This window comes from Pseudomonas sp. GCEP-101 (assembly GCF_025133575.1).
Lineage (GTDB): Bacteria > Pseudomonadota > Gammaproteobacteria > Pseudomonadales > Pseudomonadaceae > Pseudomonas > Pseudomonas nitroreducens_B.
In genome coordinates this window covers 1,417,202-1,473,510 of record NZ_CP104011.1, presented here as the reverse complement: position 1 = coordinate 1,473,510, position 56,309 = coordinate 1,417,202, and the positions used below count along the sequence as shown (strand labels likewise).

Here is a 56,309-nt window from a genome sequence, read left to right as displayed (position 1 = left end):
GGGATCGAAATGGCCAAATTGGCTGTCAGGAGCGCCCGGCGCGCACCGCCGCGCCGGGCGACCTTCAGGTCATTTCTTCAGCTTGGTCCAGACCTTGGAGCGCAGTTGCAGCGCCTTGGGCGAGCACAGCTTGAAGGGCTTCAGGCGATCGAGCTTGTCCGCCGGGGTGTTGATCGCCGGATCGTCGAACAGCTCCTTGTCCATGAACTTGTCCGAGCCTTCGATCGCGTTGTTGTATTTGGCGAAGTTCGAGGCCAGGGCGATGTTCTCCGGCTGCATCATCCAGTTCAGGAAGGCATGGGCCTCCTTGATGTTGGTGGCGTCCTTGGGAATGGTCAGGTTGTCGATGAACAGGCGCACGCCTTCCTTGGGATAGACGTAGACCAGGCTGGCGCGCTGGGCGTGGGCGCGGTGGAAGGCGCCGTTCCATTGCTGGTGCATGGAGACTTCACCGGCGGCCATGCGCTCGATGGTGCCGTCGCTGTTGTACATGGCGAGCATGGGCTTCTGCTTGAGCAGCAGGTCCTGGATCTTCGCCGCCTCTTTCGGGTCCTCGGTGCACTCGTCGACCCCCAGATAGTAGGACGCCGGCGCGTACAGCTCCTCGATGGAGTTGAGCGCCACCACCTTGCCCTTGAGCTCGGCCGGCGGCTCGAAGAACGGCTTCCAGCTTTCATCCAGCTTGCCGCCAGGCACTTTGGCGCTGTCGTAGCTGTAGCCGGTGGTGCCCCACAGGTAGGGCACGGAGTAGTCGTGGCCCGGGTCGTAGGTCAGGGTCTTGAACTTGTCCTTGAGGTTGGCCAGGTTCGGCAGCTGCGACTTGTCGAGCTTCTGCAGCAGGCCTTCCTTGACGAAGATCTCGATGAAGCTGTCCGACGGCACCACCACGTCGTAGGCGCCGCCGCCGGCCTTGAGCTTGGCCAGCAGGGTTTCGTTGCTGTCGTAGGAATCCAGGGTGGCGTGGATGCCGGTGTCCTTCTCGAACTTCTTCAGCAGTTCCGGCGGGAAGTAGTCGGACCAGTTGGCGAAGTGCAGGGTGCCTTCGGCATGGGCGCTGCCGGCCAGCAGCAGGCTGGCGGCGACGAGCGTGCGGGCGATGGGGGTACGGCGGAATTTCATCGGTGAAGCTCCTTGCAATGTTGTTTTGATTGGCGGCAGGAGGTCAGCGGCGACGCTGGCCGACGTAGTACGACAACGCAACGAACGCGATGGAAATCAACAGTATTATTGAAGATATGGCGTTGATCTTCGGGGAAATCCCCATGCGGATGGAGCTGAATATGTACACCGGCAGGGTGGTGGCCCCGGCGCCGGCGACGAAGTAGGTGATGACGAAGTCGTCCATCGAGATGATGAACGCCAGCATCGCCCCGGACACGATCCCCGGCGTCAGCAGCGGGAAGGTCACCTTCCAGAAGGTCTTCCATGGCGAGGCATACAGATCCGCCGCCGCTTCGGCCAGCCGCGGGTCCATGCCCTCGAGACGGGCGCGGATCGGCAGGTAGGCGAAGGGAATGCAGAACACGATGTGCGCCAGCAGGATGGTGAACAGCGACAGCTTCAGGCCGATGAAGGCGAAGAACATCAGGGTCGCCACGGCGGTGACGATCTCCGGCACCAGCAACGGCAGGCCCAGCACGCCGCTCATCAGCGTCTGCCCGCGGAACGAGCGCCCGCGCATGCCCAGCGCGGCGAGCGTCGCCAGGGTGGTGGCGACCACGGTGGCCAGGGTCGCGACGATCAGCGAGTTTTTCGCCGCGCGGAGGATCTCCGGGTCGTCCGCCACCACGGCGTACCACTTCAGGCTGAAGCTTTCCCACAGCGTCGCCGACTGGCCACTGTTGAAGCTCAGTACCACCAGCACGAAGATCGGGATGTAGAGGAAGGCGAAGAACAGCCAGGCGGCGGGCCGGACCCCGGTGAATTTCCACAGCGGGTTGGCCGACTTCATGGATGACCTCCCGACGCGCCCTGCTTGAACCGCATGCTGTAGATCATCATCGCCAGCAGCACGAAGGCCAGCAGGGCGAAGGACAGCGCCGCGCCGAACGGCCAGTTGTGCGCCGTGCCGAACTGCAGCTGGATCAGGTTGCCGATCATCAGCGACTTACCGCCCCCCAGCAGCTCGGGAATGATGTAGCTGCCCAGCGAAGGGATGAACACCAGGATGCAGCCGGCGACGATGCCGGGCATGGCCAGCGGGATGATGATCCGCCTGAGCGCCTTCCAGCGGTTGGCGCCCAGGTCGAAGGCCGCCTCCACCAGGCGCCAGTCCATCTTCTCGAGGCTGGTGTAGATGGGCAGGACCATGAACGGCAGGTAGGTGTAGAGCAGGCCGATGATCACCGCATTGTCGGTGTAGAGGATGCCCAGGGAGGCATCGGAGAAGCCCAGCCCGTGCAGACCCTCGTCGATCAGCCCGCCGTTGCGCAGCAGCAGCATCCAGGCGTAGACCCGCACCAGCAGGTTGGTCCAGAACGGCACCGTGACCAGGAACAGCAGCAGGTTGCGCCGGCGTTCGTCCTGCAGCGCCAGGTACAGCGCGGTGGGGAAGCCGATCAGCACGCAGCCCAGGGTGGTCAGGATCGACAGCCAGAACGAGCGCTGGAAGATGCCCAGGTAATCGGCGTTGAACGACAGGCTGTCGTCCAGATCGCGCTCCCAGAGGAAGTTGAGGTAGGCCTCGACGGTGTGCTGGCCCCATTTCACGCCGCCATAGTCGCCCGGCGCCTGGATCGACACGGCGAACATGATGCCCAGGGGCAGGACGAGGAACACCACCAGCATGATCATCGCCGGGCTGGTCAGGGCCAGGCGGTTGAACAGCGACTTTCGTTCCGCTTGTGCGCGCAGTGTACTCATTCGGCCAGCACCCGGATGGCGGTGGCGGGAACGCGGACCCGCACCCGCGCGCCGGGCGCGTGGGTGGAAAGGGCGCCGTCGCGGTTCTGCTGACGGACCCGGAAGCCGCCCTGACCGGCGACGTTGAGGTGGTACACGGTATCGGTGCCGACGTAGACGATGTTCTCGACCACGCCTTCGAGCTGGCCGTCCTGGGCGAGTTCGGTACGTTCGGGGCGGATCGCCAGGGTCACCTTGCCGGGCAGGGTGGTGGCGGCCGGCAGCATCTGGCCGTCGGCCAGGCGCACGCTGTCGCCGCTGGATTCGCCTTCGAGGAAGTTGGTTTCGCCGATGAAGTCGGCCACCAGGCGGTTGACCGGCGCCTCGTAGATCTCGGTGGGCGTGCCGATCTGCATGACCTTGCCGCGGCTCATCACGGCGATGCGGTCGGACATGGTCAGCGCTTCTTCCTGGTCGTGGGTGACGAAGATGAAGGTGATGCCGGTCTCGTGCTGCAGGCGCTTGAGCTCGATCTGCATTTCCTTGCGCAGCTTCAGGTCCAGCGCGGACAGCGATTCGTCCAGCAGCAGTACCTTGGGCCGGCTGGCCAGGGCGCGGGCCAGGGCGATGCGCTGTTGCTGGCCGCCGGAGAGCTGGTCGGCGCGGCGCTTGCCGACATCGGGCAGGCGCACCAGGTCGAGCATCTTCTGCACCGTGGCGTCGATGTCGCTGCGTTGCTTGCCCTGCATTTCCAGGCCGAAGGCGATGTTCTCGGCCACGGTCATGTGGGGGAACAGGGCGTAGCTCTGGAAGACGGTGTTGACCGGGCGCTTGAAGGGCGGAAGGCCTTCCATCGCATCGCCGTAGAGGCGGATGCTGCCGGAGGAGGGTTGTTCGAAGCCGGCGATCAGTCGCAGCAAGGTGGTCTTGCCGCAGCCCGACGGGCCGAGGAGGGTGAAGAATTCGTTGGCGCGGATTTCCAGTGACACGTCGTCCAAGGCCTTGAGGCCTTGCCCGGGTGTACCGAACTCCATGCATATCCGCTCGATGGTGATCGCGCTGGTCATGCTCGTACCGTGCAGTTAAGCAGTTGTTATTGTTGAGGTTTTACGATTTCTAGGACCGTTTCACCTAGCTGCGGATTGATAATGACCAAGGCGCCGGATGCGCAGAACGATAGATCAGGCCAATAAGGGATAAATCAGGCCAAGTTGAAAAAGCCGCCTTGAACGCTGGATTTCGGGCGCCAGCGGCGTGTCGTTTCGGGAGGTCTCGGCGCGGTGGCGTGCCCTCACCCTAACCCTCTCCCGGAGGGAGAGGGGACTGTTCGGTGTGGTGCTGGATAACGGAGTCAGCCGGATACGGCATCTGTACGCTGCGGTTGGATGGGCGCGAATCTTCAGATGGCACGGATAGCCCCCTCTCACCCGGGAGAGGGCTGGGGTGAGGGGGATGATCGAGCACCATCACCCCCGATATAAGCTCGGACTCGCCCCGCTCCAGCGCTGGAACGCGTGCCGGAAGCTGGCCGTCTCGCTGTACCCCAGCTGCTCGGCGATCAGGTAGATCGGCAGGTCGGTGTCCTTGAGCAACTGCCGCGCGCGGTCGAAACGCACTTCGTCGAGCACCTGTTGATAACTGGTGTTCTGCTGCTGCAGGTGACGCCGCAGGGTCCGGGTGGAGCGGTGCAGGTGGCGCGCCACGGTGTCCAGGCTGGCGGTGTCCTGCAGGTGGCTGGCCAGGTGCTGGCGCAGCTGGTCGATGACGTCGCCGCGGCTGCTGAGCATGGCGCTCATGCGCAGGCATTGCTGCACGCCGTTGTGGCAACTGACCGGGTCGGCCAGCGGCAGCGGGCGGTCCAGCAGCGTCGGGCTGAAGCACAGGGCGCTGGTGGGCGTGCCGAAATCCACCGGGCAGCCCAGGCGCTCGGTATAGGTCTCGGCATGCAGCGGCGGGCGATAGGCCAGGAGCAGCCGGCGCGGCCGCACCGACTCGCCGAGCAGGTCGCGGATCACCGTCAGCAGCGAGGTCAGGCACAGCTCGGTGTTGAATACCGTCAATTCCGGCGCGTAGCGGTAACCGTCGGCGGTCAGGTGCACCTCGTCGCCCTGCGGCGTCAGCGCCAGGCGGAAATAGGTGCCGAGCAGCTCGGGGAAGGACAGCGCCAGTTGCAGCGCGTCGCGCAGGGTGCGGCTGGCGAGCATGCTGTAGCCGAGGATGCCGTAAGCCGAGACATGCATGCGCAGGCCGAGGTACAGCCCCAGCGCGGGGTCGTGGTGGCAGTTCAGGGCATTGGCGAAGACCCGCAGTTCCTGCGCATGGGTGATCAGCTTTTCCGGGGTCAGCAGGTCCGCCTCGCCAATGCCGCTGCCCTCCAGCAGCTTCGGCCGGGGGACGCCGGCATGGTGCAGCACCTCGGTCGCCAGCACCACGGTGTGGAGGGTCGCCTGTTGGCGTTGTTCGGGGAGTAGATGCTGGGCCATCGATACGCCTCTTGCAGTCGCTTGCAAAAGAAACTCAGCACAGACTTGCACTAACCTGACTCTAGCCTGCCACGCAGGCCCCGGCGGCCATTAAGTTTGGCTTCAGGCGCTGCTGTCAATCTGCCACGCCACCCCACTGCGAGTCCCGCATGCGCCGTCTGCTCAAACCCCGCCGTCTGTTCTTGCTGCTGGCGCTGCTCGCCCTGGCCGCCTTGCTCGCCGTGGGCCAGAGCTTCCGGGTCTATGAGCGCGTGTGGTTCAAGTTCAACGAGTGGCGGCATGCGGCGCAGTGGCAGGAGCAGTCCCTCTGGCTGCCCGATTATCGCGTGGTGCTGGAGGCGCAGCCGATCCAGGGGCTGGAGGAGAACGTCTCGGCGCTGACCTTCGATCCGGACCGGCAGACCCTGTTCACCGTCACCAACAAGCGCAACGAGCTGGTCGAGCTGTCGCTGGAAGGCAAGGTGCTGCGCCGGATCGCGCTGCACGGCTTCGGCGATACCGAGGCCATCGAATACATCAGCCGCAACGTCTACGTGATCACCGACGAAACCCACCAGCGCCTGCTTCGCGTCGAGCTGCACGACGATACGACGGAACTGCGCGCCGACGACGCACAACAGCTCGCCCTGGCCCTGGGGCGCGGCGGCAACAGCGGCTTCGAGGGGTTGGCCTACGACTCGCAGGGCAAGCGCCTGTTCGTCGCCAAGGAGCGCAACCCGGTGCATATCTACGAGGTCCGCGGCTTCCCCTATGAGCAGTCGCAGCAGCCCGTCGCGGTGCACGTGGTGGAAGACCTCCGACACAACCGCAACCTGTTCGTCCGCGACCTTTCCAGCCTGCAATACGACGAGCGCAGCGGGCACCTGCTGGCGCTGTCCGACGAGTCCTGGCTGGTGCTGGAGTTGAGCGCCGATGGCGAGCCGATCAGCTCGTTGTCGCTGCTGCGCGGCATGCACGGCCTGCGGCGCAGCGTGCCGCAGGCCGAGGGGATCGCCATGGACGACGAGGGCACGCTGTACCTGGTCAGCGAGCCCAACCTCTTCTACGTGTTCAAGAAGCGCGAGGCACCCTGAGGGCACCTCGCTGCCTGGCGATCAGAACTGCCATTGCACGCCGAGGGAATAGGACGCCTGGCTGCCTTCGCTGTGGGCGAAGCGCGCGTTGGCCTCGGCGAACACGCCCAACTGCTCGGTGACCGCCAGCAGGGCGCCGACCTGGGCGCGACCGAAATCCTTGTCCACATCGCCCAGTTCGGCGACGCGGGTGCGGCCGTCGCCCAGGGCGGTCAGGGCGATGTCGTCCAGGCGCCCGTCGGCCAGCTCCTTCACCCAGCGCGCGCTGGCGTAGGGTTGCACGGCCATGCGGTTGCCCAGCGGCAGCTCGCCGCGCAGGCCCCAGCCGAGGCTGGCTTCGACCGAGTCGTAGTCCTGCTTCTCGTAGCCCAGGGCGGTGCGCAGGTCGTCGTCTTCGTCGAAGTCGTCGATCTTGTAGTGGACGTAGTCCAGCCCGCCTTGCGGTCCGGTCTTCAGGCCGCCGATGTCCAGGTCATAGCCGCCATCCACCCGCGCGCCCCAGAACCAGGCGTGGGTGTCGCCGTCGATGCGCTGGTCGAGCAGCACCGGGCCGTTCTTCGCCTTCAGGTACACCGAGCGCTTGCTGTCGAAATCGGCGTAGCCGGCGCTCAGCTCGCCGCCCAGCCAGGCCGGGCCGCCGTCGTTGAGCAGGCCGTAGAGGCCCAGTTGCCAGGTTTCCGCTTCCAGGCGCGCGCTGTGGTGCAGGTTGTCGCGGCTGCGCTGGAAGCTCAGGCTGCCGCCCAGGGTCAGCGCCTCGCTGGCGCGGTAATCGCCCAGCAGGTTGACGCCGGCGCGGTGCGAGCGCGGGTCGCCGGGCATGTCGAAGCCGCTTTCGGGGGTGGTTTCGCCTTCCACGCCCACCGCGCCGTCGAAGCTGCCGACCGGGCGCGAGCTGCCCAGCAGGGTCAGCCAGCGGCGATCGTGCAGGCGCGTCAGGGCCAGATGCTGGCGTTGCAGCTGGTCTTCCATCTGCCGTGCCATCGCGCCGCCGGAGGCGGTAGAGGCGAGCAGGTCGGCATTGGTCAGCTCCAGCACCAGGCGCGTGAGCAGGCGCGAGAAGTCGCGCAGGCGCTGGTCGATGCGCTCCTGGCCGAAGGCGCCGGTGAGCACCTGCTCGTTGTCCAGCGTCGGGTTATGCCAGGTGGCGCCGCCGGGGATGGCCGGGTTGTCGGTTTGCACGTAGCCATCCAGGTCACCCAGTTCCCAGTTGGTGGCCTCGATGAACAGCACCGGGACATTGAGCCCCTCGAAGCTTTCGCCGTCGCTGCAGCAACCGGTGCCGGCGGGGTATTCCTCGTTCAGCCCGGGGTTGGTGAACAGCGGGATCTTCAGTTCCTGGGCGATGCGCAGGAGCTGGTCGCGGTAGGCGCCCAGCGCGGGATTGTCGACGCTGTTGAAGCCGGCGTGGGCGTACATCCTGTCGCCGGTGATCAGGCTGTCGAGGTTGATCATGCCCAGCAGGTTGCTGCGCTGTTCGTCGCTGAGCGAGGCGACATAGGCGCGCGAGCCACGCAGGCCTTCCTCCTCGGCGCCGAAGCCGACCACTTCCAGGCCGTTCTCCAGGGCGATGCCGCCCAGGTTGCGGGCGATCTCGGTCAGCACGGCGGCGCCCGAACCGTTGTCGTCCAGGCCCTGCAGGGTAGGCCGGCCGTAGTAGGTGTCGTAGTGCGCGCCGAGCACCACGTACTGGCCGCTGCTGCCCGGAGCGCTGGCGATGACGTTCTGCGAACTGCGATTGCCGGCCCAGGTGAAGTCCTGGACCTGCGTCTGGTAGCCGAAGCCCAGGCGCGACTGCATCAGCGCGGTGGCCCCGGCGAAGCTGGCGGTGCCGCGGTAACGGCCGGGGTAGTCGTTGATCAGGGTGTCCAGGGTGTCCCCGGCGTAGTCCCCGTATTCGTAGGCGTTGGCGTCGGTGGCCAGCGCAGCGCAGCCCAGGCTGACCGCAACGGCTAAGGGTTTGAACACGGCACTTTCCTCTGTGTCGATTGGAATCGCATCGGTCTTCGATGCGTGCGCCGGAGGAAAGCAGGATGTGGACCGGTTCGCCGGAGATGGGCGGAATTTGACGCTTCAGTGACCGAGCTTGTCGCGCCACTGTAACAAGGGTGATACACGGCCGGCGAGCTGGCCGGCCGTGGAGGGCGTGCGCGGGGCGGGCTTCACCGAATCGGTGCGCGATCAGGTGTCGTCGCTGATCGGCGCCTCCGCCGCGTAGCGTTTGACCGCCGCCACGCCGGCATCGGCGGTGGCCTTGCTGGCGTACATCTGGCTCTGCCCGACGACCTGGCCGTTGCTGGCCTTGAGCACGAAGTAGTGCTTGCCGTTGCTGGCGACCTTGAGTTCGAAGGCGCCTTCGCGCTGGGAGTTGCTGCGCACCGACTCGATGCCGCCGATGGCCGAGGGCTTGGCCCTGTACAGCTCGCTGGTGAGGACGATCTCGCCGTTGCTGGCGTGCAGGTTGAAGAGGAACTGGCCATCGCTGGCCTTCTTCAGGTGGTACTTGGCGGCCATGCTGCGTCTCCCTGGAGGAGGATGGGGTTATCCCAGCGTAGACGGCAGCAGGCGCTCTGGAAGGCGCCATCCGGCGGATGGCGCCAGGCGGGTCAGGCCTTGAGGGTCTTCACGCCCTCGGCGGTGCCCAGCAGCAACAGGTCGGCCGGGCGCGCGGCGAACAGACCGTTGGTGACCACGCCGACGATGTTGTTGATCGCTTCTTCGAGCTGCACCGGGCTGTCGATGCGCAGGTTGTGCACGTCGAGGATGATGTTGCCGTTGTCGGTCAGCACGCCCTCGCGGTACACCGGGTCGCCGCCCAGTTTCACCAGCTGGCGCGCCACGTGGCTGCGGGCCATGGGGATGACTTCCACCGGCAGCGGGAAGCCGCCCAGGATCGGCACCAGCTTGCTGGCGTCGGCGATGCAGATGAACTGCTTGGCCACCGCGGCGACGATCTTCTCGCGGGTCAGCGCGGCGCCGCCGCCCTTGATCAGCTCCAGGCGCTCGTTGGTCTCGTCGGTGCCGTCCACGTAGAACTCCAGTTCGCTGACGGTGTTCAGGTCGTAGACCGGGATGCCGTGGCCCTTCAGGCGCTGGGCGGTGGCTTCGGAGCTGGCCACCGCGCCGTCGAACTCGGCCTTGTGCTTGGCCAGCAGGTCGATGAAGAAGTTGGCGGTGCTGCCGGTGCCCACGCCGACGATGCTCTTGCTGTCGAGGTGCGGAAGGATGTGGTCGACGGCGGCCTGGGCCACAGCCTGCTTGAGCTGATCCTGATTCATGGCGAAGAGTCTTCTTACCTGGCTGGGCGCGAAAGCGCCGGGGAATGGTCGAGAGGGCGGATTATAGCGGCCGAAGGCGCGCCGGTGTTGCGCCGCCGGGCAACTGTTACGGTCATCTGCGCGCGGATTGTTCGGTGGCCCGCGCCGCGCCGGCTGGAGTAGACTCGCGGTTCCTCGAAAAGCCGCCGATATAGCCCTTCCGATGCTCGAACACTACGTCAAGAAGATCCTCACCTCGCGTGTCTACGACGTTGCCGTGGAAACGCCCCTGCAGCCCGCCCGCCAGCTCTCCGAGCGCCTGGGCAACCAGATTCTGCTCAAGCGCGAAGACCTGCAGCCGGTGTTCTCCTTCAAGATTCGCGGCGCCTACAACAAGCTGGCGCAGCTGAGCCCGGAAGAACTCGCCCGTGGCGTGGTCACCGCCTCGGCCGGCAACCATGCCCAGGGCGTGGCGCTGGCCGCCCGCGAGCTGGGCATCAAGGCGACCATCGTGATGCCGCGCACCACGCCGGAGCTGAAGGTACAGGGCGTGCGCGCCCGCGGCGGCAAGGCCGTGCTGCACGGCGATGCCTTCCCCGAGGCGCTGGCGCACTCGCTCAAGCTGGTGGAAGAGAAGGGCTACGTCTACATCCACCCCTACGACGATCCGGACGTGATCGCCGGCCAGGGCACCGTGGCGATGGAAATCCTCCGTCAGAACCCGGGCCGCATCGACGCGATCTTCGTGCCGGTCGGCGGCGGCGGCCTGATCGCCGGCATCGCCGCCTACGTCAAGTACCTGCGCCCGGAGATCAAGGTCATCGGCGTCGAGCCGGATGACTCCAACTGCCTGCAGGCCGCCATGGCCGCCGGCGAGCGCGTCGTGCTCGGCCAAGTCGGGCTGTTCGCCGACGGCGTCGCCGTGGCGCAGATCGGCCAGCACAACTTCGAGCTGTGCAAGGAGCATGTCGACGAAGTGATCACCGTCAGCACCGACGAGATCTGCGCGGCGATCAAGGACATCTACGACGACACCCGCTCCATCACCGAACCGGCCGGCGCGCTGGCGGTGGCCGGGATCAAGCGTTACGTCGAGCGCGAAGGCGTGAAGGGCGAGACCCTGGTGGCCATCGACTCGGGCGCCAACATCAATTTCGACCGCCTGCGCCACGTGGCCGAGCGCGCCGAACTGGGCGAGAAGCGCGAAGCGATCATCGCGGTGACCATCCCCGAGCGCCCCGGCAGCTTCAAGGCCTTCTGCGAGGCCATCGGCAAGCGCCAGATCACCGAGTTCAACTACCGCTACAACACCGACAGCGAAGCGCACATCTTCGTCGGCGTGCAGACCCACCCGGAGAACGACCCGCGCGCCGCGCTGGTGGAACAACTGCAGGGGCAGGGCTTCCCGGTGCTGGACCTGACCGACAACGAGCTGGCCAAGCTGCACATCCGCCACATGGTCGGCGGCCATTCGCCGCGGGTGTCCGGCGAGCAGGTGTTCCGCTTCGAGTTCCCCGAGCGCCCCGGCGCGCTGTTCAACTTCCTCAACCGCCTGGGCGGGCGCTGGAACATCACCCTGTTCCACTACCGCAACCACGGCGCCGCCGACGGCCGCGTGGTCGCTGGCCTGCAGGTGCCCGAAGACGAGCGCCACCTGGTGGCGGCCGCGCTGGACGAGATCGGCTACCCCTACTGGGACGAGACGGACAACCCGGCCTATCGCCTGTTCCTCGGCTGAGGCCAGGCAGGGGCGGCGCGACTGCTGCTAGGCTTGTCGGAACGCCGCCTTCTTCACAGGGAATTGAAATGGAAAGCCTGCAGACCTTGCGCATTCTCCACGGCATCGCCGCCGTGCTGCCGTTCCTGGCCATCATCGGCCTGGCCTGGTACGGCTGGCGCAGTTGGCGCGGAGGCGACGCCGGGGTGATCGCCAAGGCGTTGCAGCGCATCGGCCTGATCGGCTGGGTGCTGGTGGCGGGCAGCGTCGTCAGCCTGCCGGTCACCGGCTACCGCATGGTGCAGACCGTCGGCTGGCCGCTGGGCCAGACCTGGCTGCTGGGCAGCGCCTGCCTGCTGATCGTCGCGACGATCTTCTGGCTGCTGTTCACCACGCGCCTGTGGCGTATCCGCGACCTCGCGCTGGTGGCGCAGAGCAGCGGCGAACCGATCTCCGCCGGCGCGGCGCGGCAGTGGAAGTTCGGCCTGGCCTTCTTCGTGCTCGCGTTGCTGTGCGTGATCGCCATCCTGGTGCTGATGATCGGCAAGCCGGTGTGATGCCCGCCGCGTGAATCTCTACCTGCTGCTCAAGACCCTGCACATTCTCTCGTCCACGCTGCTGTTCGGCACCGGGCTGGGCTCGGCCTACTACAGCTGGCGCGCCTGGCGCAGCGGTAACCTGGACGCCATCCGCATCACCTTCCGCCACCTGGTGACTGCCGACTGGCTCTTCATCGCCACCACGGCGGTGGTCCAGCCGCTGAGCGGCATCGCCATGGCGCATATGGCCGGCTGGCCGCTGGACTCGGGCTGGCTGCTGTGGAGCCTGGCGCTGTTTGTCTTCGCCGGCGCCTGCTGGCTGCCCGTGGTGTGGCTGCAGATCCGCGTGCGCGACATGGCCGAGGCGGCGCACCAGCAGGGGGCGGCATTGCCGCCTAGGGCCTTTCTCTATATGCGCTGGTGGTTCGCCCTGGGCTGGCCGGCGTTCCTGGCCTTCCTGGCGATCTTCTACCTGATGGTCAACAAGGGCTTCGGCGCCCTGGGCGGAGCTTGACGGGCGCTCAGTCGCGCAGGCTGATCACCGGCCAGCCGCGCTCAAGGGCGACGGCGCGCAGGGTGTCGTCGGGGTCCACCGCCACCGGGTTGGCCACCAGCTCCAGCAGCGGCAGGTCGTTGCGCGAGTCGCTGTAGAAGTAGGCGTCGTCCAGCGCAAGGCCGGTCTCCTCGAGCCAGCGGTTGAGGCGGGTCACCTTGCCGCCCTGGAAGCAGGGCACGTCGAAGGTGCGGCCGGTGTACAGGCCGTTGTCCATCTCGCATTCGGTGGCGATCAGCGTCTCCACGCCCAGGCGCTCGGCGATCGGGCCGGTGACGAAGCGGTTGGTGGCGGTGATGATCACCAGCTTGTCGCCGGCGGCGCGGTGCTCGGCCAGCAGGGCTTCGCCCTTGGCCAGCACGATCGGCTCGATCACGTCGGTCATGAACTGGCGGTGCCAGGTGGCCAGCTGTTCCAGGCTGTTGCGACCCAGGATCGCCTGGGTGAAGGCCTGGTAGGCGAACACGTCGAGGGTGCCGGCCAGGTAGTCGGCATAGAAGGCATCGTTGCGCGCCTGGTACTCGCCGGCATCGACCAGGCCGCGTTGGCACAGCCATTCGCCCCAGCTGTGGTCGCTGTCGCCGGCCAGGAGGGTGTTGTCGAGATCGAAGAGAGCCAGTCGCACGATGAATTACCGCCAGTTGCCAATACGGAAAAGTCGCCTAGAGTAACGGCTTTTGCCCACCCAGCACAGGACGCCGCAGCCCGCGTTGCCGCTGTCACAAGCTTTGTGGAACAATGCGGGCACACGCGATTTCGAGGATGTACCGCCGTGATCGATCCCGATGGTTTTCGCCCCAATGTCGGCATCATCCTTTGCAACGATGTCGGACAGGTTCTGTGGGCACGGCGCATCAACCAGGAAGCCTGGCAATTTCCCCAGGGCGGCATCAACGCCCGCGAAACCCCTGAGGAAGCGCTGTACCGCGAACTGAACGAAGAAGTCGGCCTGGAAGAGCAGGACGTCAAGATCCTGGCCTGTACCCGGGGCTGGCTGCGTTATCGCCTGCCGCAACGTCTGGTGCGCACCAACAGCCAGCCGCTGTGCATCGGGCAGAAACAGAAGTGGTTCCTGCTGCGCCTGACCGGCGAGGAAAGCCGGGTGCGCATGGATGTCACCGGCAAACCCGAATTCGACGGCTGGAAATGGGTGAGCTACTGGTACCCCCTGGGCCAGGTCGTGACCTTCAAGCGCGAGGTCTACCGCCGGGCCCTGAAGGAATTGGCACCGCGCCTGCTGGCGCGCGACTAGCACGAAGTTCAAGGAGTTAGACCCCCACGCCATGCTCAACACGCTGCGTAAGATCGTCCAGGAAGTGAACTCCGCCAAGGACCTCAAGGCGGCGCTGGGCATCATCGTGCAGCGCGTGAAGGAGGCGATGGGCACCCAGGTGTGCTCGGTCTACCTGCTGGACCCGGAGAGCAACCGCTTCGTGCTGATGGCCACCGAAGGCCTGAACAAGCGCTCCATCGGCAAGGTCAGCATGGCGCCCAACGAGGGCCTGGTTGGCCTGGTCGGCACCCGCGAGGAGCCGCTGAACCTCGAGAACGCCTCCGAACACCCCCGTTACCGCTACTTCGCCGAGACCGGCGAGGAGCGCTACGCCTCCTTCCTCGGCGCGCCGATCATCCACCACCGTCGGGTGATGGGCGTCCTGGTGGTGCAGCAGAAGGAAAAGCGCCAGTTCGACGAAGGCGAGGAAGCCTTCCTCGTCACCATGAGCGCGCAGCTCGCCGGCGTGATAGCCCATGCGGAAGCCACCGGCTCGATCCGCGGCCTGGGCAAGCTCGGCAAGGGCATCAGCGAGGCCAAGTTCGTCGGCGTGCCCGGCGCCCCCGGCGTGGCCGTGGGCAAGGCCGTGGTGGTGCTGCCGCCGGCCGACCTGGAAGTGGTCCCGGACAAACCCATCGACGACGTCGAGGCCGAGGTCGAGCGCTTCAAGCAGGCGCTGGAATCGGTCCGCGAGGACATGCGCAACCTCTCCAGCAAGCTGGCCACCCAGCTGCGCAAGGAAGAGCGGGCGCTGTTCGACGTCTACCTGATGATGCTCGACGACGCCTCCATCGGCCTGGAAGTCAAACGCATCATCCGCACCGGCCAATGGGCCCAGGGCGCGCTGCGCCAGGTGGTCATGGAGCACGTGCAGCGCTTCGAGCTGATGGACGACGCCTACCTGCGCGAGCGCGCATCGGACGTCAAGGACATCGGCCGGCGCATCCTGGCGTACCTGCAGGAAGAGCGTAAGCAGTCGCTGACCTACCCCGACCAGACCATCATCGTCAGCGAGGAGCTGTCGCCGGCCATGCTCGGCGAAGTCCCCGAAGGCAAGCTGGTGGGCCTGATCTCGGTGCTGGGCTCGGGCAACTCCCACGTCGCCATCCTCGCCCGCGCCATGGGCATCCCGACCGTCATGGGCGCGGTCGACCTGCCGTATTCCAAGGTGGACGGCATCGACCTGATCGTCGATGGCTACCACGGCGAGATCTACACCAACCCGTCGCCGCAGCTGGTCAAGCAGTACGGCGAAGTGGTCGCCGAAGAGAAGGAACTGAGCAAGGGCCTGGCCGCGCTGCGCGAGCTGCCCTGCGAGACGCTGGACGGCCACCGCATGCCGCTGTGGGTCAACACCGGGCTGCTGGCGGACGTGGCGCGCGCCCAGGAGCGCGGCGCCGAAGGGGTCGGCCTGTACCGTACGGAAGTGCCGTTCATGATCAACGACCGCTTCCCCAGCGAAAAGGAACAGCTCGCCATCTACCGCGAGCAGCTCTCCGCCTTCCACCCGCTGCCGGTGACCATGCGTACCCTGGACATCGGCGGCGACAAGGCGCTGTCCTACTTCCCGATCAAGGAAGACAACCCCTTCCTCGGTTGGCGCGGCATCCGCGTCACCCTCGACCACCCGGAAATCTTCCTGGTGCAGACCCGCGCCATGCTCAAGGCCAGTGAAGGCCTGGACAACCTGCGCATCCTGCTGCCGATGATCTCCGGGACCCACGAGCTGGAAGAGGCGCTGCACCTGATCCACCGCGCCTGGGGCGAAGTGCGCGACGAGGGCGTCGACATCCCCATGCCGCCGATCGGCATGATGGTGGAGATCCCCGCGGCCGTGTACCAGACCCGCGAGCTGGCGCGCCAGGTGGACTTCCTCTCGGTCGGCTCCAACGACCTGACCCAGTACCTGCTGGCGGTGGACCGCAACAACCCGCGCGTCGCCGATCTCTACGACTACCTGCACCCGGCCGTGCTGCAGGCGCTGAAGAAGGTGGTCGACGACTCCCACGCCGAAGGCAAGCCGGTGAGCATCTGCGGCGAGATGGCCGGCGACCCGGCGGCCGCCGTGCTGCTGATGGCCATGGGCTTCGATTCCCTGTCGATGAACGCCACCAACCTGCCCAAGGTGAAGTGGCTGCTGCGCCAGATGACCCTGTCCAAGGCCCGCGAACTGCTCAGCCAGCTGATGACCTTCGACAACCCGCAGGTTATCCATAGTTCGCTGCACCTGGCCTTGCGCAACCTGGGTCTGGGCCGGGTGATCAACCCGGCGGCGACCATCCAGGCCTGATCGGGCGAACGACCCCCTGGCGGATTCGTGCATCACCGCAGGGCAGATGATGAAACAGGGCCGGCTTGCCGGCCGGGACGCAGCTTATGGAAGAGCTCGACCAACGCCCCAGCACGGAATCCGACGACAGCGCCCGCACCCTGCGTTATGCCCTGAGCATTGTCAGCGACGGCATCTGGGATTGGGACATCCGCACCAACCACGTCACCCGCAGCCCCAGTTGGTACGCCATGCTCGGCTATGACCCGGGCAGCCTTCCGCAAAACGTCGCCACCTGGCACGAGATCATCCATCCTGAGGATTTCGAGCGCGTGATGTACGCCTTCGACGCCTACGTGGAGGGACGCAGCGGTGTCTACCGCGAGGAGTATCGCTGCCGCTGCCGGGACGGCAATTACCTGTGGGTCAGCGATCACGGGCGCTTCTTCGAGTTCGACGAGAACGGCAAGCCCACGCGGATGGTCGGCGCGCACTGCAACATCCATGAGCGCAAGCTGGCGGAGCTGGCGCTGCAGGAAAAGAACCACGAGTTGCACCAGCTCAACCTGAGCCTGGAGTACCTGGTGCTGCAGCGCACCGAGGCGCTGCGCCAGGCCAACCAGGCGCTGGCCGAGCAGGCTGCCGTCGCCCAGCGCCTCGCCGAGATCGACCCGCTGACGCAGATCGCCAACCGGCGGCGCTTCGAGCAGCAGATGCACGCCGAGTGGCAGCGCCTGCAACGCCACGAGCACGGCTGTGCGCTGCTGATGTTCGACCTCGACCACTTCAAGCGCATCAACGACAGCCTCGGCCACCAGGCCGGCGACCGCGTGCTGGTGGCGGTGGCCGAAGTGGTGCGGCGGCGCCTGCGCGAGGAGGACTGCTTTGCGCGCTGGGGTGGCGAGGAGTTCATCGTGCTGTTGCCGGAAACCACCGGCGAGGCGGCGCGGGAGCTGGCCGAACGGCTGCGCCTGAGCCTGCGCCGGGCGGACATCTCGCTGCCGACCCAGCTCACCGCCAGTTTCTCGGTCACCGAGATGCAGCCCGGCGAGGACCTGATGGCGATGCTGCGCCGGCTGGACGACGGGCTCTACCGCGCCAAACGCCAGCGCGACTGTATCGTCGTCTGCTAGACGCTCAGCGCCACCTCGCCCAGGCGCGCGCCGCTGGGGCCGAAACTGTGTTCCAGCAGCTCGCGGCGGCCGTCCGCGTGGACGATCAGCGCGGTGCTGGCGCGGGTGCCGTAGGTGGGGCTGGCGATGAACACGCTCGACAGCAGGCGCTCGGTGGCCAGGCCCACGCCGGTGTCCGGCAGTTCCGCATCGGAGGGCTGGCGGTTGTCGCGCAGCAGGGCGACCAGGGCGCCGGTGTCGGGTGCGCCCAGGACCGCCTCCAGTCCGTCGCGGGCGCTCAGCAGCTTCGGCCAGGGCGTGTCCAGTGCGGCGTTCGACAGCCCGTGCACGCCCGGCGCCACCGCCACCGGCGGGCCGACGCGGGGATTGAGGTAGCAGAGCTGTGCCCCATCGCCCACCAGCAGGTTGAAGCCGCTGTAGTCCGACGCACGGCGGGCCACCTGCTGCAGGTACTCCAGCGGCGATTGGCGACCCTGCAGGAACGCCGCCACCAGTTCGCCTCGCGAGCGCGGGCCCAGCGGCTGGCCGGGGTCGCGAACGTTGGTCAGGGCGGCGAAGCGGCCGTCCGGCGCCACCCCCAGCCAGGTCCCGCCCGCTTCCAGGTCGCGCCCGGCATAGACGCCGGGAGAATCCTCCCAGGCCGCCAGCGGCAGGGCGGGGCGGGCGTAGAACTCATCGCGGTTGGCCGCGACGATCAGGGGCCTGGCGTGGCCGGGGCGCCAGGCGAAGACGATCAGGCACATGGGCGAACTCCGTAGTGTGTCCGCAGTCTATCAACATCCAGCGAAGTCCCGGAGTGGCTGGAGCGCCCCGGAGCCTTCGGCTACCATGCCCGCTTTGTTGCCCGAGGTTGCCCATGGAGTTCGTGCTCTACCTGGTGCTTGGCGCCTGTGCTGGCGTGCTCGCCGGCCTGTTCGGCGTCGGCGGCGGGTTGATCATCGTCCCCGCCCTGGTGTTCAGCTTCGGCGCCCACGGTTTTTCGCCCGACGTGCTGACCCAGATGGCGGTTGGTACCTCGCTGGCGACCATCATCTTCACCTCGGTCAATTCGATCCTCGAACACCACCGCCGCGGCGCGGTGCGCTGGCCGGTGTTCGCCTGGATGACCGTCGGCATCCTGGTCGGCAGCGCGCTGGGCGCGATCACCGCCGCGAAGATCCAGGGGCCGGTGCTGCAGAAGATCATCGGCAGTTTCGCCATCCTGGTGTCGCTGCAGATGGCCCTGGGCCTGCAACCCAAGGGCGCGCGCGAGCTGCCGGGGCGCTTCGGCCTGGGCGTGGCCGGCGGCCTGGTGGGCTGGGCGTCGGCGATCTTCGGCATCGGCGGCGGTTCGCTGACCGTGCCTTTCCTGAGCTGGCGCGGCGTCTCCATGCAACAGGCGGTTGCGACTTCCTCGGCGTGCGGCCTGCCGATCGCCATCGCCGGCGCGATATCCTTCATCGTCGTCGGCTGGCACCACGACCAGTTGCCGCCGCTGAGCCTGGGTTTCGTCTACCTCCCGGCGCTGGTCGGCATTGCCGTCACCAGCATGTTCTTCGCCCGCATCGGGGCACGGCTGGCGCATCGCTTGCCCGCCAAGGTCCTGAAGCGTTTGTTCGCCCTGCTGCTGTTCGGCGTGGGCTTGAGTTTCCTGATCTGATTCCTGCTAGGAGAAGCGGATGCTGCCTTATCCACAGATCGACCCGGTTGCCGTATCGCTCGGGCCGCTGAAAATCCACTGGTACGGCCTGATGTACCTGATCGGCATCGGCGGCGCCTGGCTGCTGGCGTCGCGCAAGCTGAAGGATTTCGACCCGACCTGGACCAAGGAGAAGCTCTCCGACCTGGTCTTCTGGGTGGCGTGCGGCGTGGTCCTGGGCGGTCGCCTGGGCTACGTGCTGTTCTACAACCTGGACGAGTACATCGCCAACCCGACGCTGATCTTCGAGGTGTGGAAGGGCGGCATGTCGTTCCATGGTGGTCTGATCGGCGTGATGCTGGCCACCTGGTGGTTCGGCAAGCGCAACAACAAGAGCTTCTTCCAGCTGATGGACCTGATCGCGCCGCTGGTGCCGATCGGCCTGGGCGCCGGGCGCATCGGCAACTTCATCAACGGCGAGCTGTGGGGCAAGGTGACCGACGTGCCCTGGGCGATGATCTTCCCCACCGGCGGCCCGTATCCGCGCCATCCGTCGCAGCTGTACCAGTTCGCGCTGGAAGGCGTGGCGCTGTTCGTCGTGCTCTGGCTGTTCACCCGCAAGCCGCGCCCGACTGCCTCGGTGTCCGGCCTGTTCGTGCTGTGCTACGGCATCTTCCGCTTCATCGTCGAGTTCGTCCGCGTGCCGGATGCCCAGCTGGGCTACCTGGCGTGGGGCTGGCTGACCATGGGCCAGGTGCTGTGCGTGCCGATGGTGCTGGGCGGTATCGCGCTGATGGTGTGGGCCTACCGCCGCGCCCCGGCACAGCCGGCTGCGAGCTGAGTGTCGCCTGAATGAAAAAGCCCGCCGATTGGCGGGCTTTTTTGCTTTTCGTAGGAGCGAGCTTGCTCGCGAACCAACACTCGCAGCGGGGCATGTTCGCGAGCAAGCTCGCTCCTACAGATACCGGCTAGATCGGCGCTCAGACGGGTTCGACGAGAAGCAGCACGCCATCCTGCCCGGTCACGCGCACCTGCGCGCCGACGGGCAGGTCCGGCCCGCTGACCAGCCAGACGCTGTCGCCCACGCGGATCTTGCCGCGTCCGCCGACGATGGCGTCGTGCAGGGTGAACTGCCGCCCGACCAGCTCGCTGCCGCGGCGGTTGAGGCTGGAGGGTACGGCCTGGCGTTTGTTCAGGCGCTGGTGGTTCCACCAGTAGAGCGCGGTGAGGATCGCCAGCACGCCGAACGCCAGGCATTGCCAGACCCAGTCCAGCCCCGGCAGCAGGAACGACAGCACGCCGGTCAGCGCCGCGGCGATGCCGATCCACAGCAGGTAGCCGCCGGCACCGAAGATCTCCAGGATCAGCAGGACGATGCCCAGGCCCAGCCAGTCCCAGAAGCCCAGGTGTTCCAGGAAGCCCAGCATCAGCTACGGCCCTTGTTGTCGCCGAAGGTGGCCTTGACGATCTCGCCGATGCCGCCGACCGCGCCGATCACCTGGCTGGCCTCCAGCGGCATCAGCACGATCTTGCTGTTGTTGGAGCTGGCCAGTTGGCCGAGGGCGTCGACGTATTTCTGCGCGACGAAGTAGTTGATCGCCTGCACGTTGCCGCTGGCGATGGCTTCGGAGACCACCTGGGTCGCCTTGGCTTCGGCCTCGGCCTGGCGCTCGCGGGCTTCGGATTCGAGGAAGGCCGACTGGCGCAGGCCCTCGGCTTCGAGGATCTGCGCCTGCTTCTTGCCCTCGGCGGTGAGGATTTCGGCGGCGCGGCGGCCTTCGGCCTCGAGGATCTGCGCGCGCTTCAGGCGCTCGGCCTTCATCTGGCTGGCCATGGCTTCCACCAGGTCGGCCGGCGGGCTGATGTCCTTGATCTCGATGCGGGTGACCTTCAGGCCCCAGGGCGCAGTGGCCTCGTCGACGGTGCGCAGCAGGCGCTCGTTGATCGCGTCGCGCTGGCTGAGCATGTGGTCCAGCTCCATGGAGCCGAGCACGGTGCGGATGTTGGTCATCACCAGGTTGCGCACGGCGTTTTCCAGCCCGCTCACTTCATAGGCCGCGCGCGCCGCGTCGACCACCTGGAAGAAGCACACGGCGTCGATCTGCACGATGGCGTTGTCGGCGCTGATCGCTTCCTGCGGCGGCACGTCGAGCACGCGCTCCATCATGTTGATCTTCTGCCCGACGCGGTCCACCACCGGAATGATGATGCTCAGGCCCGGCTTCAAGGTGACGGTGTAGCGGCCGAAGCGCTCGATGGTCCATTCGTAGCCCTGGGGCACGACCTTGAACCCCATGAGAACGATGACGATGGCGAGAATGACGAAAAGCAGGGCGACGCTGCCGATTTCCATGCGAAGGACTCCTTGTCTGGCGTGGATAGGGGAGGATCGAGTGTAACCGGCACGCCAGGCTGGCATGCAGGAAAGTGCAGCAGCCGCCCGAGGACTTTTCTCAAGCGACTGACGGGTGGCTCACTTCTGCTCGCTTTGCGGTGTGACCCGCAGCACTTCCTCGATGGTCGTCAGGCCTGCCGCGACCTTCTGTGCGCCGGACAGGCGCAGGCTGCGCATGCCTTCCTTGAAGGCCTGGCGGCGCAGCGGGATGAGGTCGGTATCGGCGGTGATCAGCTCCTTCAGCGATTCGCTCAGCAGCATGATCTCGTACACCCCGGCCCGGCCCCGGTAGCCGGTGTCGCGGCACTCCAGGCAGCCCACGGCCTGGTGCGCGCCGGTGGGCAGCGGGGCGTTCCAGGGGCGGGTGACTTCCTGCCAGTCTTCCTCGTGCAGTTCCATCGGCGCCTTGCAGTGCGGGCACAGGGTGCGCACCAGGCGCTGGGCCATGACGCCGAGCACGGTGGCGCGGATCAGGTAGTAGGGCACGCCCAGTTCCAGCAGGCGGGTGATGGCGGTGGGCGAGTCGTTGGTGTGCAACGTGGAGAGCACCAGGTGGCCGGTGAGCGCCGCCTGGATCGCCATCTCGGCGGTCTCCAGGTCGCGGATCTCGCCGACCATGATGATGTCCGGGTCCTGGCGCAGCAGGGCGCGTACGCCGCTGGCGAAGGTCAGGTCGATGTTGTGCTGCACCTGCATCTGGTTGAACGTGGGCTCGATCATCTCGATCGGGTCCTCGATGGTGCAGACGTTCACCTCGTCGGTCGCCAGTTGCTTGAGCGTGGTGTAGAGCGTGGTGGTCTTGCCCGAACCGGTCGGCCCGGTGACCAGGATGATGCCGTTGGGCTGGCTGGTCATGCTCTCCCAGCGGCGCAGGTCGTCCGGCGAGAAGCCCAGCTGGTCGAAGGTCTTGAGCAGCACCTCGGGGTCGAAGATCCGCATCACCATCTTCTCGCCGAAGGCCGTGGGCAGCGTCGACAGGCGCAGTTCGACTTCGGCGCCGTCCGGGGTCTTGGTCTTCACCCGGCCGTCCTGCGGCTTGCGCTTCTCGGCGACGTTCATGCGGCCCAGAGTCTTCAGGCGGCTGACCACCGCCATGCTCACCTGGGGCGGGAACTGGTAGACGTTGTGCAGCACGCCGTCGATGCGGAAGCGCACCGTGCCCTGCTCGCGGCGCGGCTCGATGTGGATGTCGCTGGCGCGCTGCTGGAAGGCGTACTGGAACAGCCAGTCGACGATGGTGACGATGTGCGCGTCGTTGGCATCGGGCTCCTGGTCGCTGGCGCCCAGGTTGAGCAATTGCTCGAAGTTGCCGACGCCGCTGAGCTTCATGTCCTTGGCGGTGGCGCCGCTGACCGACTTGGCCAGGCGGTAGAACTCCACGGTGAAGCGCTGGATGTCCACCGGGTTGGCCACCACGCGCCTGATCGGCCGCTTGAGCACGTGGGTGAGGTTACTCTCCCAGGCGCGCACGAAGGGCTGGGCGCTGGCGATGGTGACTTCGTCCGGGCTGACCGCCACCGCCAGGATCTGGTGGCGCTGGGCGAAGGCGTAGGACATCAGCGGGGTCAGCGAGGCGACGTCGATCTTCAGCGGGTCGATGCGCAGGTAAGGCTGGCCGGAGAACTCCGCCAGCCAATGCACCAGGGTTTCCAGGTCCAGCTTGCGTCCCGGCCGCTGACGGTCCTCGACCTGCTGCGCGGCGAGGAACTCCAGCGGATGCTGCTGGTTCTTCACCGCGCTGCGGCGGATCGCCAGGCATTGTTCGGCGTCGTTCTGATCGACGCGGCCCTGGGCGACCAGTTCGCGGAGGATATCGCCCAGGTCGAGCAGACGGTCCTGGGCGGAGGAAGCGAAGACGGACATCAGAACTCCTGTGGGGCGTGGCGGGCCGGGTCGCGGCGATCTGTAGGAGCGCGCTTGCTCGCGAACCTCGTTGGCACGGTGCCAGGTCTGGTTCGCGAGCGAACTCGCTCCTGCGAAGAGCCCGGGCGCGCCGCTCGCCGGAAGATTATTTCAAAAGCGCCTTCCACGACTTGAGGGTCAGCACAGTATGGGCCTGAGCCGCCAGGGCATCCAGGCGCCCCTCGGCGTCGGGCGTCACGAGCAGCTCCTGCAGCTTGGCCAGCTCGCCGTACAGGCGGTCGGTTTCCGGCAGCTCCAGCACGCTACGCGCCAGGCGCAGCCAGACCAGCATGCGCTGCAGGCGCGGCAGCTGGTCGGCGAGCACTTCGGGCAATTGCTGGGCGCGTTGCAGCGGCATGGCCTGCGCCTCTTCGGCCAGGGTGCGCTGCAGCCACTTGCCGACGGCGGAGCCGCCCAGGCGGTTGGCGCGCTCGTTGCGCTCCACGGTCCAGGCCTTGCCCAGCAGCCAGCGCGAAGTGCTCAGGGAGAACTGACCCCAGCGCAGGTTCGCCAGTTCCTCGCGGAAGGCAGCGGGCATCTGCTGGCGCACGGATTCGTCGTGGCGGCCTTGTTCGATGCGCGGCTGCCAGTCGGCGATCAGGGCATCGAGGGCGGCGCGCAGTTCGCGGGTGCTGGCGCGCGGCACGGCCTGGCCAAGGCTGCCGAGCAGGGCGCGCAGGTCGACCAGTTGCTGCAGCCAGCTTTCCAGCAGGCTCCAGTGGCCGTTGAAGCGGTATTGCTCGGCCAGGCGCTGGCTGCTGCCCAGCAGCGACCACGACAGCGCCGCAAAGGCGCCGTCCAGCGGGGTTTCATGCAGCAGCTTCTGGGTGTCGGGCTGCACGCTGTAGCTGGCCGGGTCGAACAGGCGGTAGCCGCGCTCGGCCTTGCTGATGTCGCAGGGCATCAGCGCAAGGTCGGCGGCGAGTTCGATGGCCAGGTCCAGCAGCGCCTCGGGCTCGCCCTGGCGCAGTTCCAGTTCCAGCTCGCAGATCTCCTCGGCCTGCTTGCCGGCGACCACCTTGCCCAGGTCCAGCGCGGCTTCGATCACCACCTTGGCCTTGCCGCGGCCCCAGGCGATCTCGGCGCGCTGGCGGGTGAAATCGGTGCTGAAGATCGGCTTGAGGGTCTTCTTGTCCAGGTCGGCCAGGGCGACCGGCCAGCACTGGTCGTCGAGTTTCTTCAGGTCGAGCTTGTTCTTCTCCAGGTACCAGTCCCACTCGTTGCGCTCGGACAGCCCGGCCACGCTCTGGCCGCGGGTCTTGAGGGTCTGGATGAACTGCTCGCCGTCCTTGCGCAGGCGCAGCGCCACGCGGGCGCGGGCCAGGTCGCGGGCCGGCGTGTCGTAGTACTGGTTGAACAGCTCACGGGGCTCCCAGCCGGATTTGTTGCGCTTCTTCAGCGCCGGGTGCTCGCGCAGGGCTTCGAGGGTCTCGCGACTGGCGCGCAGTTTGATTTCGGTTTCTTTCTGCATGGCGGGGGTCCGGTTCAGAGCGGTCGCGTCCGATTTCCCATCCTGCTGTATGAAGGACGGAACGACGGGTGCGAAAAAGACTTCAAAGTCATGCAGTCTACAGGACTTCACCATTCCTGCCGGGCTCCGCGAGGTTTTACCGCATCGCCGCATGGTCCATAGTGAGGGCCTGTCTTCCGGAGTACGCCATGCCGTTGCCGCCACTCAAACAACGTTTCGCCGAGCTAATCGCGCTGCCGTCGGTCAGTTGCACCCAGCCCGCGCTGGACCAGTCCAATCGCCCGGTGGTCGAGCTGCTCGGCAACTGGCTGGTGGACCTGGGCTTCGCCTGCGAGATGCAGCCGGTGTCGCCGGGCAAGTTCAACCTGCTCGCCACCCTCGGCAGTGGCCCCGGCGGCCTGGTGCTGGCCGGCCACACCGACACCGTGCCCTACGACGAAGCCCTGTGGAAAAGCGACCCGCTGGGCCTGAGCGAACGTGACGGGCGCTGGTTCGGCCTGGGCGCCTGCGACATGAAGGGCTTCTTCGCCCTGGCCATCGAGGCGCTGCTGCCGCTGCTGGGGCAGCCGTTCAAGCAGCCGCTGATCCTGCTGGCCACCTGCGACGAGGAAAGCTCCATGGCCGGCGCCCGCGCGCTGGCCGAGGCAGGGCGGCCGCTGGGGCGCGCGGCGGTGATCGGCGAGCCGACCAATCTCAAGCCGATCCGCCTGCACAAGGGCGTGATGATGGAGCGCATCGACATCCTCGGGCAGAGCGGCCACTCCTCCGACCCGAGCCTGGGGCGCAGTGCGCTGGAGGCGATGCAGGCGGTGATGGGCAAATTGCAGGGCCTGCGCAGCCAGTGGCAGGCGCAGTTCAACAATCCGCAGTTCAGCGTGCCGCAGCCCACCCTCAACCTGGGCTGCATCCACGGCGGCGACAATCCCAACCGCATCTGCGGCCAGTGCGCCCTGGAGTTCGACCTGCGCCCCCTGCCGGGGATGGACCCGGACGTGCTGCGCCACGCCATCCGCGAGCGCCTCGTACCCGTCGCCGAACGCCATGCGGTGAAGATCGACTACGCGCCGTTGTTCCCCGCCGTGCCACCCTTCGAGGAGCCGGCGCAGAGCGAACTGGTGCGGCTGGCCGAAAGTCTGACCGGGCACACGGCACAAGCGGTAGCCTTTGGCACCGAAGCACCGTATCTTCAGCAGCTCGGCTGCCAGACCCTGGTGCTGGGCCCCGGCGACATTGCCTGCGCCCACCAGCCGGACGAACACCTGGCGCTCGACCGAATCGAGCCGTGCGTCGAATTACTGCGCGGGCTGATCCGTCATTACTGTCTGTAGGACTGTTTCCGACGTCAGCCACCGCTGAAGCGTTGCCTGTAGAGCGCCCCGATAACGGGCCCACCCTATCCAAGAGGAGAAACCTGTCGATGTTCATGCGACGACGATAACCGCGCCGCCTCAGGCCGTGCCCCGGCCGCATCCGACAGCTTTCCGCCCACTCGAACGACAGGCTTTTCAAGCAATGCACGACTACGTCAACTGGCTGCGCCACGCTTCGCCCTACATCAATTCCCACCGCGACTGCACCTTCGTGGTGATGCTGCCCGGCGAGGGCGTCGAAGACCCCAATTTCGGCAATATCGTCCACGACCTGGTGCTGCTGCACAGCCTGGGCGTGCGCCTGGTGCTGGTCCATGGTTCGCGCCCGCAGATCGAGGCGCGCCTGGCCTCCCACGGGCTGGCGCCGCGCTTCCACCGTGGCCTGCGGGTCACCGATGCGCCGACCCTGGACTGCGTCATCGACGCCGTCGGCAGCCTGCGCATCGCCATCGAAGCGCGCCTGTCGATGGACATGGCCGCCTCGCCGATGCAGGGCTCGCGCCTGCGCGTGACCGCCGGCAACTTCGTCACCGCGCGGCCGATCGGCGTGGTCGACGGCATCGACTACCACCACACCGGCGAAGTGCGGCGCATCGACCGCAAGGGCATCAACCGCCAGCTCGACGAGCGCAGCATCGTGCTGCTCTCGCCGCTGGGCTACTCGCCCACCGGGGAAATCTTCAACCTCGCCTGCGAGGACGTGGCCATGCGCGCGGCCATCGACCTGGGTGCGGACAAGCTGATCCTCTACGGGGCCGAACGCGGCCTGCTGGACGACGACGGCAAGCTGGTGCGCGAACTGCGCCCGCAGCAGGTGCCGGCGCACCTGGAGCGCCTCGGCGCGAGCTACCAGGGCGAGCTGCTGGACGCCGCCGCCCAGGCCTGCCGCGCGGGCGTGCGGCGCAGCCACATCGTCAGCTACACCGAAGACGGCTCGCTGCTCAGCGAGCTGTTCACCCGCACCGGCAACGGCACCCTGGTGGCCCAGGAGCAGTTCGAGCAACTGCGCGAGGCGGGCATCGAGGACGTCGGCGGCCTGCTGGAGCTGATTCGCCCGCTGGAAGAGCAGGGCATCCTGGTGCGTCGCTCCCGCGAGGTGCTGGAGCGCGAGATCGAGCAGTTCAGCATCGTCGAGCGCGAAGGGCTGATCATCGCCTGCGCGGCGCTCTATCCCATCGCCGATTCCGATGCCGGCGAGCTGGCGTGCCTGGCGGTGAACCCCGAGTATCGCCACGGCGGGCGCGGCGACGACCTGCTCGAACGCATCGAACAGCGCGCGCGCAACCTCGGGCTGAAGACCCTCTACGTGCTCACCACGCGCACCGCACACTGGTTCCGCGAGCGCGGCTTCCAGCCCAGCAGCGTCGAGCGCCTGCCGGCGGCGCGGGCATCGCTGTACAACTACCAGCGCAATTCCCAGGTGTTCGAGAAGGCGCTCTGATCGAAACTGGCCTTGAGCGTGCCCGGCTCGCCCAGGTCCAGCGCCTGGCGGGGCGCCGACTCGGGCGTGGCGCGGCGCTGGCGTCGCTGCTGGGCGCCGTCGCGCCGGCCGGCTTCCCAGCTGGCGGCGAGGATGTCATGGCTGGGGCGGCGGGGCTGGCGCTCGAGCAGCGCTTCCAGATAGCCCTGGCGGTAGGCGACTTCCAGTTGATGGAGCGTCCATTGGGGGGAAGGAGGGAGCATGGATGGCTTTCCTGCGGTCTTGGCTGGACCGCTGCCGGCAAGGCCGGGCAGGGTCCGAAAGGAGGAAGGATTCTCCCTCCCGACGCGCAGGTTGCCGATCAGAACTCTATGAGCTGCCTGTCAGCGATTTCTTGCAACTTCAGACGCTGATCAGCCCAAGAATGCTGGCCTGGTAGGCGGCGACGAAGGTATCGAAATCGCCTTCGGGCTGCTTCTCCAGCTCCGCCTGTTCGGCCAGGGACTCGCTGGCCATGGCTTCGAAGCGGGCCTGTTGTTCCGCGCTCAGCGGCTCGCTGCGCAGCGTCTGCGCGTGCTGGCGGCTGTAGCGCAGGGCGAAGGCTTCGAAGCTTTCGCCACGTTCGCGCATTTCCGCCAGGACGCGGGCCGATGGCGTCAGGTCGGCATCGGCCACCTTGGCGCGCTGTTCGGCCAGGCTCTGCGCGTGCAGGCCGCTGTCATTGGCGCGGTCGAGCAGGTCGATGATCGGCGCAATGGCGTCGAGCAGGGCGCCGGCCCATTCCTTCATCTCGATCTGCTGGCCGCCGCGTTCCAGCTTCAGCCCCGGACGACGGCCTTCCTTCACGACCTTGAGGAAGTTACTGGTGGCCGCGCCGCACTCGCAGCCGCCCAGCGGCGGGCTGTCGGAGAGCGCGCAATAGAGCAGGAAGGCATCGAGGAAACGCGCCTCGACGAGGTCGATGCCCAGCGGCAGGAAGGGGTTGATGTCCAGGCAGCGTGCCTCGACGTACTGCACGCCACGGGCCATCAGCGCCTGGATCGGGCGCTCGCCGGTGTAGGTGACGCGTTTGGGGCGGATGCTCGAGTAGTACTCGTTCTCGATCTGCAGGATGTTGGTGTTGAGTTGCACCCACTCGCCATCGATCTTGGTGCCGACCTTCTCGTACGGCGCATACGGCGTGCTGACCGCACGGCGCAGGCTGTCGATGTAGCTGTCCAGATCGTTGTAGCAGGGCGTGAGGCCCGCCTGGGCGTTGTTCTGGTAGCCCAGGTCGCTCATGCGCAGGCTGGTGGCGTAGGGCAGGTACAGGGTGTGTTCGTCGAAGGCGTCCAGGCCGTGCGGGCGGCCGCGCAGGAAGCCGGCGTCCAGGGCCGGGGATGCGCCGAACAGGTACATCAGCAGCCAGCTGTAGCGGCGGAAGTTGCGGATCATCGCGATGTAGCGGTGCGACTGGAAGTCCCGCGCGCTCTTCTCGCTGCCCTCGTCCTGGCGCAGCAGCTCCCACAGCCCCTCGGGCAGGGAGAAGTTGTAGTGGATGCCGGCGATGCACTGCATGGTCTTGCCGTAGCGCAGGGCCAGGCCCTTGCGGTAGACGTACTTCAGGCGGCCGATGTGCGAGCTGCCGTAGCGGGCGATCGGGATGCTTTCCTCATCCGGCAGCTCGCAGGGCATCGACGGGCTCCACAGGTATTCGCCGTCGAGCTTGGCGCTGGCGAAGCGGTGGATTTCGCCCAGTTCGTCCAGGGTCTTCTCGACGCTGGTGGCCGTCGGGGTGATGAACTCCAGCAGCGACTCGGAATAGTCCGTGGTGATCTGCGGGTTGGTCAGCGCCGAACCCAGGGCACGCGGGTGCGGGGTCAGGGCGAGCTTGCCGCGCTCATCGACGCGCAGGCATTCGCGTTCGATACCGTGCAGGCACTGGGTGAGCAGGGACAGGTTGGCGGCATCGCCAAGCAGGGCCAGGCGGCGGGAGAGTTGGTCGCTCAAGTTGGAAGTCCTTCACACGGCAATCGCCCCACTATGGGGGTGGACTGGACGGTCTACAAGGGGAGAACACAACCGGCGTTGTCGCCTGGCTCGGAGAGAGGCTGCGCCGGTGCCCGCCATTCGGGCTCCGGACGACAGCATAGGTCAGTGACGCGGGCGCCATTTACAGCTGGGCGAAGGTGCCTTGTCCCTTGGCGACCAGCTTGTCGCCCTGGTGGATCTCCGCCTCGACCACCAGCGAGCGGCGACCGGCATGCAGGACCCTGGCCACACAGCGCACCTCGCCCTCGGCGACCGCGCGGATATAGTTGATCTTGCATTCCAGGGTGACGCTCTGCCGGTCGAAGCCATGGGCACTGGAGCAGGCCAGGCCCATGGCGACATCCATCAGCGAGAAGAGCGCGCCGCCGTGCATCATGTTGCCACGGTTGCGCAGGTGCTCGGCCATCGTCAGGCTCACCTCGGCCACGCCATCGCCGATGCTGACCGGCTCGAGGCCGACCATGTCGCTGAAGGCGCTGATCAGTGTGTCGCGGCTGGGGATCTCGCTCACGGGGCTTTCCTCACTTCTTCTTCAGCTGCTTGGCGTTGGCGAACAGCGAGGCCATGGCATTGTTCGCCGGGGCCTTCTCCGGCTGGCGCGGGGCGCTGCTGCGCTCGCCACGCGGAGCGCCGTTGCCGGGGCGGCCGCCGCCGCGCGGACCGTCGACCTTCTCGCCGGGGGTGTCGCTCATGCGCATGGACAGGCCGACGCGATTGCGCGGGATGTCCACTTCCATGACCTTGACCTTGACGATGTCACCGGCCTTGACCACTTCGTACGGGTCCTTGACGAACTTCTCCGACAGCGCGGAGATGTGCACCAGGCCGTCCTGGTGGACGCCGATGTCGACGAAGGCGCCGAAGTTGGTGACGTTGGTCACCACGCCTTCGAGCACCATGCCCGGCGTCAGGTCCTTGAGGCTCTCGACGCCTTCCTGGAACTCGGCGGTCTTGAACTCCGGGCGCGGGTCGCGGCCGGGCTTGTCGAGTTCCTTGAGGATGTCGGTGACGGTGGGCAGGCCGAACTGCTCGTCGGTGAACTTCTTCGGGTCCAGGCGCTTGAGGAAGGCCGAGTCGCCGATCAGCGAGCGCACGTCGCGGCCGGTGTCGGCGGCGATGCGCTGCACCAGCGGGTAGGTTTCCGGGTGCACCGCGGAGGCGTCCAGCGGGTTGTCGCCGTTCATCACGCGGAGGAAGCCGGCGGCCTGCTCGAAGGTCTTTTCGCCCAGGCGGCTGACTTTCTTCAGCTCGTCACGGGTGCGGAACGCGCCGTTGGCGTCACGGTGCGCCACGATGTTCTGCGCCAGGGTGCTGTTGAGGCCGGAGATGCGTGCCAGCAGCGCGGCGGAGGCGGTGTTGACGTCCACGCCCACGGCGTTCACGCAGTCCTCCACCACGGCATCCAGGCTGCGCGCCAGTTGCAGCTGGGACACGTCGTGCTGGTACTGACCGACGCCGATGGACTTGGGCTCGATCTTCACCAGCTCGGCCAGCGGGTCCTGCAGGCGGCGCGCGATGGACACGGCGCCGCGCAGGGAAACGTCGAGGTCCGGGAATTCCTTGGCGGCCAGCTCGGAGGCCGAGTACACCGACGCGCCGGCCTCGCTGACCATGATCTTGGTGCACTTGAGCGCCGGGTATTTCTTGATCAGCTCGGCGGCCAGCTTGTCGGTCTCGCGGCTGGCGGTGCCGTTGCCGATGGCGATCAGCTCCACCTGGTGCTTGGCGCAGAGCGCGGCGAGCACGGCGATGGTCTGGTCCCACTGGTTCTTCGGCGCGTGGGGGTAGACGGTGGCGGTATCCAGCAGCTTGCCGGTGGCATCGACCACCGCGACCTTCACGCCGGTGCGCAGGCCCGGGTCCAGGCCCAGGGTAGCGCGCGGGCCGGCCGGTGCGGCCAGCAGCAGGTCGTGCAGGTTACGGGCGAAGACGTTGATCGCCTCGGCATCGGCGCCTTCGCGCAGTTCGCCCAGCAGGTCGGTTTCCAGGTGGGTATAGAGCTTGACCTTCCAGGTCCAGCGCACCACTTCGGACAGCCACTTGTCGGCGGCGCGGCCCTGGTTGCTGATGCCGAAGCGCTCGCCGATCATGGTTTCGCACGGGTGCGCGGAGCTCGGCAGCTCCTCGCCGACTTTCAGGGTGACGCTCAGCACGCCTTCGTTGCGGCCGCGGAAGATCGCCAGGGCGCGGTGCGACGGCGCGTTCTTCAGCGGCTCGTCGTGCTCGAAGTAATCGCTGAACTTGGCGCCTTCGGTTTCCTTGCCCGGCACCACGCGCGCGGCGAGGGTGGCGTTGTCCTTGAGGAAGCCGCGCAGGCGGTCCAGCAGGGTGGCGTCCTCGGCGAAGCGCTCCATGAGGATGTACTTGGCGCCTTCGAGCACGGCGCGGGTGTCGGCGAAGCCCTTCTCGGCATCGACGAAGCGCGCGGCTTCGCTTTCCGGGGTCAGGCTCGGGTCATTGAACAGCGCGTCGGCCAGCTCGCCCAGGCCGGCTTCCAGGGCGATCTGGCCCTTGGTGCGGCGCTTCTGCTTATAGGGCAGGTAGAGGTCTTCGAGGCGGGTCTTGGTGTCGGCGAGGTTGATTTCGCGGGCCAGCTCCGGGGTCAGCTTGCCCTGTTCCTCGATGCTGGCGAGGATCGCGCCACGGCGCTCGTCCAGCTCGCGCAGGTAACGCAGGCGTTCTTCGAGCAGGCGCAGCTGGGTGTCATCCAGGCTGCCGGTGACTTCTTTCCGGTAACGGGCGATGAAGGGAACGGTGGAGCCTTCATCGAGGAGGGCGACGGCAGCGGCGACTTGCTGCGGTTGAACGCGGCCGGAGGGCAGTGCGGAAAGCTCTTCGGCGATACGGGTGTTAATGCTGTCCATGAATCCACCTGGTGAAACCAACGAAATACGGGGCGCATGATCTGCTGCGCGTCGGCATTACTGCGTTGAGGCCAACTGAGAAATGCTCATTGACAGCAGTCAACTGGAGCCTTCTCAGCTGTCCTCGCCTTGTTCTGCTCTAGCTCGCACGATCATGAACAGGCTCATAACAGAGCATCTGGACCGGAGTTCCCGGTCGCTCGACAGGCCCTGTGACAACGCCCCGCCGCAAAAGCGCCGCATTATACCCGCGACAATTTCACCGGGTGGGCGGCTGGTCGGGGAAAAATCTGCTAACAATGGACAGGCCGTGATGCGCGGCTGCTGGGCGATAATGCCCGCCGAATCAGATTCTGGGAGTTTCCATGAGCAACGCTGCCACCCTGCCCGAAGGCGAAAAGATCCTCGTGGTCGATGACGACGCGCGCCTGCGCCGTCTGCTGGAACGCTTCCTCGATGAGCAGGGTTATCGCGTCCGCGCCGTCGAAAACACCGAGCAGATGGACCGCCTGCTGGCCCGCGAGCTGTTCCAGCTGGTCGTGCTGGACCTGATGATGCCCGGCGAAGATGGCCTCTCCGCGTGCAAGCGCCTGCGCGAGTCGAACAACCAGATCCCGATCATCATGCTCACCGCCAAGGGCGACGAATCCAGCCGCATCTCGGGCCTGGAGCAGGGCGCCGACGACTACCTGGCCAAACCGTTCAACCCGCGCGAATTGCTGGCGCGGATCAAGGCCGTGCTGCGCCGCCAGGCGCCGCTGGTGCCGGGCGCGCCGGCCGGCGAGGACGAAATCGTCACCTTCGGCGACTACGAGCTGCACCTGGCCACCCGCGAGCTGAAGAAGGGCGAGGAAGTGCACATGCTCACCACCGGTGAGTTCGCCGTGCTCAAGGCCCTGGTGCAGCACGCCCGCGAGCCGCTGACCCGCGACAAGCTGATGAACCTCGCCCGCGGCCGCGAGTGGGACGCCCTGGAGCGCTCCATCGACGTGCAGATTTCCCGCCTGCGCCGGCTGATCGAGCCCGATCCGTCGAAGCCGCGCTATATCCAGACCGTCTGGGGCGTGGGCTACGTGTTCGTGCCGGATGGCGCGGCGCGCAAGTGATCCAGCTTTTCGGGGCGATGGATGCGGCGTAACGCCGGTTCCCTCTCCCCCGCCCTCTCCCTGAAGGGAGAGGGCGCTATCCGTGCCGGCTGACGCATCAGTCTCAGCCGGTGCCGATCCAGTCCCCTCTCCCTTCAGGGAGAGGGCTAGGGAGAGGGGTTCTGCCGGCTCGCTTGGTGTTCATGAGGCGGACACCTCTCCTGCTACGATCAGTGCCTCCTGGTAACGCCCTCTTGAAAACACCCCTCTGGTTCCCGCAAAGCTTCTTCGCCCGCACGCTCTGGCTGGTGCTCATCGTCGTGCTGTTTTCCAAGGCGCTGACCCTGGTCTACCTGCTGATGAACGAAGACATGCTGGTCGACCGCCAGTACAGCCACGGTGCGGCGCTGACCGTGCGCGCGTACTGGGCGGCGGACGAAAAGTCGCGCGAGGCTATCGCCCAGTCCGCCGGGCTGAAGTGGGCGCCCCACGAACAGGGGCAGCCGGAGGAGGTGCACTGGCCGTACACGGAAATCTTCCAGCGGCAGATGCGCATGGAGCTGGGCATCGACACCGAGACGCGCCTGCGCATCCACCATCCGTCGATGCTCTGGGTGCGCGCGCCGACCCTGGGCGAAGGCTGGATCGGCGTGCCGCTCTATCCGCACCCGCTGCGCGGCCAGCAGATCTGGAGCGTGCTCGGCTGGTTCCTCGGCATCGGCCTGCTGTCCACCGCCGCCGCGTGGATCTTCGTGCGCCTGCTCAGCCAGCCGCTCAAGCGCCTGGTGTTCGCCTCCCGCGAGTTCGGCAAGGGGCGCAGCGTACGCCTGCCGCTGGGGCCGGAAACGCCCAGCGAGATGGCCGAGGTGTACCGGGCGTTCAACCAGATGGCCGACGATGTGGAGCAAGCCGGCCGCGAGCGCGAACTGATGCTCGCCGGGGTTTCCCACGACCTGCGCACGCCGCTGACGCGCCTGCGCCTGTCGCTGGAGCTGATGCCCGACAGCGACCGCGAGATGGTCGAGGACATGGTCCGCGACATCGAGGACATGGACGCCATCCTCGACCAGTTCCTCGCCTTCATCCGCGATGGGCGCGACGAATCGGTGGAAGAGGGTGACCTCGCCGACCTGATCCGCGAGGTGGCGGACGCCTTCAACCAGAACGGCAACCGCGTGCGCCTGTGCCTGGAGACGCTGCCGCTGTTCCGCTTCCGCCGGGTGTCGATCAAGCGCCTGCTGGGCAACCTGATCGAGAACGGCCTGAACCACGGCGGCGGCAAGGTCGAAGTGGCGGCCCACGTGGCCGGTGGCGGCGGCGCGCCCTATGTGGTGCTCAGCGTGCTCGACCGGGGTGCGGGCGTCGATCCGCAGGAGCTGGATAACATCTTCAACCCCTTCTTCCGCGGCGACAAAGCGCGCGGCGGCAAGGGCACCGGCCTCGGGCTGGCCATCGTCAAGCGCATCGCCGAACAGCACGGCGGCAGCATCGAGCTGCGCAACCGCGAGGGCGGTGGTGTGGAAGCGCGCGTCTGCCTGCCGCTGGGCCTGCTGCTGCCGCGCGACGCGCACTGAGCGCCTGCTGACGAGCCGGCGAAACGGCGTTGCGGCTGGCTGCTCCAGCTGGCGAGGTGGACAGCCGGCTCTACTCCCAGCGCAGGGATTTGCCTTCCAGCACCGCCGCGCGGCCGTAGGGCCAGGCGCGGTTGTGCGCGCCGTGGCCGCTGGGCAGGCCGTGGTAGAGCGGCACGCCCAGCGCCGCGGCGTATTCGGCGAAGATCTCGTCCAGGCTGTGGGCCACGCCCTTGCGCGGGCAATCGGTGAAGGTGCCCAGGCAGATCGCGCCCAGGCGCGCGCCGTCCAGGCTGTTGAGCAGTTGCCAGAGGCTGCGTTCGAGGCGGTAGTAGGGCTCGCCCACGTCCTCGAGCACCAGGATGGCGCCATCGGGCACGTACAGCGCGCCCGCGGTGCCGGCCATGCAGGCCAGCGCGGTGAGGTTGCCGCCGATCAGTTCGCCCGCCACGGCGCCCTTCGGCCCCGTCAGATGCTGCACCGCCAGCCTGCCCTGTCCGCCGGCCAGCACGTGGCTGATGGAGGCCAGTGACGCCAGGCGCTCGCGCTGTTCGTTCGGCGCGCTCAAGGGTTGCAGGCCCAGCCCGGTGGCAACCATGCCGTGGATCGCCGGCAGGCCCTGGCGGTGGAAGGCGCTGAGCAGGATGGAGATGTCCGAGAAGCCGATCAGCGGGCGCGGCGACGCGGCCTCGAGACGCTGCCAGTCCAGTTGCGGGATGAGTTGCCCGCAGCCGTAGCCGCCCCGCAGGCACCAGACGGCGCTGACGTCGTCCAGCTCGAAGGCGGCGTGGAAGTCCTCCAGGCGCTGCGCCGTGGTGCCGGCCAGGTAGCGGTAACGGGCGTCGGCGTGCTCGCCCAGGTGGTAGTCGATGCCCTGCACCTCCAGCTGGCGCAGGGTGGCCTCCAGCACGTCCTCGGCAATCGCCGAGGCCGGCGCCACCAGCGCGACGCGGCCCTCGATGGGCGACCAGGTGAGTTCGGCATGGGGACGGGAAGCGGGCATGGCGGGATTCCGGTGACGTCAGGTGAGCCTGTAGGAGCGAGCTTGCTCGCGAAGGGTTCAATGGGGCAACGCTGTACCGCGCATTCCCCTCACCCTAACCCTCTCCCTCTGGGAGAGGGCTGGGGTGAGGGTAAAAACCCGCGCGATGCTCAAGGGCGCTTCATGAAAGTCTGTTCCTGACATCCCTGTCGTGACTACCTGCTGTTCTGTGCCCCCTGCCAGGCCATCCGTGGCCTGGCGTTAGCCGGCGCGACGCATGCGTCGCGAGAGCCCCGGCTTACCCCTTGCCTTTGGTCCGCGCCAGATGCGGCCCGCCGTTCTTCTCCAGGTATTCGATGATCACCCCGGCGATGTCCTTGCCGGTGGTGGTCTCGATGCCTTCCAGGCCCGGCGAGGAGTTCACCTCCATCACCAGGGGGCCGTGGTTGGAGCGCAGGATGTCGACGCCGGCCACGTGCAGGCCCATCACCTTGGCGGCGCGGATGGCGGTCATGCGTTCCTCGGGGGTGATCTTGATCAGGCTGGCGCTACCGCCGCGGTGCAGGTTGGAGCGGAACTCGCCGGCCGCGGCCTGGCGCTTCATCGAGGCGATCACCTTGTCGCCGACCACGAAGCAGCGGATGTCGGCGCCGCCGGCTTCCTTGATGTACTCCTGCACCATGATGTTGTGCTTGAGCCCCATGAAGGCCTCCAGCACCGATTCGGCGGCCTTCTCCGTCTCGCAGAGGACCACGCCGATGCCCTGGGTGCCTTCGAGCAGCTTGATCACCAGCGGCGCGCCGCCGACCATCTCGATCAGGTCCGGCACGTCATCGGGCGAGTGGGCAAAGCCGGTTACCGGCAGGCCGATGCCCTTGCGCGAGAGCAGTTGCAGCGAGCGCAGCTTGTCGCGCGAGCGGGCGATGGCCACCGATTCGTTGAGCGGGAACACCCCCATCATCTCGAACTGGCGCAGCACGGCGCAGCCGTAGAAGGTCACCGACGCGCCGATCCGCGGGATCACCGCGTCGAAGCCCTCCAGCGGCTTGCCGCGGTAGTGGATCTGCGGCTTGTGGCTGGCGATGTTCATGTAGGCGCGGAGGGTGTCGATCACCACCATCTCGTGGCCGCGTTGCTGCCCGGCCTCCACCAGTCGACGGGTGGAATACAGACGCGGATTGCGCGACAGCACAGCAATTTTCATTGATCACCTGGAAGGGTGGCGGGAACCATGATGAGGGGTTTGTCTTGCACGTAGGTCAGGCCGGGGTTGACCACCAGTTGGCCCTGCACCAGCGCCTTGGAGCCTAGCAGCACGCGGTAGCGCATGGTCTTGCGGCAGGCCAGGGTGAATTCCACCGGCCAGGCGCGGTCGCCCAGGGCCAGCAGGGTGCGGATCACGTAGCGGGTCTGGGCGTGGCCGTTGGAGCTCTTGATGGTCTTCATCGTCACCACCGGCGCCTCGCAGCGATGGCGGCGCTGCACCTGGGTGCCCAGGTGGGCGACGAAGCGCACCCAGCTCTGCCCGTCGCGCTCGAACGGCACGATGTCGCTGGCATGCAGGCTGGAGGTGCTGGCGCCGGTGTCGATCTTCGCGCGCAGGCCGACCATGCCCAGTTCGGGCAGGGCGATCCATTCGCGCAGACCAATCACCGACAGGTGGTCGAAAGTCTTCAAGTCAGGCGTCCCCGGCGTTTGCCGGCATTCTAGTCAGGCCGGTTGTGCCCCGCCAGCGGGGCGGCGGTACACTCTCAGACCCGCATGACGAGGTTGTGAAGTGAGCGAAAAAGACGACGACAAGGTCCGCCTGGACAAGTGGCTGTGGGCGGCACGCTTCTACAAGACCCGCTCCCTGGCCAAGGAAGCCATCGACGGCGGCAAGGTGCATTGCCGGGGCGAGCGCTGCAAGCCCGGCAAGGAGCCGAAGGTGGGTGAGGAATACGTGATCCGCACCGGCTTCGACGAGCGCACCGTGGTGGTGAAGGCGCTGTCGATGGTACGGCGCGGCGCGCCCGAGGCGCAGCTGCTGTATGAGGAGACCGCCGACAGCGTGAAGCGCCGCGAGGACGCCTCGGCGCTGCGCAAGGCCGGCGCGCTGGGTGTGCAGACCGACGGGCGGCCGACCAAGAAGCAGCGCCGCCAGCTGTTCAGCTTCCGCGATCAGGAGTGAGCGGCCGGCGAGGACGGCTGGCGCCTCGCCGGGCGGGCGTCAGGCCGTGACGACGCTCAGGCGGTTGACCAGCGGAATCTTCGCGGCCAGGCGGAACAGCGGATCGGTCCAGCGCACCAGGGCGGCGCTGCCGACGGCGGCGAACGGGGTGAAGCAGCTCCAGGCCAGGGCCACCAGCGCCATCTGCACGCCGCCGATGTAATCGTCCTGGCCCCAGTGCGCGCCGGCGACCAGGCGCGGCAGCATGAACAGCAGCGCCAGGCCCCAGATCACCACCCATTGCAGGGCGGTGCGGGCGAACAGGGTGAGGAACAACGCCCAGATCAGCAGCACCGAGGCGTGGTCGCCGGGGAAGCTGCGGGCGGACTCGTCCTTCACCTCGAAGGCGGTGTTCTGCCACTGCGGGAAGTAGTTTTCCAGGCGCACCGCATCCGGCGCCACGCTGGAGATGCTCGCGTGCTGCCAGCCCAGCTTGTGGGCGATCTTGGCGTAGAGGATGCGCACCACCACCAGCACGACGGCCGCGCATAAAAAGCCGAAGGTCGCCGCGCGTGCCTGGGTCGCCTTGAAGATCCAGTCGCCACGGATGAGCAGGAGCAGCAGGATCACCCCGACCAGCAGGTCGAACGGCCGGGTGCTCGCCACGGCCCAGGTCAGGCGCCAGGCCTCGTTCGTCGCCAGCGGCTGGTTGAGCAGGCTGAACAGGCTGAAATCGAACAGGTCCATCGCGCTGCGGGTGGGCTCCCAGAGCCACAGCAGGAGCAGGGCGAGCGCCATCAGGTGGCAGGCGATGAACGGCTTCCAGGACCAGGTGGCTTGGAACGGCGTGGTTTTGTCCATAAAATCGATACCCCCTTACGGAACCACCCGAATGCGGGTGGTGCTGCAAAGCGCGCTTTATAGGCCTTTGCCATCAACTTGTCATTTATTTGTGCCTATCGCAGCGTTGTGTCCAGCATGTCCCAGATCGATCAAAGTCAGCGTTTCCTGTTCGACAACACCGACGTCCGCGGTGAACTGGTGGAGCTCGACCGCAGCTACGCCGAAGTGCTGGCCAAGCACCCCTACCCGCAGCCGGTCGCCCAGCTGCTGGGGGAAATGCTAGCCGCCGCGGCGCTGCTGTGCGGCACCCTCAAGTTCGACGGCCTGCTGGTGCTGCAGGCGCGCTCCAGCGGCGCCGTGCCGCTGCTGATGGTGGAATGCTCCAGTGATCGCGAAGTGCGCGGCCTGGCCCGCTACGATGCCGAGGCCATCGGCGATGCCGCCGGCCTGCCCGAGCTGATGCCCCACGGCGTGCTGACCCTGACCGTCGATCCGAGGAACGGCAAGCGCTACCAGGGCATCGTGCCGCTGGAGGGCGCGACCCTGGCCGAGTGCCTGTCGACCTACTTCGCCACCTCCGAACAGCTGCCGACCCGCTTCTGGCTCAACGCCGACAGCCGTCGCGCCCGCGGCCTGCTGCTGCAGCAGCTGCCGGCCGACCGCCAGCGCGACGCCGAGTCGCGCGAAGCCAGCTGGCAGCACGTCACCACCCTGGCCGATACCCTCACCGCCGAAGAGCTGCTGGGCCTGGACAACGCCACCGTGCTGCACCGCCTGTACCACGAGGACGACGTGCGCCTGTTCGAGCCGCAGCCGCTGGTGTTCCGCTGCAGTTGCTCGCGGGAACGCTCGGCCAATGCGCTGGTCAGTCTTGGGCAGGAAGACGCCGAGCGTCTGCTGGCCGAGGAGGACGGCGAGATCGTCATCGACTGCCAGTTCTGCAACCAGCGCTACCGTTTCGACGGCTCCGACGTCGCCCAGCTGTTCTCCGGCGGCGGCAGCCAGACACCGTCAGAAACCCGCCATTGACCGCTTCGATTTGTCCGATAGCCGAACCAATGGCGTTCTCGCCAGATCAGAGGCTGCACGAGAACAGTTCTTTTCTGGCATAATCCCGCGACTTTTTTCCGCGGTAGTGGGAATTAGAAGTCACTACGCAATGTTTGGAGGACTCGGCTTCGGCCGACGGGGACCCACATGACGCAAGCCAATAAAGCCGTTTACACCGACATCAGCGTTGCCCAACTGGTCGAAGAAGCCATTCGCCGCGGCGAAGGCGAACTCGCCGACAACGGCTCGCTGGTCGTACGTACCGGCCACCGCACCGGCCGCTCGCCTGCCGACCGTTTCATCGTCGAAGAGCCGGGCAGCAAGGATTCCATCGCTTGGGGCGCCATCAACCGTCCGTTCCCGGCCGACAAGTTCGATGCCCTGTGGGACCGTGTCCAGGCCTTCAATAACGCCCAGGACCATTTCGTTTCCCACGTCCATGTAGGCTCGGCCCACGACCACTACCTGGCCGTGAAGATGACCACCGCCACCGCCTGGCAGAACCTGTTCGGCCGCGCGCTGTTCATCGAGCCCGAGCAGTACAACCCGGCTGGCCGCGAAGAGTGGCAGGTACTCAACGTCGCCAACTTCGAGTGCGTGCCCGAGCGTGACGGCACCAACTCCGATGGCTGCGTGATCCTCAACTTCGCCCAGAAGAAAGTGCTGATCGCCGGCATGCGCTACGCCGGTGAAATGAAGAAAGCCATGTTCGGCGTGCAGAACTACCTGCTGCCGGAAAAAGACGTGCTGCCGATGCACTGCGCCGCCAACATCGGCGAAGCCGGCGACGTCACCCTGTTCTTCGGTCTGTCGGGCACCGGCAAGACCACCCTGTCCGCCGACGAAAGCCGTTACCTGATCGGCGACGACGAGCACGGCTGGGGCGAGGGCGTCGTCTTCAACATCGAAGGCGGTTGCTATGCCAAGTGCATCGACCTGTCCGAGAAGAACGAGCCGGTCATCTGGAAAGCCATCAAGTTCGGCGCCGTGCTGGAGAACGTCGTCCTCGACGAGAACCGCACCCCGGTCTACTCCGATGACAGCCTGACCCAGAACTCCCGCGCGGCCTACCCGCTGGAGAACGTCGAGAAGCGTTCCGAGAAGAACCTCGGCGGCGAACCCAACGCCGTGATCTTCCTGACCTGCGACCTGACCGGCGTACTGCCGCCGGTGTCGATCCTGAACAACGAGCAGGCGGCCTACCACTTCCTGTCCGGCTACACCGCGCTGGTCGGTTCCACCGAAATGGGTTCGGGCGGCGGCATCAAGTCGACCTTCTCCACCTGCTTCGGCGCACCGTTCTTCCCGCGCCCGGCCGGCGTATACGCCGAGCTGCTGATCAAGCGCATCAAGGCCTTCGGCTCCAAGGTGTACCTGGTCAACACCGGCTGGACCGGCGGTGGCTACGGTGTTGGCAAGCGCTTCAACATCCCGACCACCCGTGGCGTGATCGCCGCCATCCAGAGCGGTGCTCTGATCGGCGCCGAGACCGAGCACCTGGACATCATCAACCTGGACGTGCCCAAGGCCGTTCCGGGCGTCGAGACCGTCCTGCTCAACCCGCGCAACACCTGGGAAGACAAGGCTGCCTACGACGAAGCCGCCAAGGGCCTGGCCAGCAAGTTCATCGAGAACTTCAAGAAGTTCGACGTGAGCGACGCGATCAAGAACGCCGGCCCGCAGCTGTAAGCGAGCCCGTTCCGCGAAAGAGCCGCCTTCGGGCGGCTTTTTCATTGGCGCCTGAGAACGGTCCTACGCCATTGGGCTCTTCGTAGGAGCGAGCTTGCTCGCGAACAGCCCAGCTCCGGTTCGCGAGCAAGCTCGCTCCTACAATGACGCTTTCTAGGCTGGGTGGATGCCCACGTAACGGAGTATTCCCATGCACGACACCCTCGAACGTGTCTTCGGCTTCCGCCAGTTCCGCCCCGGCCAGCAGGCGGCGGTCAGCGCGGTGCTGGCCGGACGCTCGGCGGCGGCGATCTTCCCCACGGGGTCCGGCAAGTCGCTGTGCTACCAGTTGCCGGCGCTGCTGCTGCCGCACCTGACCCTGGTGGTCTCGCCGCTGCTGGCGCTGATGCAGGACCAGCTCGCCTTCCTCGCCCGCCACGGCATCGCCGCCGCCAGCATCGATTCCGCGCAGAGCCGCGAGCAGACCGCGCAAACCATGGCCCGCGCGCGCAGCGGCGAGCTGAAGGTGCTGATGATCTCGGTGGAACGCCTGAAGAACGAGCGCTTCCGTCACTTCATCAGCGAGGTGCCGATTTCCCTGTTGGTGGTGGACGAGGCGCACTGCATTTCCGAATGGGGCCACAACTTCCGCCCCGACTACCTGAAGCTGCCGGACTACCAGAAGCAGTTCCGCATCCCCCAGGTGCTGCTGCTCACCGCCACCGCGACGCCGGCGGTGATCGCCGACATGCGCGGCAAGTTCGCCATCGCCGAAGCCGACGTGGTCACCACCGGTTTCTACCGCGCCAACCTCGACCTGCAGGTGGAGCCGGTGGCCAGCGCCGCCCGCCGCGCGCGCCTGGTGCAGTGGCTGGGCGAGCGCGCCGGGCAGCCGGCCATCGTCTATGTCACCCAGCAGAAGACCGCCGAGGAGGTCGCCGCGCACCTGGTCGAGCGCGGCATTCCCGCCTGCGCCTACCACGCCGGCATGGAGCACCCGGAGCGCGAGGGCATCCAGCGCCGTTTCATGGAGGGGGCGCTCAACTGCATCGTCGCCACCATCGCCTTCGGCATGGGCATCGACAAGAGCAACATCCGCCAGGTGTTGCACTACGACCTGCCCAAGTCGCTGGAAAACTACAGCCAGGAAATCGGCCGCGCCGGGCGCGACGGCCTGCGCTCGGAGTGCCTGGTGCTGGCCAACCGCGACAGCCTCAACGTGCTGGAGAACTTCGTCTACGGCGACACGCCCGAGCGCGAGGGCATCCGCCAGGTGCTGGAAGAGATCCGCCACGCGCCGAATGGTCAGTGGGAGACCATGCTGGTGCCGCTGTCGGATCAGTCCAATATTCGCCAACTGCCGCTGAAGACGCTACTGGTGCAACTGGAGCTGCGCGGCATCATCGCTCCGCGTTTCGCTTATTTCGCCGAATATCGCTACAAGTTGAACATCGACTCCGCCGAGCTGCTCAATCACTTCGAAGGGGAGCGGCGGCAGTTCGTCGAGGCCATCCTCACGACTTCGGCCCGCGCCCGCACCTGGGCGACCCTGGATTTCGACACCCTCTACAGCCGCCACGGCGCCGAACGCGCGCGGGTGGTGAAGGCCCTGGACTACTTCCAGGAACGCGGCTGGGTGGAGCTGGAAAGCAAGCAGATGACCGAGGTCTACGCAGTGCGCGATGCATCCTTCTCGGTGGATAGCCTCAGCGAGGAGCTGCACGCCTACTTCAAGCGCCATGAAGAGAGCGAAATTGCCCGCATAGGCGCCATGCTCGACCTGCTGGGCAGCGCCGAATGCCTGAGCTGGCGCCTCGCCCAGTATTTCGGTGACCGCCAGGCGCCGCGCCAGTGCGGGCATTGCTCGGTGTGCGCCGGCCACGTCGCCCGGCTGCCGGAGCCGCCCGCGTTGCCGGCGCTGGATGGCCAGTCGCTGCACAACCGCTGCGCGGCCTTCCTGGAGAAGTACCGCAGTGCCCGCGGCCTGGAACCCAGCGCCGACTGCATCACGCGCTTCCTCTGCGGCATCAGCGTGCCGGCCTTCACCCGCCTGCGCGCTCGCACGCTGCCGGGCTACGCGACGCTGGAGGACTACCCCTACGCCAAGGTTCGCGACTGGGTGCAAGGGCAGCTGTAATCGCGTCGGCGCCGCGCACGACTAAAGGTCGGCGTGGCGCGCTGGCGACGCTTGTAGGGTGCAGGGAGGCAATCCCGCCTAGAGTTAGGGACGGTTGACGCTTCGCCGCGATCGCGCTGAACCTGCCACTGTCCCTCGGGCGTCGAAACAAGGAGTCCCGCGCATGTCCACCGAGCACCTGGATGTACTGATCATCGGCGCCGGCCTGTCCGGCATCGGCGCCGCCTGTCATCTGCAGAAGCAGTGTCCCGGCAAGTCCTACGCCATCCTCGAGGGCCGCGAGGCCATGGGTGGCACCTGGGACCTGTTCCGCTATCCGGGCATCCGCTCCGACTCGGACATGTACACCCTGGGCTACAACTTCAAGCCCTGGACCGACCCCAAGGCCATCGCCGACGGCCCGTCGATCCTCAGCTACATCCGCGAGACCGCGCGCGAGTATCGCGTCGAGGACAAGATCCGCTACCGCCACCGCGTGCTCAAGGCCGACTGGGACAGTGCCAGCGCGCGCTGGAACCTCATCGTGCAGCGCGGCGACGAGGCGGAACCGGTGCGCCTGAGCGCGCAGTTCCTCTTCATGTGCACCGGCTACTACCGCTACGACGCCGGCTACACCCCGGATTTCCCCGGGCGCGAGAGCTTCACCGGGCAGGTCATCCACCCGCAGCTGTGGCCGGAGAACTTCGACTACAGCGGCAAGCGCATCGTGGTGATCGGCAGCGGCGCCACTGCCGTCACCCTGATCCCCTCGCTGACCGACAAGGCCGCCCACGTCACCATGCTGCAGCGCTCGCCGTCCTACGTGATCACCCTGCCGGCGAAGGACCCGATCTCCAACTTCCTGCGCCATTTCCTGCCGGAGAAGTGGGTGTACCGCCAGGCGCGGGCGCGCAACGTGACCATGCAGATGATCTTCTTCATGGCCTCCAAGGCGTTCCCCGGTGCGGTGCGCAAGCTCATGCTCAAGCTGGCCAACCTGCAGCTGGGCAAGGATTTCGACATGCGCCACTTCAGCCCGCGCTACAAGCCGTGGGACGAGCGCGTGTGCTGCGTGCCCGACGGCGACCTGTTCAAGGCGCTGCGCCAGGGCCGCGCCTCGGTGGTCACCGACCACATCGAGCGCTTCACCGAGAAGGGCATCCTGCTCAAGTCCGGGCAGCTGCTGGAGGCGGACGTCATCGTCACCGCCACCGGCCTGGACCTGGTGATGTTCGGCGGCGCGGAACTGGCCATCGACGGCAAGCCGTTCGACGTCACCCAGAGCATGGGTTACCGCGGCATCATGCTGCGCGACTTGCCCAACCTGGCGGCCATCGTCGGCTACACCAACGCCAGCTGGACGCTCAAGGCCGACCTTTCCAGCGAATACTTCTGCCGGCTGATCAACCACCTCGACGCCATCGGCATGCGCCAGTGCACACCGCGGCAGACCGACGGATCGGTGAAGGAAGAACCCTTCCTCAACCTCAACTCCGGCTACATCCAGCGCGCCGCCGACCGCATGCCCAAGCAGGGCGACCGCACGCCGTGGAAGCTCTACCAGAACTACGCGCTGGACCTTGCCCTGCTGCGCTTCGGCAAGGTCGAGGATGGCTATCTCGCCTTCACCTCGCCCAAGCAGCGCCAGGCCACGGCCGCCCCGGTGCAAGCGCTGGAGAGCTGATCGCCGCGACGGCGCCCGAGGTTGTGGGCGCCGTTCCATCGACGCGCTGGATAGACATTATCGATACGTCGCTCTGCAACGCAGCCGCCTCTGGGATTACCATGCGCGCCATTCCCGCCCATGCCAGCCAGAGGATTTTCCATGCTGATCGAAGACGCCATCCGCAGCCGCCGTTCCATTCGTGGTTTCGACACTTCCTATGTCATGACCCGCGAGGAGAAGGACGACCTGCTGCAACAGGCGCTGCTCGCGCCCACCTCCTTCAACCTGCAGCACGTGCGCCTGGTGGAAGTCAGCGACCCGCAACTGCGCGCGCAGATTCGCGAAGCCGGCTGGAACCAGGTGCAGATGACCGAGGCGTCGATGCTGGTGGTGGTCTGCGCCCGGGTCGACAGCTGGGAGCAGGATGCCCAGCGCGTGTGGGACGGCGCTCCGGCCGAGGTGAAGAACTACATGGTCGGCGCCATCGACGGCTACTACAGAGGCAAACCGCAGACCCAGCGTGACGAAGCCATGCGCAGCAGCGGCCTGGTGGCCCAGACCCTGATGCTCGCTGCCCGTGGCCGCGGCCTGGACAGCGTGCCGATGGTCGGTTTCGACTTCGACGCCGTCGCCAAGCTGATCAACCTGCCGGCCAACCATGTCATCGGCCTGATGATCGCCGTGGGCAAGCAGGCGGTGGAAGCCAAGCCGCGCATCGGCCGCCTGCCGCTGGACGAGACGATCATCCGCGATCGCTTCTGAGCCCGATGAAACGCGCCTCCGGGCGCGTTTTTCTTTGCTCTTCGTAGGACCGAGGGGGCGCCTAGCCCTTGCTCGCGAACCAGCCGCACGTCGGCGTCTCGGGTTACGTCCGTTCGCGAGCAAGCTCGCTCCTACAGGCGACGCCACCCACGGTAGCCCCCTGTAGGAGCGGGCCATGCCCGCGACCGCGCCCACGGCGCGCTCCTGCAACGTTACTCCGGCGCGGATGCCACGATCCGCTCCACCAGCCACTGCAACGCCGCCTCCCGCTCGCGCTGGGCGAGGTACACCAGCTCCAGGTGGAACTGCCCCACGTCGAACGGCAGCTCCAGCACCTGCAGCGGCAACAACCCCGCAAAATACGTCGCCAGCCGCGTCGGCAGTACCGTCAGCAGGTCCGTGGTCGCCACCAGGTGCGCCGCCTGCAGGTAGTTGGGCGTGGTGTAGGCGATCTGCCGCTTCAGCCCCTGGCTGGCCAGCCACTGGTCGACCATGCCCTTGGTCTGCCCGCCGGAAACCCACAGGTGCCGCTGGCCGAGGAAGGTCGGCAGGTCGATCCGGCCGTCCACCTGCGGATGCCCGCGCCGGGCCAGCAGGCGCAGCGTTTCGCTGGCCCAGGGCCGACGCTGGAAGCGCGCCGGCAACTCCTCGAAGCGGCCGAGCACCAGGTCGAGATTGCCCTTGTCCAGCGCCTCGGCCGGCAGCGTCGGCGCCAGGTGCTGGATGGCCAGGCTCATCCCCGGCGCCGCGCTGCCCAGACGTTCGAGCAGGTGCGGCATGCACAGCGCTTCCACATAGTCGGTCAACGCCAGGGTGAAGCGCTGACGGCTGCGCGCCGGGTCGAAGGTGTCGCCGCCGGCCAGGCTCTGGCCGATGCGCTGCAAGGCATCGCGGATCGGCGCTTCCAGTTCCAGCGCCCGCGGCGTCGGCTGCATCGCCCGGCCCACGCGCACCAGCAGCGGGTCATCGAGCAGTTCGCGCAGGCGGTTCAGCGCGTTGCTCACCGCCGGCTGGCTCAGCGACAGGCGCTCGGCCGCGCGCGAAACGTTGCGCTCGCGCAGCAGCGCATCCAGCACCCGCAGCAGGTTGAGGTCGAAGGTATTCATATTCATCGGCTGAATGCCACGTATCACAACTCAAAATTTCAAAAATAGTACCGCCTTCCCTAAGGTGAGTGGTCTTCAAACGAGCGTTTCAGGCTGACAAGAGGAACAACATGAGCCAGAACATCCGCATCGCCAGCGCCGCCGTGATCGGCGCCGGCACCATGGGCCGGGGCATTGCCATGTGCCTGGCGAACGCCGGCGTGCAGGTCCTGTGGCTGGACAACAACCCGCAGATGCTCACCCAGGCCCTCGGCGCGGTGGCCGACACCTACGCCCACAACGTGCGCCAGGGCCGCATCGACGAGGCCGAAGCTGCCCGTCGCCGCGCGCGCATCTCCCAGGTGGCGAACTACGCGGCCATCCGCGAGGTAGACCTGGTGATCGAGGCGGTGTACGAGAACCTGGAGCTCAAGCAGGCGATCTTCCGCGAGCTGGACGCGGCGCTGAAGCCCTCGGCCATCCTGGCTTCCAACACTTCCTACCTGGACGTCGACGCCATCGCCGCGGTGACCGCGCGGCCGTCCCAGGTCCTGGGCCTGCACTTCTTCAGCCCGGCGCACATCATGAAGCTGCTGGAGATCGTGCGCGGCGCCAAGACCGCGCCCGCCGTGCTCGACGCGGCGCTGGAGCTGGGCGAGCGCATGGGCAAGGTCAGCGTGGTGGCCGGCAACTGCCACGGCTTCATCGGCAACCGCATGCTGGAGAAGTACGTCCAGGAATCGCGCCGGCTGATCCTCGAAGGCTCGCTGCCGCACCAGGTGGACGCGGCGATCCAGGGCTTCGGCTTTGCCATGGGGCCGTTCCGCATGTTCGACGTGGTCGGCATCGACCTCGAATGGCGCGCCCGTGAACTGGCCGGCAAGGGCCAGGACGCGCCGACCGTGCAGGTGGACAATCGCCTGTGCGAGATGGGCCGCTTCGGCCAGAAGACCGGCAACGGCTTCTACCACTACGAGCCGGGCAGCCGTCAGGCCGAGCACGACCCGGAAGTGGACGCGCTGGTCGTGCGCGAGTCCGAGCGCCTGGGCTACCGGCGCCGCGACATCGGAGCCGAGGAGATCCTCGAGCGCTGCCTGCTGGCGCTGGTCAACGAAGGCGCGAAGATCCTCGACGAAGGCATTGCCTCCACCAGTGCCGACATCGACACCGTCTACCTCAACGGCTACGGCTTCCCCAAGGACAAGTCCGGCCCCATGGCCTGGGCCGACGCCCAGGGCCTGCAGAGCGTGCTGGCGCGCCTGCGCGACCTGGCTGGCGAGCACGGCGCGCATTGGCAACCGGCCGCGCTGATCGAGCGCCTGGCCGCCGCCGGTGGCCGCTTCGCCGACGTAAAACAGGAGCATTGAGATGAGCTACCAGGCACCCCTGCGCGACATGCGCTTCGTCCTCCACGAGTTGTTCGACGTCGGCGCCCACTGCGAGCAGCTGGGCAACGGCCTCGACCGCGAGCTGATCGACGGCGTGCTGGAAGAAGGCGCGCGCTACACCGGCGAAGTGGTCGCCCCGCTGAACCGCAACAGCGACGAGCAGGGCGCGACCCTGCAGGGTGGCGAAGTCACCACCCCCGACGGCTTCCGCGAGGCCTACCGGCAGTACTGCGACAACGGCTGGGCGAGCATGACCGGGCCGACCGAGTTCGGCGGCCAGGGCTTCCCGCAGATGGTCGCGGCCTGCTTCCACGAGATGCTGATGGCCGCCTCGCTGTCCTTCCGCGTCTATTCCGGCCTCACCGAAGGCGCGGTGCTGGCGCTGTACAAGCATGGCGCGCCAGAACTGCAGCGCGACTACCTGGCGAAGATGGTCAGCGGCGTATGGACCGGCACCATGTGCCTCACCGAGCCCCAGGCCGGCACCGATCTCGCCCTGCTGCGCACCCGCGCCGAACCCAAGGCGGACGGTAGCTACCGCGTCAGCGGCAGCAAGATCTTCATCAGCGGCGGCGAGCAGGACCTGTCCGAGAACATCGTCCACCTGGTGCTGGCGCGCCTGCCGGACGCCCCGGCCGGGGTGAAGGGCATCAGCCTGTTCCTGGTGCCCAAGTTCATCGCCAACGCCGACGGCACGCCGGGCGCGCGCAACGCCCTGAGCTGCGGCGCCATCGAGCACAAGATGGGCATCAAGGGCGCGTCGACCTGCGTGATGAACTTCGATGGCGCCACCGGCTGGCTGATCGGCCAGGCCAACCAGGGCCTGGCGTGCATGTTTACCATGATGAACGACGCGCGCTTCCAGGTCGGCCTGCAGGGCCTGGGCATCGCCGAGCGCTCCTGCCAGGGCGCGCTGGCCTACGCCCGCGAGCGCCTGCAATCGCGCGCGCTGACCGGCGCGGCGGAACCGACCAAGGCCGCCGACCCGATCATCGTCCACCCGGACGTGCGGCGCATGCTGCTGACCCAGAAGACCCTCACCGAAGGCTGTCGGATGATCGCCGCGCTGTGCGCCCGCGAGCTGGACCTGGAGCATGGCCACCCCGAGGCGGACGGCCGCAAGGCCGCGGGCAAGCGCGCGGCATTGCTGATCCCCATCGTGAAGTCGTTCTTCACCGACGTCGGCCAGGAGGTTTCCAGCCTCGGCGTGCAGGTCCATGGCGGCCACGGCTACATCCGCGAGTGGGGCATGGAGCAACTGATGCGCGATAGCCGCATCACGCAGATCTACGAAGGCACCAACGGCATCCAGGCGCTCGACCTGATCCGCCGCAAGCTGCTGGGCGACGGCGGCGCGGAGCTGAACGCGCTGATCGGCGAACTGGCGGCGGTCTGCGAAACCGCCGGCGCGCGCATCGAGCTGGCGGGCCTGGCGGAAACCGTGCGGCAACGCCTGCTGGAATGGCGCAGCCTGACCGCCGAAGTGATCGCCGCCTGCCGGCGCGATGCGCAGGAAATCGGCGCCACCTCGGTGGACTTCCTGCAGTACTGCTCCTACGTGCTGCTCGGCGGCCTCTGGCTACAGGCGGCGGGCGTGGCGCAGGCGAAGCTGGCGGCCGGCGAGGGCGACGCGAACTTCTACCGCGCCAAGCTCGCCAGCGCCGAGTTCTACGTCAAGCGCATCCTGCCGCGCGCCAGCATGCACCGCGAGGCCCTGCTGGGCGGCGCGGACTGCCTGATGGCGCTGGACGCGGAGCACTTCGCGTTCTGAGGACCGGGCCATGAAAAACGCCGCGCCGGGGGACCGGGGCGGCGTTTTTCTTTGCAGGTTCGGCGTTGGGCGTTCCCTCTCTCCAGCCCTGGCTGCGCGCCCCGCTCCAAAGGGAGAGGGGGCCGTGTGGAGTGTTCGGCTAGCACTGTTCTCGCCGGTTACGTAGGTGGGTACGCCTGATGCGGATATCCCCTCTCCCTTCAGGGAGAGGGTTAGGGAGAGGGCTCTTGCTCGCGAACGAACAGCTCAAGCCCGCTCCCACACCTCGAACGCATAGGCCGGCGTCTCGCCTTCCGCGTCGTGCTCGATGCTCGACGCCAGGTGCCACTGGCTTTCGTTCACTTCCGGGAAGTGCGCATCGCCGTCCGGGCTGAGGCCCACGCGGGTCAGGTAGAGGCGCTCGGCGCGGCCCAGGGCCTGCGCGTACAGCTGGGCGCCGCCGATCAGCATCAGCTCGTCGGCTTCCTCTTGCTGGGCCCACTGCTCGGCGCGCTCCAGGGCGGCGTCGAGGCTGGTGAAGACTTCCGCGCCTTCCAGCGTCAGGCCCGCCTGGCGGGTGACCACGATGTTCAGCCGGCCCGGCAGCGGGCGGCCGAGGGAGTCCCAGGTCTTGCGGCCCATGATCACCGGCTTGCCCAGGGTCATGGCCTTGAAGTGCTTGAGGTCCTGCGGCAGGTGCCAGGGCAGGCGGTTGTCGACGCCGATCACGCGGTTCTCGGCAAGGGCGGCGATCATCGCCAGGGGCAGTTGGGCCATCTCGACTCCAGTGGTGAACATCAGCGGGAACTCCCGTTGCCAGAGGATACCAGCCGCTCGCCATCGGCGGGGCCGGCCGGTGGCGGAACGCGCATGAAGAAGGTGCCGTCCTCATTGACCTGGGTGATGCCGGTGGCCAGCACCTTGCGGTAGTCCCTGAGGTTGAAGGCCAGCGTCTGGTCCGGGCGCTCGGCCTTGAGCAGCACCTGGGAGTAGGTGATGAGGATCTCGAAGATCTTCAGGTCGCCCGACTGCAGCCAGATGTAGGACTGGCCGGCCTGGCGCGGCGGCTCGAAGGCCAGCGCGGCGGCGCCGTCCTTCGGCGCGAACTTCAGGTGCAGGCCCTTGGCGTCCAGCCAGCTGGACTCCACGCGGCCGTCGATGCCCACCAGCGGGAAGACCTGGTGGTAGTTCAGGTGCATCACGTTGTCCTTGAGCACCGCGCCGGGCCGCTCCAGGGTCACCAGCGAGTCCAGGCGCAGGCCCACCAGGCTCATGGCGCCGTAGCTGGGCACGCCGAGCACCTTCACGCTGTCGGGCTGGTAGTCGAGGTTGTCGCCGTCGAGTTTCACCGTGCCGGACAGCTTGAGCGGCAGCCAGGGGCCGACGCCCAGCGGCTGCACTTCGCCGGACACCAGCAGGCGGTCGCCTTCGACGCTGAGCGTGAAGTCGCGCAGCATGGTTTGCGGGTAGGCGAGGATGTGCTGGTTGAACAGGCTGCCGAGCTGCGCGGGGCTGAGGATCACCTCGCCCTCGGAGACGTTGATGCGCATGTCCTGCGGGCGGTCGAAGTCAATCGGCTCGCCGGCCCTGAGCGGCACTAGCCAGCCCTTGAGCTGCGGGCTGTGGAAGCCGATGTCGCCCTGGAAGTACATGTCCACGTTGTGCAGCAGGATGCCCACGCCGTCCTGGCCGGAATCGCGCAGGCCGCCCGGCCGGCTGGCCTTGAAGTCCGGCGCCGGTGGCGTCTGCTGGAACCAGCCCTGGCGCAGCACGCCCAGTTCGCGCTGCTGCCTGTCGATGGCGCTCTCGGCGCCGGCCTGGCCGGCCAGCGCGAGGCAGAGCAGGGAAGCGAGGAGGGTTCTCATAGGGCTTTCTCCTCCGGGGCGGGCGCTTTAACGGGCGAGACGGCGATGTGCACCATGCCGTCCTCGCGCAGGCGGATTTCGCCGTACTGCAGCTGGCGGCGGTAGTCGTAGAGGTTGAACAGCAGCGGCGCGTCCGGGCTCAGGCTGGTGAACAGCGCATAGGCCTTCACCAGGATGGTGCGCGCCATCTTGATGTCGCCGCCCTCGATGAACATGTAGCTCTGCGGCGCCTTCAGCTGCGGCCATTTCAGCGCGGCCAGGTCGCTGCCCAGCAGCAGGTCCATGCCGCCGTCGGCGAGCTTCAGGCGGCTGACGGTGAACTCCAGGCGTGGCGGCGGGAACAGCCCGTCGAGGTCGACCAGGATGCGGTTGCCGATCAGCTGCATGTGCGCGGTGTGCAGTTGCAGCACCTCGGACATCTCGATGGACGCGGCGGTGAGCGACGGCGTGACGTCGACCCCGTCGACGAAGATCCGCTGCGGCACCAGCGCCACCTTCAGCGGCCCGGCCTGCTCGATCCCGGTGACCATCCGCAGCGGTCGCCAGCGGCCCTTGCGCAGCAGTTCGCCATGGACTTCCTGGCCATCGGCGCGGGTATTGAGCGTGAGGTTGCGCACCGGCGCATTGGCGTTGCGCAACTCCTCGTTGAGCAGGCTGGCGAGGGTGGCGTCGGCGACGAAGATGTCCCCGGCCTGGATGCGCGCGACCATGGATCGGGGGTCATCCAGCATCAGCGGCGTGCCGGCGCCCGCCAGCGGGCTCATCTGGATCAGCATCCTGCGTATGAAGAAACCGATGTCGTCGTGCAGGCGGAAGTCGGTGTGGCTGATCCACAGTTGCGAGGTGTTGCTGTCGGACTGCCGGGCGCTGACGTGGGCATCCAGCACGCGCGGCGGCACCGCCTGCATCAGCGGGGTGTCCGGGCCCCAGTCGGAGGGGCGTACCGGCGGTGTTTCCACGGCCGCCGCGGTGGCGGCGGCGAGCAGCAGGGGCACGGCACTGAGCATCGAGCGCAGCATGGCGAGGCCTCATTGTTGTAGTTATCCCCTGAGTCTGAGGCTGGCCGCGCGCGACGAGAGCCCCTCCTTGGTTTGGTTGACGCCTGCGGCGTGTTACCGGCGGTGCCGGGACGCGGCGGCGAGCAGCGGTTATCCTTGCTGCCGAGTACCGATTGTCGGAGCGCCCGTGAGCGAAACCCCCGCTTCCTCCCTCGAATCCCTGTGGCTGTGCGAGGCCGTGCGCCTGCGCGAGGAGCAGGTCGGCCCCCTGGAAGACAGCGAAGCCAACCGCCGCGCCATCGTCGCCGGCGGCGACCTCGGCCGGCGCTTGCAGAACCGCGCGCGGCTGCTGGCCGAACGCGACGGCCAGCGCGCGGCCTTGCGCACCTGGGTGCAGGGCGCGCGCCTGGCGCTCTACCTGCTGCTGGCGCTGGCGCTGTTCAGTGGCGCCGGCCTGGCCTTCGCCGCCCTCGGTGACGGGGTGCGCCCGGTCAACGTGTTCTGGGCCCTGGCCAGCCTGCTAGGCCTGCACCTGATCACCCTGATCGGCTGGACCCTGGCCTTCTTCGCTGGCGGTGAAGCGGCCGGTGCGATCGGTCGCCTGTGGTTGTGGCTGAGCGGCAAGTTCGCCCGCGACGCCCACGCTGCGCAACTGGCGCCTGCGCTGCTGGTGCTGCTGGACCGGCAGAAGCTCACGCGCTGGGCGCTCGGCCTGCTGGTCCACGGCCTCTGGTTCGTCGCCCTGACCAGCGCGCTGGGCGTGATGCTGGCGCTGCTGGCGACGCGGCGCTACGGCTTCGTCTGGGAAACCACCATCCTCGGCGGCGATACCTTCATCGCCCTGACCCACGGCCTTGGCGCGCTGCCGTCGCTGCTCGGCTTTCCGCAGCCGGACTCGGAACTGGTGCGCGCCAGCGGCGATGCCCTGGTGGCCAGCGAGAACGCGCGCCACGCCTGGGCCGGCTGGCTGGTGGGCACCCTGCTGGTGTACGGCGTGCTGCTGCGCGGCGCGCTCTGGCTGCTCTGCCTGTGGCGCTGGAAGCGCGGGCGTGCGCAGCTGGTGCTGGACGTCTCGCTGCCCGGCTATGCGCTGCTGCGCGAGCGCCTGATGCCGGCCAGCGAGCGCCTGGGCGTCAGCGATGCCGCACCGGACGAACTGGTCGAACCGCAGGCGCAGGCCCCGGCGACCACCGCCGATGGCGCCGTGCTGGTGTCCATCGAACTGCTGGACCGGCCCAACTGGCCGCCGAAACTGGCGCAAGGCGTCGCCAACGCCGGCGACCTCGACGATGGCGCCCAGCGCCGCCGCCTGCTGGAACAACTCACCCGCTACCCGCCGGCGCGCCTGGTGATCGCCTGCGACCCGCGCCGCTCGCCGGACCGCGGCACCCTGGCGTTGATCGCCGAACTCTCGCGTTGCGCCGCCTCCACCCGTGTCTGGCTGTTGCAGGCGCCGCCGGGCGAAGCGCTGGATGGCGAGCGCCTGGGCGACTGGCACGCCGGCATCGAGCGCCTGCAACTGCCGCACACCTCGGCGTCGCCCCTGGGCTGGCTGGAGACCGGGCATGACTGATGCGCTGAAACTGGCCGTGGTCGGCCATACCAACGTCGGCAAGACCTCCCTGCTGCGCACCCTGACCCGCGACGTGGGCTTTGGCGAGGTGTCCCATCGCCCCAGCACCACGCGGCATGTGGAGGGCGCGCGGCTGTCGGTGGACGGCGAGCCGCTGCTGGAGCTGTACGACACGCCGGGCCTTGAGGACGCCATCGCCCTGCGTGATTTCCTCGACGCTCTGGAGCGCCCCGGCGAGCGCCTGGACGGCCCGGAGAAGCTGCGGCGCTTTCTCGACGGCAGCGAGGCCCGTGGCCGCTTCGAACAGGAAGCCAAGGTGCTGCGCCAGTTGCTCGCCTCCGACGCCGGCCTCTACGTGATCGACGCCCGCGAGCCGGTGCTGGCCAAGTACCGCGACGAACTGGCGGTGCTCGCCGCCTGCGCGCGGCCGCTGCTGCCGGTGCTGAACTTTGTCGCCAGCCCGCAGCACCGCGAGGAGCAGTGGCGCGAGGCGCTGTCCCGCCTTGGCCTGCATGCGCTGGTGCGTTTCGACAGCGTGGCGCCGCCGCTGGACGGCGAGCGCCGGCTGTACGAAAGCCTGGCGCTGCTGCTGGAACGCGCACGTCCGCAGCTGGACCGCCTGGTGGCCGATCACGAGGCCCAGGCCGTCGCCCGCCGCGAAGCCGGGGCGCGGCTGATCGCCGAGCTGCTGGTGGATGTCGCCGCCTGCCGCCAACTGGTGCCCGCTGGCGATGCGGCGGTGCGCGCCGCCACCGAGACGCTGCGCAACCAGGTGCGCAAGCGCGAAGACACCTGCGTCAAGGCGTTGCTCAGCCTCTACGCCTTCCGCAAGGACGATGCCCGCGCCGCCGACCTGCCGCTGTTGGACGGGCGCTGGGGCGATGACCTGTTCAACCCGGAAACCTTGCGCCAGCTGGGCATTCGCCTGGGCGGCGGAGTGGCGGCGGGCGCGGCGGCGGGGGCGGGGATCGACCTGCTGGTCGGTGGCCTGACCCTCGGCGCGGCCACCGCGCTGGGCGCCATCGCCGGCGGCGCCTGGCAGACCGTCGGGCATTACGGCCAGCGCCTGCTGGGCAAGCTCAAGGGCAGCCGCGAGCTGTCCGTGGACGACAGCGTGCTGCGCCTGCTGGCGCTGCGTCAGCGGCAACTGCTGGCGGCCCTGCAGACGCGCGGGCACGCGGCGGTGGAGGCGATCCACGTGCAGTCGCCCGAGGACAAGCAATGGCGCGAGGGCAAGCTCCCCGAGGCTCTGCGCAAGGCGCGGGCGCACCCGGAGTGGTCCGCCCTCAATGGCGGCCGCCGCAGCGAAAAGACCGAGCGGCAGGAGGCGGTGGCGCAGCTGGCCGCGCAGTTGCTCGACCGATGACCGCGATGCCGGGGCGGTTCGCGAGCAAGCTCGCTCCTACAGGATGTGCACGGCTCTTCGTAGGAGCGAGCTTGCTCGCGAACGCTCTTACACGAGCGTGACCATCTCCACCCTTGGCTGCCCTTCGGCGATCTCCAGGATCGCCAACCCAATCGGCAGCCTGAACCGCCGGGGCCCGGCGCTGCC

General features: G+C 67.4%; 50 protein-coding genes (1 of these 50 cut by a window edge). 23 read left to right on the top strand and 27 right to left on the bottom strand.

Annotation, left to right across the window (positions count from 1 at the left end; genetic code table 11):
• Positions 1-69: 69 nt before the first annotated feature.
• The 5 genes from N0B71_RS06655 to N0B71_RS06635 form a co-directional block, all read right to left on the bottom strand.
• Positions 70-1,119: an ABC transporter substrate-binding protein gene (locus N0B71_RS06655; protein ID WP_259757970.1), complete on the bottom strand. Its 1,050-nt coding sequence runs from the start codon at positions 1,117-1,119 to the stop codon at positions 70-72.
• Between the two features lie 43 nt (positions 1,120-1,162).
• On the bottom strand, positions 1,163-1,951 hold the full coding sequence (locus N0B71_RS06650; RefSeq protein WP_259757968.1) for an ABC transporter permease: 789 nt from the start codon (positions 1,949-1,951) through the stop codon (positions 1,163-1,165).
• Positions 1,948-2,862 carry an ABC transporter permease gene (locus tag N0B71_RS06645; protein ID WP_259757967.1) on the bottom strand — a complete coding sequence of 305 codons (915 nt, stop codon included), beginning with the start codon at positions 2,860-2,862 and terminating at the stop codon, positions 1,948-1,950. The genes N0B71_RS06650 and N0B71_RS06645 overlap by 4 nt, the downstream gene beginning before the upstream one ends.
• Positions 2,859-3,908: an ABC transporter ATP-binding protein gene (locus N0B71_RS06640; RefSeq protein ID WP_259757966.1), complete on the bottom strand. Its 1,050-nt coding sequence runs from the start codon at positions 3,906-3,908 to the stop codon at positions 2,859-2,861. The genes N0B71_RS06645 and N0B71_RS06640 overlap by 4 nt, the downstream gene beginning before the upstream one ends.
• Before the next feature lie 399 nt (positions 3,909-4,307).
• Positions 4,308-5,324 (bottom strand): AraC family transcriptional regulator, encoded by a 1,017-nt coding sequence (locus N0B71_RS06635; protein WP_259757965.1) that lies wholly within the window; start codon positions 5,322-5,324, stop codon positions 4,308-4,310.
• 149 nt (positions 5,325-5,473) lie between these two features.
• Between N0B71_RS06635 and N0B71_RS06630 the strand changes: the two genes are divergently transcribed.
• Positions 5,474-6,397 carry an SdiA-regulated domain-containing protein gene (locus tag N0B71_RS06630; protein ID WP_259757964.1) on the top strand — a complete coding sequence of 308 codons (924 nt, stop codon included), beginning with the start codon at positions 5,474-5,476 and terminating at the stop codon, positions 6,395-6,397.
• 21 nt (positions 6,398-6,418) lie between these two features.
• Here the strand turns inward: N0B71_RS06630 and N0B71_RS06625 are convergent, their stop codons facing one another.
• From N0B71_RS06625 to rpiA, 3 genes are all read right to left on the bottom strand, one after another.
• Entirely contained in the window at positions 6,419-8,362 is a 1,944-nt protein-coding gene (locus N0B71_RS06625; protein WP_259757963.1) for an autotransporter outer membrane beta-barrel domain-containing protein, read from the bottom strand.
• A 213-nt stretch (positions 8,363-8,575) separates the two neighbouring features.
• Positions 8,576-8,908 (bottom strand): YegP family protein, encoded by a 333-nt coding sequence (locus tag N0B71_RS06620; protein ID WP_259757962.1) that lies wholly within the window; start codon positions 8,906-8,908, stop codon positions 8,576-8,578.
• 92 nt (positions 8,909-9,000) lie between these two features.
• On the bottom strand, positions 9,001-9,672 hold the full coding sequence (rpiA, locus tag N0B71_RS06615) for a ribose-5-phosphate isomerase RpiA (RefSeq protein ID WP_259757961.1): 672 nt from the start codon (positions 9,670-9,672) through the stop codon (positions 9,001-9,003).
• A 202-nt stretch (positions 9,673-9,874) separates the two neighbouring features.
• Here rpiA and ilvA point away from each other — a divergent pair, with 202 nt between their 5' ends.
• The 3 genes from ilvA to N0B71_RS06600 all read left to right on the top strand — a co-directional run bounded on the left by ilvA (position 9,875) and on the right by N0B71_RS06600 (position 12,421).
• Positions 9,875-11,389, top strand: coding sequence for a threonine ammonia-lyase, biosynthetic (gene ilvA, locus N0B71_RS06610; RefSeq protein WP_259757959.1), 1,515 nt, complete (start codon positions 9,875-9,877; stop codon positions 11,387-11,389).
• Positions 11,390-11,457: 68 nt separating this feature from the next.
• A complete protein-coding gene (locus tag N0B71_RS06605) occupies positions 11,458-11,925 on the top strand; it encodes a DUF2269 domain-containing protein (protein WP_259757958.1) in 468 nt (155 codons plus the stop codon).
• A 10-nt stretch (positions 11,926-11,935) separates the two neighbouring features.
• The gene (locus N0B71_RS06600) at positions 11,936-12,421 is read left to right on the top strand and encodes a DUF2269 family protein (protein WP_259757957.1); all 486 of its coding nucleotides are present in this window, start codon (positions 11,936-11,938) and stop codon (positions 12,419-12,421) included.
• 7 nt (positions 12,422-12,428) lie between these two features.
• On the opposite strand, the gene N0B71_RS06595 is transcribed toward N0B71_RS06600, so the two are convergent.
• Positions 12,429-13,085: an HAD family hydrolase gene (locus tag N0B71_RS06595; RefSeq protein ID WP_259757956.1), complete on the bottom strand. Its 657-nt coding sequence runs from the start codon at positions 13,083-13,085 to the stop codon at positions 12,429-12,431.
• A 147-nt stretch (positions 13,086-13,232) separates the two neighbouring features.
• On the opposite strand from N0B71_RS06595, the gene N0B71_RS06590 reads away from it, so the two are divergent.
• The 3 genes from N0B71_RS06590 (at position 13,233) to N0B71_RS06580 (ending at position 17,135) form a co-directional block, all read left to right on the top strand.
• Positions 13,233-13,712: an RNA pyrophosphohydrolase gene (locus N0B71_RS06590; RefSeq protein ID WP_017520843.1), complete on the top strand. Its 480-nt coding sequence runs from the start codon at positions 13,233-13,235 to the stop codon at positions 13,710-13,712.
• 31 nt (positions 13,713-13,743) lie between these two features.
• Complete coding sequence (gene ptsP / locus N0B71_RS06585) at positions 13,744-16,023, top strand: phosphoenolpyruvate--protein phosphotransferase (RefSeq protein ID WP_259757955.1); 2,280 nt, start codon at positions 13,744-13,746, stop codon at positions 16,021-16,023.
• Positions 16,024-16,109: 86 nt separating this feature from the next.
• Positions 16,110-17,135: a sensor domain-containing diguanylate cyclase gene (locus N0B71_RS06580; protein WP_259757953.1), complete on the top strand. Its 1,026-nt coding sequence runs from the start codon at positions 16,110-16,112 to the stop codon at positions 17,133-17,135.
• On the opposite strand, the gene N0B71_RS06575 is transcribed toward N0B71_RS06580, so the two are convergent.
• Positions 17,132-17,878 (bottom strand): NRDE family protein, encoded by a 747-nt coding sequence (locus N0B71_RS06575; RefSeq protein ID WP_259757952.1) that lies wholly within the window; start codon positions 17,876-17,878, stop codon positions 17,132-17,134. The genes N0B71_RS06580 and N0B71_RS06575 overlap by 4 nt on opposite strands.
• Before the next feature lie 113 nt (positions 17,879-17,991).
• On the opposite strand from N0B71_RS06575, the gene N0B71_RS06570 reads away from it, so the two are divergent.
• Entirely contained in the window at positions 17,992-18,774 is a 783-nt protein-coding gene (locus tag N0B71_RS06570) for a sulfite exporter TauE/SafE family protein (RefSeq protein ID WP_259757951.1), read from the top strand.
• A gap of 19 nt (positions 18,775-18,793) precedes the next feature.
• Positions 18,794-19,594 carry a prolipoprotein diacylglyceryl transferase gene (lgt, locus tag N0B71_RS06565; RefSeq protein WP_259757950.1) on the top strand — a complete coding sequence of 267 codons (801 nt, stop codon included), beginning with the start codon at positions 18,794-18,796 and terminating at the stop codon, positions 19,592-19,594.
• Positions 19,595-19,733: 139 nt separating this feature from the next.
• Here lgt and N0B71_RS06560 read toward each other — a convergent pair whose 3' ends face one another.
• From N0B71_RS06560 to N0B71_RS06545, 4 genes are all read right to left on the bottom strand, one after another.
• Positions 19,734-20,180, bottom strand: a complete 447-nt coding sequence (locus N0B71_RS06560) for an NfeD family protein (protein ID WP_259757949.1) — start codon at positions 20,178-20,180, stop codon at positions 19,734-19,736.
• On the bottom strand, positions 20,180-21,106 hold the full coding sequence (locus tag N0B71_RS06555; protein WP_259757948.1) for an SPFH domain-containing protein: 927 nt from the start codon (positions 21,104-21,106) through the stop codon (positions 20,180-20,182). The genes N0B71_RS06560 and N0B71_RS06555 overlap by 1 nt, the downstream gene beginning before the upstream one ends.
• A gap of 120 nt (positions 21,107-21,226) precedes the next feature.
• Positions 21,227-23,011 (bottom strand): GspE/PulE family protein, encoded by a 1,785-nt coding sequence (locus tag N0B71_RS06550; protein WP_259757947.1) that lies wholly within the window; start codon positions 23,009-23,011, stop codon positions 21,227-21,229.
• A 145-nt stretch (positions 23,012-23,156) separates the two neighbouring features.
• The gene (locus N0B71_RS06545; RefSeq protein ID WP_259757946.1) at positions 23,157-24,521 is read right to left on the bottom strand and encodes a CYTH domain-containing protein; all 1,365 of its coding nucleotides are present in this window, start codon (positions 24,519-24,521) and stop codon (positions 23,157-23,159) included.
• Positions 24,522-24,709: 188 nt separating this feature from the next.
• On the opposite strand from N0B71_RS06545, the gene argE reads away from it, so the two are divergent.
• Positions 24,710-25,849, top strand: coding sequence for an acetylornithine deacetylase (gene argE, locus N0B71_RS06540; RefSeq protein WP_259757944.1), 1,140 nt, complete (start codon positions 24,710-24,712; stop codon positions 25,847-25,849).
• A gap of 184 nt (positions 25,850-26,033) precedes the next feature.
• The gene (gene argA, locus N0B71_RS06535) at positions 26,034-27,332 is read left to right on the top strand and encodes an amino-acid N-acetyltransferase (protein ID WP_259757942.1); all 1,299 of its coding nucleotides are present in this window, start codon (positions 26,034-26,036) and stop codon (positions 27,330-27,332) included.
• Here argA and N0B71_RS06530 read toward each other — a convergent pair.
• The 4 genes from N0B71_RS06530 to N0B71_RS06515 form a co-directional block, all read right to left on the bottom strand.
• A complete protein-coding gene (locus N0B71_RS06530) occupies positions 27,293-27,574 on the bottom strand; it encodes a hypothetical protein (RefSeq protein ID WP_259757940.1) in 282 nt (93 codons plus the stop codon). The two genes, argA and N0B71_RS06530, sit on opposite strands and share 40 nt — an antisense overlap.
• Before the next feature lie 139 nt (positions 27,575-27,713).
• Positions 27,714-29,300: a glutamate--cysteine ligase gene (gene gshA / locus N0B71_RS06525; RefSeq protein ID WP_259757939.1), complete on the bottom strand. Its 1,587-nt coding sequence runs from the start codon at positions 29,298-29,300 to the stop codon at positions 27,714-27,716.
• Positions 29,301-29,463: 163 nt separating this feature from the next.
• A complete protein-coding gene (locus tag N0B71_RS06520; protein ID WP_259759494.1) occupies positions 29,464-29,805 on the bottom strand; it encodes a PaaI family thioesterase in 342 nt (113 codons plus the stop codon).
• Between the two features lie 58 nt (positions 29,806-29,863).
• Entirely contained in the window at positions 29,864-32,206 is a 2,343-nt protein-coding gene (locus N0B71_RS06515; RefSeq protein ID WP_259757938.1) for a Tex family protein, read from the bottom strand.
• Between the two features lie 365 nt (positions 32,207-32,571).
• Here N0B71_RS06515 and ompR point away from each other — a divergent pair, with 365 nt between their 5' ends.
• Positions 32,572-33,312 (top strand): osmolarity response regulator transcription factor OmpR, encoded by a 741-nt coding sequence (gene ompR, locus N0B71_RS06510; RefSeq protein ID WP_024762186.1) that lies wholly within the window; start codon positions 32,572-32,574, stop codon positions 33,310-33,312.
• A 233-nt stretch (positions 33,313-33,545) separates the two neighbouring features.
• A complete protein-coding gene (locus N0B71_RS06505; protein ID WP_259757936.1) occupies positions 33,546-34,865 on the top strand; it encodes an ATP-binding protein in 1,320 nt (439 codons plus the stop codon).
• A gap of 70 nt (positions 34,866-34,935) precedes the next feature.
• On the opposite strand, the gene N0B71_RS06500 is transcribed toward N0B71_RS06505, so the two are convergent.
• From N0B71_RS06500 to rimB, 3 genes are all read right to left on the bottom strand, one after another.
• The gene (locus N0B71_RS06500; RefSeq protein WP_259757934.1) at positions 34,936-35,865 is read right to left on the bottom strand and encodes a S66 peptidase family protein; all 930 of its coding nucleotides are present in this window, start codon (positions 35,863-35,865) and stop codon (positions 34,936-34,938) included.
• A 277-nt stretch (positions 35,866-36,142) separates the two neighbouring features.
• Positions 36,143-37,048 (bottom strand): 30S ribosomal protein S6--L-glutamate ligase, encoded by a 906-nt coding sequence (gene rimK / locus N0B71_RS06495; protein ID WP_038803545.1) that lies wholly within the window; start codon positions 37,046-37,048, stop codon positions 36,143-36,145.
• Entirely contained in the window at positions 37,045-37,521 is a 477-nt protein-coding gene (rimB, locus tag N0B71_RS06490; RefSeq protein ID WP_442964650.1) for a retropepsin-like aspartic endopeptidase RimB, read from the bottom strand. The genes rimK and rimB overlap by 4 nt, the downstream gene beginning before the upstream one ends.
• A 100-nt stretch (positions 37,522-37,621) precedes the next feature.
• Here rimB and N0B71_RS06485 point away from each other — a divergent pair, with 100 nt between their 5' ends.
• The gene (locus N0B71_RS06485; protein ID WP_259757932.1) at positions 37,622-38,014 is read left to right on the top strand and encodes an RNA-binding S4 domain-containing protein; all 393 of its coding nucleotides are present in this window, start codon (positions 37,622-37,624) and stop codon (positions 38,012-38,014) included.
• A 39-nt stretch (positions 38,015-38,053) separates the two neighbouring features.
• On the opposite strand, the gene N0B71_RS06480 is transcribed toward N0B71_RS06485, so the two are convergent.
• A complete protein-coding gene (locus N0B71_RS06480) occupies positions 38,054-38,854 on the bottom strand; it encodes a phosphatase PAP2 family protein (protein WP_259757931.1) in 801 nt (266 codons plus the stop codon).
• A 117-nt stretch (positions 38,855-38,971) separates the two neighbouring features.
• On the opposite strand from N0B71_RS06480, the gene hslO reads away from it, so the two are divergent.
• The 5 genes from hslO (at position 38,972) to N0B71_RS06455 (ending at position 46,098) form a co-directional block, all read left to right on the top strand.
• A complete protein-coding gene (gene hslO, locus N0B71_RS06475; RefSeq protein ID WP_259757930.1) occupies positions 38,972-39,865 on the top strand; it encodes an Hsp33 family molecular chaperone HslO in 894 nt (297 codons plus the stop codon).
• Positions 39,866-40,033: 168 nt separating this feature from the next.
• On the top strand, positions 40,034-41,575 hold the full coding sequence (locus N0B71_RS06470; RefSeq protein WP_259757929.1) for a phosphoenolpyruvate carboxykinase: 1,542 nt from the start codon (positions 40,034-40,036) through the stop codon (positions 41,573-41,575).
• 190 nt (positions 41,576-41,765) lie between these two features.
• Positions 41,766-43,691, top strand: a complete 1,926-nt coding sequence (locus tag N0B71_RS06465; protein ID WP_259757928.1) for a RecQ family ATP-dependent DNA helicase — start codon at positions 41,766-41,768, stop codon at positions 43,689-43,691.
• A 163-nt stretch (positions 43,692-43,854) separates the two neighbouring features.
• A complete protein-coding gene (locus N0B71_RS06460; RefSeq protein ID WP_259757927.1) occupies positions 43,855-45,354 on the top strand; it encodes a flavin-containing monooxygenase in 1,500 nt (499 codons plus the stop codon).
• A gap of 141 nt (positions 45,355-45,495) precedes the next feature.
• Positions 45,496-46,098 carry a nitroreductase family protein gene (locus tag N0B71_RS06455; RefSeq protein WP_259757926.1) on the top strand — a complete coding sequence of 201 codons (603 nt, stop codon included), beginning with the start codon at positions 45,496-45,498 and terminating at the stop codon, positions 46,096-46,098.
• Between the two features lie 212 nt (positions 46,099-46,310).
• Here the strand turns inward: N0B71_RS06455 and N0B71_RS06450 are convergent, their stop codons facing one another.
• Positions 46,311-47,210 (bottom strand): LysR family transcriptional regulator, encoded by a 900-nt coding sequence (locus tag N0B71_RS06450; RefSeq protein ID WP_259757925.1) that lies wholly within the window; start codon positions 47,208-47,210, stop codon positions 46,311-46,313.
• A gap of 104 nt (positions 47,211-47,314) precedes the next feature.
• On the opposite strand from N0B71_RS06450, the gene N0B71_RS06445 reads away from it, so the two are divergent.
• Positions 47,315-48,550: a 3-hydroxyacyl-CoA dehydrogenase gene (locus tag N0B71_RS06445; protein WP_259757924.1), complete on the top strand. Its 1,236-nt coding sequence runs from the start codon at positions 47,315-47,317 to the stop codon at positions 48,548-48,550.
• A gap of 1 nt (position 48,551) precedes the next feature.
• Positions 48,552-50,342, top strand: coding sequence for an acyl-CoA dehydrogenase C-terminal domain-containing protein (locus tag N0B71_RS06440; protein ID WP_259757923.1), 1,791 nt, complete (start codon positions 48,552-48,554; stop codon positions 50,340-50,342).
• Positions 50,343-50,588: 246 nt separating this feature from the next.
• On the opposite strand, the gene N0B71_RS06435 is transcribed toward N0B71_RS06440, so the two are convergent.
• The 3 genes from N0B71_RS06435 to N0B71_RS06425 are packed head-to-tail and all read right to left on the bottom strand — an operon-like array spanning position 50,589 to position 53,205.
• Positions 50,589-51,098, bottom strand: coding sequence for a dihydrofolate reductase (locus N0B71_RS06435; RefSeq protein WP_259759491.1), 510 nt, complete (start codon positions 51,096-51,098; stop codon positions 50,589-50,591).
• 20 nt (positions 51,099-51,118) lie between these two features.
• Positions 51,119-52,186 (bottom strand): hypothetical protein, encoded by a 1,068-nt coding sequence (locus tag N0B71_RS06430; RefSeq protein WP_259757922.1) that lies wholly within the window; start codon positions 52,184-52,186, stop codon positions 51,119-51,121.
• Complete coding sequence (locus tag N0B71_RS06425; protein ID WP_259757921.1) at positions 52,183-53,205, bottom strand: hypothetical protein; 1,023 nt, start codon at positions 53,203-53,205, stop codon at positions 52,183-52,185. Before N0B71_RS06425 ends, N0B71_RS06430 begins: the two co-directional genes overlap by 4 nt.
• Before the next feature lie 166 nt (positions 53,206-53,371).
• On the opposite strand from N0B71_RS06425, the gene N0B71_RS06420 reads away from it, so the two are divergent.
• Together N0B71_RS06420 and N0B71_RS06415 are read left to right on the top strand one after the other, a co-directional pair.
• The gene (locus N0B71_RS06420) at positions 53,372-54,757 is read left to right on the top strand and encodes a DUF2868 domain-containing protein (RefSeq protein ID WP_259757920.1); all 1,386 of its coding nucleotides are present in this window, start codon (positions 53,372-53,374) and stop codon (positions 54,755-54,757) included.
• Entirely contained in the window at positions 54,750-56,123 is a 1,374-nt protein-coding gene (locus tag N0B71_RS06415; protein WP_259757919.1) for a GTPase/DUF3482 domain-containing protein, read from the top strand. Before N0B71_RS06420 ends, N0B71_RS06415 begins: the two co-directional genes overlap by 8 nt.
• Before the next feature lie 87 nt (positions 56,124-56,210).
• Here N0B71_RS06415 and N0B71_RS06410 read toward each other — a convergent pair whose 3' ends face one another.
• A protein-coding gene (locus N0B71_RS06410) for a metallophosphoesterase family protein (RefSeq protein ID WP_259757918.1) crosses the window boundary here: on the bottom strand, positions 56,211-56,309 show its 3' end. 369 nt of this gene lie beyond the right edge of the window; 99 of the gene's 468 nt are visible here — the last part of the coding sequence; its start codon lies beyond the right edge, outside the window; the stop codon is at positions 56,211-56,213.

Bases quoted from the DNA above. Each gene is read 5' to 3' on its own strand.
- N0B71_RS06655 (WP_259757970.1), bottom strand. From the start codon at position 1,119: ATGAAATTCCGCCGTACCCCCATCGCCCGCACGCTCGTCGCCGCCAGC.
- N0B71_RS06650 (WP_259757968.1), bottom strand. From the start codon at position 1,951: ATGAAGTCGGCCAACCCGCTGTGGAAATTCACCGGGGTCCGGCCCGCC.
- N0B71_RS06645 (WP_259757967.1), bottom strand. From the start codon at position 2,862: ATGAGTACACTGCGCGCACAAGCGGAACGAAAGTCGCTGTTCAACCGC.
- N0B71_RS06640 (WP_259757966.1), bottom strand. From the start codon at position 3,908: ATGACCAGCGCGATCACCATCGAGCGGATATGCATGGAGTTCGGTACA.
- N0B71_RS06635 (WP_259757965.1), bottom strand. From the start codon at position 5,324: ATGGCCCAGCATCTACTCCCCGAACAACGCCAACAGGCGACCCTCCAC.
- N0B71_RS06630 (WP_259757964.1), top strand. From the start codon at position 5,474: ATGCGCCGTCTGCTCAAACCCCGCCGTCTGTTCTTGCTGCTGGCGCTG.
- N0B71_RS06620 (WP_259757962.1), bottom strand. From the start codon at position 8,908: ATGGCCGCCAAGTACCACCTGAAGAAGGCCAGCGATGGCCAGTTCCTC.
- rpiA (WP_259757961.1), bottom strand. From the start codon at position 9,672: ATGAATCAGGATCAGCTCAAGCAGGCTGTGGCCCAGGCCGCCGTCGAC.
- ilvA (WP_259757959.1), top strand. From the start codon at position 9,875: ATGCTCGAACACTACGTCAAGAAGATCCTCACCTCGCGTGTCTACGAC.
- N0B71_RS06605 (WP_259757958.1), top strand. From the start codon at position 11,458: ATGGAAAGCCTGCAGACCTTGCGCATTCTCCACGGCATCGCCGCCGTG.
- ptsP (WP_259757955.1), top strand. From the start codon at position 13,744: ATGCTCAACACGCTGCGTAAGATCGTCCAGGAAGTGAACTCCGCCAAG.
- N0B71_RS06580 (WP_259757953.1), top strand. From the start codon at position 16,110: ATGGAAGAGCTCGACCAACGCCCCAGCACGGAATCCGACGACAGCGCC.
- N0B71_RS06575 (WP_259757952.1), bottom strand. From the start codon at position 17,878: ATGTGCCTGATCGTCTTCGCCTGGCGCCCCGGCCACGCCAGGCCCCTG.
- N0B71_RS06570 (WP_259757951.1), top strand. From the start codon at position 17,992: ATGGAGTTCGTGCTCTACCTGGTGCTTGGCGCCTGTGCTGGCGTGCTC.
- lgt (WP_259757950.1), top strand. From the start codon at position 18,794: ATGCTGCCTTATCCACAGATCGACCCGGTTGCCGTATCGCTCGGGCCG.
- N0B71_RS06560 (WP_259757949.1), bottom strand. From the start codon at position 20,180: ATGCTGGGCTTCCTGGAACACCTGGGCTTCTGGGACTGGCTGGGCCTG.
- N0B71_RS06555 (WP_259757948.1), bottom strand. From the start codon at position 21,106: ATGGAAATCGGCAGCGTCGCCCTGCTTTTCGTCATTCTCGCCATCGTC.
- N0B71_RS06550 (WP_259757947.1), bottom strand. From the start codon at position 23,011: ATGTCCGTCTTCGCTTCCTCCGCCCAGGACCGTCTGCTCGACCTGGGC.
- N0B71_RS06545 (WP_259757946.1), bottom strand. From the start codon at position 24,521: ATGCAGAAAGAAACCGAAATCAAACTGCGCGCCAGTCGCGAGACCCTC.
- argE (WP_259757944.1), top strand. From the start codon at position 24,710: ATGCCGTTGCCGCCACTCAAACAACGTTTCGCCGAGCTAATCGCGCTG.
- argA (WP_259757942.1), top strand. From the start codon at position 26,034: ATGCACGACTACGTCAACTGGCTGCGCCACGCTTCGCCCTACATCAAT.
- N0B71_RS06530 (WP_259757940.1), bottom strand. From the start codon at position 27,574: ATGCTCCCTCCTTCCCCCCAATGGACGCTCCATCAACTGGAAGTCGCC.
- N0B71_RS06520 (WP_259759494.1), bottom strand. From the start codon at position 29,805: ATGGTCGGCCTCGAGCCGGTCAGCATCGGCGATGGCGTGGCCGAGGTG.
- N0B71_RS06515 (WP_259757938.1), bottom strand. From the start codon at position 32,206: ATGGACAGCATTAACACCCGTATCGCCGAAGAGCTTTCCGCACTGCCC.
- ompR (WP_024762186.1), top strand. From the start codon at position 32,572: ATGAGCAACGCTGCCACCCTGCCCGAAGGCGAAAAGATCCTCGTGGTC.
- N0B71_RS06500 (WP_259757934.1), bottom strand. From the start codon at position 35,865: ATGCCCGCTTCCCGTCCCCATGCCGAACTCACCTGGTCGCCCATCGAG.
- rimK (WP_038803545.1), bottom strand. From the start codon at position 37,048: ATGAAAATTGCTGTGCTGTCGCGCAATCCGCGTCTGTATTCCACCCGT.
- N0B71_RS06480 (WP_259757931.1), bottom strand. From the start codon at position 38,854: ATGGACAAAACCACGCCGTTCCAAGCCACCTGGTCCTGGAAGCCGTTC.
- hslO (WP_259757930.1), top strand. From the start codon at position 38,972: ATGTCCCAGATCGATCAAAGTCAGCGTTTCCTGTTCGACAACACCGAC.
- N0B71_RS06470 (WP_259757929.1), top strand. From the start codon at position 40,034: ATGACGCAAGCCAATAAAGCCGTTTACACCGACATCAGCGTTGCCCAA.
- N0B71_RS06465 (WP_259757928.1), top strand. From the start codon at position 41,766: ATGCACGACACCCTCGAACGTGTCTTCGGCTTCCGCCAGTTCCGCCCC.
- N0B71_RS06460 (WP_259757927.1), top strand. From the start codon at position 43,855: ATGTCCACCGAGCACCTGGATGTACTGATCATCGGCGCCGGCCTGTCC.
- N0B71_RS06455 (WP_259757926.1), top strand. From the start codon at position 45,496: ATGCTGATCGAAGACGCCATCCGCAGCCGCCGTTCCATTCGTGGTTTC.
- N0B71_RS06450 (WP_259757925.1), bottom strand. From the start codon at position 47,210: ATGAATATGAATACCTTCGACCTCAACCTGCTGCGGGTGCTGGATGCG.
- N0B71_RS06445 (WP_259757924.1), top strand. From the start codon at position 47,315: ATGAGCCAGAACATCCGCATCGCCAGCGCCGCCGTGATCGGCGCCGGC.
- N0B71_RS06440 (WP_259757923.1), top strand. From the start codon at position 48,552: ATGAGCTACCAGGCACCCCTGCGCGACATGCGCTTCGTCCTCCACGAG.
- N0B71_RS06435 (WP_259759491.1), bottom strand. From the start codon at position 51,098: ATGGCCCAACTGCCCCTGGCGATGATCGCCGCCCTTGCCGAGAACCGC.
- N0B71_RS06430 (WP_259757922.1), bottom strand. From the start codon at position 52,186: ATGAGAACCCTCCTCGCTTCCCTGCTCTGCCTCGCGCTGGCCGGCCAG.
- N0B71_RS06425 (WP_259757921.1), bottom strand. From the start codon at position 53,205: ATGCTGCGCTCGATGCTCAGTGCCGTGCCCCTGCTGCTCGCCGCCGCC.
- N0B71_RS06415 (WP_259757919.1), top strand. From the start codon at position 54,750: ATGACTGATGCGCTGAAACTGGCCGTGGTCGGCCATACCAACGTCGGC.